General features: G+C 38.2%; 63 protein-coding genes, 1 tRNA gene, 2 pseudogenes and 2 riboswitches (1 of these 68 running past the window's edge). Of the genes and pseudogenes, 24 read left to right on the top strand and 42 right to left on the bottom strand.

Features of this window, described 5'->3' with window-relative positions; all coding sequences use genetic code 11:
* Positions 1-386, top strand: the final stretch of a protein-coding gene (locus NC797_RS12220) for an ABC transporter ATP-binding protein (protein WP_272437073.1). It extends 409 nt beyond the left edge of the window; 386 of the gene's 795 nt are visible here — the last part of the coding sequence; its start codon lies off the left edge, out of view; it ends in the stop codon at positions 384-386.
* Positions 387-1,474: 1,088 nt separating this feature from the next.
* Here the strand turns inward: NC797_RS12220 and NC797_RS12215 are convergent.
* The 5 genes from NC797_RS12215 to yhfH all read right to left on the bottom strand — a co-directional run bounded on the left by NC797_RS12215 (position 1,475) and on the right by yhfH (position 3,893).
* Positions 1,475-1,792 (bottom strand): type II toxin-antitoxin system RelE/ParE family toxin, encoded by a 318-nt coding sequence (locus tag NC797_RS12215; protein WP_272437072.1) that lies wholly within the window; start codon positions 1,790-1,792, stop codon positions 1,475-1,477.
* Entirely contained in the window at positions 1,776-2,060 is a 285-nt protein-coding gene (locus tag NC797_RS12210) for a type II toxin-antitoxin system Phd/YefM family antitoxin (RefSeq protein WP_272437071.1), read from the bottom strand. The genes NC797_RS12215 and NC797_RS12210 overlap by 17 nt, the downstream gene beginning before the upstream one ends.
* A 148-nt stretch (positions 2,061-2,208) precedes the next feature.
* A tRNA-Ala gene (locus NC797_RS12205) sits at positions 2,209-2,281 on the bottom strand.
* A 143-nt stretch (positions 2,282-2,424) separates the two neighbouring features.
* Complete coding sequence (gene aceA / locus NC797_RS12200; protein WP_272437070.1) at positions 2,425-3,705, bottom strand: isocitrate lyase; 1,281 nt, start codon at positions 3,703-3,705, stop codon at positions 2,425-2,427.
* 59 nt (positions 3,706-3,764) lie between these two features.
* The gene (gene yhfH / locus NC797_RS12195) at positions 3,765-3,893 is read right to left on the bottom strand and encodes a protein YhfH (protein WP_272437069.1); all 129 of its coding nucleotides are present in this window, start codon (positions 3,891-3,893) and stop codon (positions 3,765-3,767) included.
* A 387-nt stretch (positions 3,894-4,280) separates the two neighbouring features.
* Here yhfH and NC797_RS12190 point away from each other — a divergent pair, with 387 nt between their 5' ends.
* Both NC797_RS12190 and NC797_RS12185 read left to right on the top strand, forming a co-directional pair.
* The gene (locus tag NC797_RS12190; protein ID WP_272437068.1) at positions 4,281-5,180 is read left to right on the top strand and encodes a pseudouridine-5'-phosphate glycosidase; all 900 of its coding nucleotides are present in this window, start codon (positions 4,281-4,283) and stop codon (positions 5,178-5,180) included.
* Positions 5,177-6,052, top strand: coding sequence for a carbohydrate kinase family protein (locus tag NC797_RS12185; RefSeq protein WP_272437067.1), 876 nt, complete (start codon positions 5,177-5,179; stop codon positions 6,050-6,052). The genes NC797_RS12190 and NC797_RS12185 overlap by 4 nt, the downstream gene beginning before the upstream one ends.
* 23 nt (positions 6,053-6,075) lie before the next feature.
* On the opposite strand, the gene NC797_RS12180 is transcribed toward NC797_RS12185, so the two are convergent.
* The 5 genes from NC797_RS12180 to mbcS all read right to left on the bottom strand — a co-directional run bounded on the left by NC797_RS12180 (position 6,076) and on the right by mbcS (position 13,491).
* Positions 6,076-7,026: a ComEC/Rec2 family competence protein gene (locus tag NC797_RS12180; protein ID WP_272437066.1), complete on the bottom strand. Its 951-nt coding sequence runs from the start codon at positions 7,024-7,026 to the stop codon at positions 6,076-6,078.
* Positions 7,027-7,309: 283 nt separating this feature from the next.
* Positions 7,310-7,597 carry a hypothetical protein gene (locus NC797_RS12175; protein WP_272437065.1) on the bottom strand — a complete coding sequence of 96 codons (288 nt, stop codon included), beginning with the start codon at positions 7,595-7,597 and terminating at the stop codon, positions 7,310-7,312.
* Positions 7,598-7,741: 144 nt separating this feature from the next.
* On the bottom strand, positions 7,742-9,880 hold the full coding sequence (locus tag NC797_RS12170; protein ID WP_272437064.1) for an ATP-dependent Clp protease ATP-binding subunit: 2,139 nt from the start codon (positions 9,878-9,880) through the stop codon (positions 7,742-7,744).
* A 295-nt stretch (positions 9,881-10,175) separates the two neighbouring features.
* Positions 10,176-11,795 (bottom strand): FMN-binding glutamate synthase family protein, encoded by a 1,620-nt coding sequence (locus NC797_RS12165; RefSeq protein ID WP_272437063.1) that lies wholly within the window; start codon positions 11,793-11,795, stop codon positions 10,176-10,178.
* Between the two features lie 112 nt (positions 11,796-11,907).
* A complete protein-coding gene (gene mbcS / locus NC797_RS12160; protein WP_272437061.1) occupies positions 11,908-13,491 on the bottom strand; it encodes an acyl-CoA synthetase MbcS in 1,584 nt (527 codons plus the stop codon).
* A gap of 254 nt (positions 13,492-13,745) precedes the next feature.
* On the opposite strand from mbcS, the gene NC797_RS12155 reads away from it, so the two are divergent.
* Complete coding sequence (locus tag NC797_RS12155; protein WP_272437060.1) at positions 13,746-15,122, top strand: tetratricopeptide repeat protein; 1,377 nt, start codon at positions 13,746-13,748, stop codon at positions 15,120-15,122.
* Positions 15,123-15,701: 579 nt separating this feature from the next.
* Here the strand turns inward: NC797_RS12155 and NC797_RS12150 are convergent.
* Both NC797_RS12150 and pdaA read right to left on the bottom strand, forming a co-directional pair.
* Entirely contained in the window at positions 15,702-16,568 is an 867-nt protein-coding gene (locus NC797_RS12150) for a DNA-3-methyladenine glycosylase family protein (RefSeq protein WP_272437059.1), read from the bottom strand.
* 221 nt (positions 16,569-16,789) lie between these two features.
* Entirely contained in the window at positions 16,790-17,593 is an 804-nt protein-coding gene (gene pdaA, locus NC797_RS12145; RefSeq protein ID WP_272437058.1) for a delta-lactam-biosynthetic de-N-acetylase, read from the bottom strand.
* Between the two features lie 123 nt (positions 17,594-17,716).
* Between pdaA and NC797_RS12140 the strand changes: the two genes are divergently transcribed.
* Positions 17,717-18,592, top strand: coding sequence for a mechanosensitive ion channel family protein (locus NC797_RS12140; protein WP_272437057.1), 876 nt, complete (start codon positions 17,717-17,719; stop codon positions 18,590-18,592).
* Positions 18,593-18,641: 49 nt separating this feature from the next.
* On the opposite strand, the gene NC797_RS12135 is transcribed toward NC797_RS12140, so the two are convergent.
* The 5 genes and pseudogenes from NC797_RS12135 to NC797_RS12115 all read right to left on the bottom strand — a co-directional run bounded on the left by NC797_RS12135 (position 18,642) and on the right by NC797_RS12115 (position 23,774).
* On the bottom strand, positions 18,642-19,442 hold the full coding sequence (locus tag NC797_RS12135; protein WP_272437056.1) for a YfkD famly protein: 801 nt from the start codon (positions 19,440-19,442) through the stop codon (positions 18,642-18,644).
* Between the two features lie 111 nt (positions 19,443-19,553).
* The gene (locus NC797_RS12130; RefSeq protein WP_272437055.1) at positions 19,554-20,384 is read right to left on the bottom strand and encodes a YihY/virulence factor BrkB family protein; all 831 of its coding nucleotides are present in this window, start codon (positions 20,382-20,384) and stop codon (positions 19,554-19,556) included.
* A 40-nt stretch (positions 20,385-20,424) separates the two neighbouring features.
* Positions 20,425-20,769 carry a hypothetical protein gene (locus NC797_RS12125; protein WP_272437054.1) on the bottom strand — a complete coding sequence of 115 codons (345 nt, stop codon included), beginning with the start codon at positions 20,767-20,769 and terminating at the stop codon, positions 20,425-20,427.
* 66 nt (positions 20,770-20,835) lie between these two features.
* The gene (locus NC797_RS12120) at positions 20,836-23,016 is read right to left on the bottom strand and encodes a sensor domain-containing protein (RefSeq protein ID WP_272437053.1); all 2,181 of its coding nucleotides are present in this window, start codon (positions 23,014-23,016) and stop codon (positions 20,836-20,838) included.
* Positions 23,017-23,105: 89 nt separating this feature from the next.
* A pseudogene (locus NC797_RS12115) lies at positions 23,106-23,774 on the bottom strand (SOS response-associated peptidase).
* 207 nt (positions 23,775-23,981) lie between these two features.
* Here NC797_RS12115 and NC797_RS12110 point away from each other — a divergent pair.
* Positions 23,982-24,116 (top strand): YflJ family protein, encoded by a 135-nt coding sequence (locus NC797_RS12110; RefSeq protein ID WP_272437052.1) that lies wholly within the window; start codon positions 23,982-23,984, stop codon positions 24,114-24,116.
* A gap of 151 nt (positions 24,117-24,267) precedes the next feature.
* Here the strand turns inward: NC797_RS12110 and NC797_RS12105 are convergent, their stop codons facing one another.
* Complete coding sequence (locus NC797_RS12105) at positions 24,268-24,417, bottom strand: hypothetical protein (RefSeq protein ID WP_272437051.1); 150 nt, start codon at positions 24,415-24,417, stop codon at positions 24,268-24,270.
* A gap of 75 nt (positions 24,418-24,492) precedes the next feature.
* Here NC797_RS12105 and mreBH point away from each other — a divergent pair, with 75 nt between their 5' ends.
* The gene (gene mreBH / locus NC797_RS12100; RefSeq protein WP_272437050.1) at positions 24,493-25,500 is read left to right on the top strand and encodes a rod-share determining protein MreBH; all 1,008 of its coding nucleotides are present in this window, start codon (positions 24,493-24,495) and stop codon (positions 25,498-25,500) included.
* Positions 25,501-25,665: 165 nt separating this feature from the next.
* Positions 25,666-25,896 carry a DUF2164 domain-containing protein gene (locus NC797_RS12095; RefSeq protein ID WP_272437049.1) on the top strand — a complete coding sequence of 77 codons (231 nt, stop codon included), beginning with the start codon at positions 25,666-25,668 and terminating at the stop codon, positions 25,894-25,896.
* A gap of 8 nt (positions 25,897-25,904) precedes the next feature.
* Here the strand turns inward: NC797_RS12095 and NC797_RS12090 are convergent, their stop codons facing one another.
* Both NC797_RS12090 and NC797_RS12085 read right to left on the bottom strand, forming a co-directional pair.
* The gene (locus tag NC797_RS12090) at positions 25,905-26,633 is read right to left on the bottom strand and encodes an anti-sigma factor (RefSeq protein WP_272437048.1); all 729 of its coding nucleotides are present in this window, start codon (positions 26,631-26,633) and stop codon (positions 25,905-25,907) included.
* Positions 26,623-27,207, bottom strand: coding sequence for an RNA polymerase sigma factor (locus NC797_RS12085; protein ID WP_272437047.1), 585 nt, complete (start codon positions 27,205-27,207; stop codon positions 26,623-26,625). The genes NC797_RS12090 and NC797_RS12085 overlap by 11 nt, the downstream gene beginning before the upstream one ends.
* A 117-nt stretch (positions 27,208-27,324) precedes the next feature.
* On the opposite strand from NC797_RS12085, the gene NC797_RS12080 reads away from it, so the two are divergent.
* Genes NC797_RS12080 through NC797_RS12070 form a run of 3 tightly spaced genes read left to right on the top strand, consistent with a single transcriptional unit; the run spans position 27,325 to position 30,472 of the window.
* Positions 27,325-28,482: a COG1470 family protein gene (locus NC797_RS12080; RefSeq protein WP_272437046.1), complete on the top strand. Its 1,158-nt coding sequence runs from the start codon at positions 27,325-27,327 to the stop codon at positions 28,480-28,482.
* Positions 28,483-28,485: 3 nt separating this feature from the next.
* On the top strand, positions 28,486-29,442 hold the full coding sequence (locus tag NC797_RS12075; protein ID WP_272437045.1) for an ABC transporter ATP-binding protein: 957 nt from the start codon (positions 28,486-28,488) through the stop codon (positions 29,440-29,442).
* A complete protein-coding gene (locus tag NC797_RS12070) occupies positions 29,429-30,472 on the top strand; it encodes an ABC transporter permease (RefSeq protein ID WP_272437044.1) in 1,044 nt (347 codons plus the stop codon). Before NC797_RS12075 ends, NC797_RS12070 begins: the two co-directional genes overlap by 14 nt.
* 136 nt (positions 30,473-30,608) lie before the next feature.
* Here NC797_RS12070 and NC797_RS12065 read toward each other — a convergent pair whose 3' ends face one another.
* Positions 30,609-31,163 (bottom strand): hypothetical protein, encoded by a 555-nt coding sequence (locus tag NC797_RS12065; RefSeq protein ID WP_272437043.1) that lies wholly within the window; start codon positions 31,161-31,163, stop codon positions 30,609-30,611.
* 250 nt (positions 31,164-31,413) lie between these two features.
* On the opposite strand from NC797_RS12065, the gene NC797_RS12060 reads away from it, so the two are divergent.
* The 3 genes from NC797_RS12060 (at position 31,414) to NC797_RS12050 (ending at position 34,682) form a co-directional block, all read left to right on the top strand.
* The gene (locus tag NC797_RS12060; protein ID WP_272437042.1) at positions 31,414-32,322 is read left to right on the top strand and encodes a DMT family transporter; all 909 of its coding nucleotides are present in this window, start codon (positions 31,414-31,416) and stop codon (positions 32,320-32,322) included.
* Positions 32,323-32,532: 210 nt separating this feature from the next.
* Positions 32,533-34,488, top strand: a complete 1,956-nt coding sequence (locus tag NC797_RS12055) for an aconitate hydratase (protein WP_272437041.1) — start codon at positions 32,533-32,535, stop codon at positions 34,486-34,488.
* Between the two features lie 14 nt (positions 34,489-34,502).
* Positions 34,503-34,682, top strand: a complete 180-nt coding sequence (locus NC797_RS12050) for a hypothetical protein (protein ID WP_272437040.1) — start codon at positions 34,503-34,505, stop codon at positions 34,680-34,682.
* A 239-nt stretch (positions 34,683-34,921) separates the two neighbouring features.
* On the opposite strand, the gene NC797_RS12045 is transcribed toward NC797_RS12050, so the two are convergent.
* Positions 34,922-35,650, bottom strand: a complete 729-nt coding sequence (locus tag NC797_RS12045; protein WP_272437039.1) for a Cof-type HAD-IIB family hydrolase — start codon at positions 35,648-35,650, stop codon at positions 34,922-34,924.
* Positions 35,651-36,179: 529 nt separating this feature from the next.
* On the opposite strand from NC797_RS12045, the gene sda (NC797_RS12040) reads away from it, so the two are divergent.
* The gene (sda, locus tag NC797_RS12040) at positions 36,180-36,371 is read left to right on the top strand and encodes a sporulation histidine kinase inhibitor Sda (protein ID WP_272437038.1); all 192 of its coding nucleotides are present in this window, start codon (positions 36,180-36,182) and stop codon (positions 36,369-36,371) included.
* Between the two features lie 62 nt (positions 36,372-36,433).
* Here the strand turns inward: sda (NC797_RS12040) and sda (NC797_RS12035) are convergent, their stop codons facing one another.
* Entirely contained in the window at positions 36,434-36,565 is a 132-nt protein-coding gene (gene sda / locus NC797_RS12035) for a sporulation histidine kinase inhibitor Sda (RefSeq protein WP_272437037.1), read from the bottom strand.
* Positions 36,566-36,990: 425 nt separating this feature from the next.
* Between sda (NC797_RS12035) and NC797_RS12030 the strand changes: the two genes are divergently transcribed.
* A complete protein-coding gene (locus tag NC797_RS12030; protein ID WP_272437036.1) occupies positions 36,991-37,347 on the top strand; it encodes a helix-turn-helix domain-containing protein in 357 nt (118 codons plus the stop codon).
* Positions 37,348-37,748: 401 nt separating this feature from the next.
* Here NC797_RS12030 and NC797_RS12025 read toward each other — a convergent pair whose 3' ends face one another.
* Positions 37,749-38,648: an RluA family pseudouridine synthase gene (locus NC797_RS12025; protein WP_272437035.1), complete on the bottom strand. Its 900-nt coding sequence runs from the start codon at positions 38,646-38,648 to the stop codon at positions 37,749-37,751.
* A gap of 146 nt (positions 38,649-38,794) precedes the next feature.
* Here NC797_RS12025 and NC797_RS12020 point away from each other — a divergent pair, with 146 nt between their 5' ends.
* Positions 38,795-39,010, top strand: a complete 216-nt coding sequence (locus tag NC797_RS12020; RefSeq protein ID WP_272437034.1) for a hypothetical protein — start codon at positions 38,795-38,797, stop codon at positions 39,008-39,010.
* A 96-nt stretch (positions 39,011-39,106) separates the two neighbouring features.
* Here NC797_RS12020 and NC797_RS12015 read toward each other — a convergent pair whose 3' ends face one another.
* From NC797_RS12015 to NC797_RS12005, 3 genes are all read right to left on the bottom strand, one after another.
* Positions 39,107-39,283, bottom strand: a complete 177-nt coding sequence (locus tag NC797_RS12015) for a hypothetical protein (RefSeq protein ID WP_272437033.1) — start codon at positions 39,281-39,283, stop codon at positions 39,107-39,109.
* A gap of 21 nt (positions 39,284-39,304) precedes the next feature.
* On the bottom strand, positions 39,305-39,442 hold the full coding sequence (locus tag NC797_RS12010; RefSeq protein WP_272437032.1) for a hypothetical protein: 138 nt from the start codon (positions 39,440-39,442) through the stop codon (positions 39,305-39,307).
* 195 nt (positions 39,443-39,637) lie between these two features.
* Positions 39,638-40,234, bottom strand: coding sequence for a YpjP family protein (locus NC797_RS12005; RefSeq protein WP_272437031.1), 597 nt, complete (start codon positions 40,232-40,234; stop codon positions 39,638-39,640).
* Between the two features lie 260 nt (positions 40,235-40,494).
* Here NC797_RS12005 and NC797_RS12000 point away from each other — a divergent pair, with 260 nt between their 5' ends.
* Entirely contained in the window at positions 40,495-40,641 is a 147-nt protein-coding gene (locus NC797_RS12000; protein WP_272437030.1) for a BH0509 family protein, read from the top strand.
* Between the two features lie 75 nt (positions 40,642-40,716).
* Here NC797_RS12000 and NC797_RS11995 read toward each other — a convergent pair whose 3' ends face one another.
* The 9 genes from NC797_RS11995 to tenA all read right to left on the bottom strand — a co-directional run bounded on the left by NC797_RS11995 (position 40,717) and on the right by tenA (position 48,333).
* Positions 40,717-41,736 (bottom strand): thiazole biosynthesis adenylyltransferase ThiF, encoded by a 1,020-nt coding sequence (locus tag NC797_RS11995; protein ID WP_272437029.1) that lies wholly within the window; start codon positions 41,734-41,736, stop codon positions 40,717-40,719.
* Positions 41,733-42,500 (bottom strand): thiazole synthase, encoded by a 768-nt coding sequence (locus tag NC797_RS11990; protein ID WP_272437028.1) that lies wholly within the window; start codon positions 42,498-42,500, stop codon positions 41,733-41,735. The genes NC797_RS11995 and NC797_RS11990 overlap by 4 nt, the downstream gene beginning before the upstream one ends.
* A 2-nt stretch (positions 42,501-42,502) precedes the next feature.
* Positions 42,503-42,706: a sulfur carrier protein ThiS gene (gene thiS / locus NC797_RS11985; protein WP_272437027.1), complete on the bottom strand. Its 204-nt coding sequence runs from the start codon at positions 42,704-42,706 to the stop codon at positions 42,503-42,505.
* Positions 42,707-42,719: 13 nt separating this feature from the next.
* Positions 42,720-43,844 carry a glycine oxidase ThiO gene (gene thiO, locus NC797_RS11980; protein WP_272437025.1) on the bottom strand — a complete coding sequence of 375 codons (1,125 nt, stop codon included), beginning with the start codon at positions 43,842-43,844 and terminating at the stop codon, positions 42,720-42,722.
* A 33-nt stretch (positions 43,845-43,877) separates the two neighbouring features.
* On the bottom strand, positions 43,878-44,483 hold the full coding sequence (tenI, locus tag NC797_RS11975) for a thiazole tautomerase TenI (protein ID WP_272437024.1): 606 nt from the start codon (positions 44,481-44,483) through the stop codon (positions 43,878-43,880).
* 59 nt (positions 44,484-44,542) lie between these two features.
* Positions 44,543-44,666: riboswitch (TPP riboswitch) on the bottom strand.
* Between the two features lie 87 nt (positions 44,667-44,753).
* Positions 44,754-45,557, bottom strand: a complete 804-nt coding sequence (locus NC797_RS11970) for an energy-coupling factor transporter transmembrane component T family protein (protein ID WP_272437023.1) — start codon at positions 45,555-45,557, stop codon at positions 44,754-44,756.
* A complete protein-coding gene (locus NC797_RS11965) occupies positions 45,511-47,031 on the bottom strand; it encodes an ABC transporter ATP-binding protein (protein WP_272437022.1) in 1,521 nt (506 codons plus the stop codon). Before NC797_RS11965 ends, NC797_RS11970 begins: the two co-directional genes overlap by 47 nt.
* Before the next feature lie 16 nt (positions 47,032-47,047).
* Positions 47,048-47,626, bottom strand: a complete 579-nt coding sequence (locus NC797_RS11960) for an ECF transporter S component (RefSeq protein WP_272437021.1) — start codon at positions 47,624-47,626, stop codon at positions 47,048-47,050.
* A gap of 26 nt (positions 47,627-47,652) precedes the next feature.
* Positions 47,653-48,333 (bottom strand): thiaminase II, encoded by a 681-nt coding sequence (gene tenA / locus NC797_RS11955; protein ID WP_272437020.1) that lies wholly within the window; start codon positions 48,331-48,333, stop codon positions 47,653-47,655.
* Positions 48,334-48,433: 100 nt separating this feature from the next.
* A riboswitch (TPP riboswitch) is annotated at positions 48,434-48,566 on the bottom strand.
* Between the two features lie 265 nt (positions 48,567-48,831).
* Between tenA and NC797_RS11950 the strand changes: the two genes are divergently transcribed.
* The gene (locus tag NC797_RS11950; RefSeq protein ID WP_272437019.1) at positions 48,832-51,597 is read left to right on the top strand and encodes a response regulator; all 2,766 of its coding nucleotides are present in this window, start codon (positions 48,832-48,834) and stop codon (positions 51,595-51,597) included.
* A gap of 128 nt (positions 51,598-51,725) precedes the next feature.
* Here the strand turns inward: NC797_RS11950 and NC797_RS11945 are convergent, their stop codons facing one another.
* The 4 genes from NC797_RS11945 to NC797_RS11930 all read right to left on the bottom strand — a co-directional run bounded on the left by NC797_RS11945 (position 51,726) and on the right by NC797_RS11930 (position 54,279).
* Complete coding sequence (locus tag NC797_RS11945; protein WP_272437018.1) at positions 51,726-52,136, bottom strand: universal stress protein; 411 nt, start codon at positions 52,134-52,136, stop codon at positions 51,726-51,728.
* Between the two features lie 50 nt (positions 52,137-52,186).
* Positions 52,187-52,855, bottom strand: a complete 669-nt coding sequence (locus NC797_RS11940) for a response regulator (RefSeq protein WP_272437017.1) — start codon at positions 52,853-52,855, stop codon at positions 52,187-52,189.
* A gap of 70 nt (positions 52,856-52,925) precedes the next feature.
* Positions 52,926-53,639 carry a Crp/Fnr family transcriptional regulator gene (locus tag NC797_RS11935; RefSeq protein ID WP_272437016.1) on the bottom strand — a complete coding sequence of 238 codons (714 nt, stop codon included), beginning with the start codon at positions 53,637-53,639 and terminating at the stop codon, positions 52,926-52,928.
* A 478-nt stretch (positions 53,640-54,117) separates the two neighbouring features.
* Positions 54,118-54,279: a hypothetical protein gene (locus tag NC797_RS11930; RefSeq protein ID WP_272437015.1), complete on the bottom strand. Its 162-nt coding sequence runs from the start codon at positions 54,277-54,279 to the stop codon at positions 54,118-54,120.
* A gap of 162 nt (positions 54,280-54,441) precedes the next feature.
* On the opposite strand from NC797_RS11930, the gene NC797_RS11925 reads away from it, so the two are divergent.
* From NC797_RS11925 to NC797_RS11905, 5 genes are all read left to right on the top strand, one after another.
* Complete coding sequence (locus tag NC797_RS11925) at positions 54,442-54,780, top strand: hypothetical protein (protein ID WP_272437014.1); 339 nt, start codon at positions 54,442-54,444, stop codon at positions 54,778-54,780.
* 184 nt (positions 54,781-54,964) lie between these two features.
* A complete protein-coding gene (locus NC797_RS11920; protein ID WP_272437012.1) occupies positions 54,965-55,225 on the top strand; it encodes a hypothetical protein in 261 nt (86 codons plus the stop codon).
* Positions 55,209-55,589: a retropepsin-like aspartic protease gene (locus NC797_RS11915; protein ID WP_272437011.1), complete on the top strand. Its 381-nt coding sequence runs from the start codon at positions 55,209-55,211 to the stop codon at positions 55,587-55,589. The genes NC797_RS11920 and NC797_RS11915 overlap by 17 nt, the downstream gene beginning before the upstream one ends.
* A 163-nt stretch (positions 55,590-55,752) precedes the next feature.
* Complete coding sequence (locus NC797_RS11910) at positions 55,753-55,941, top strand: hypothetical protein (protein ID WP_417168712.1); 189 nt, start codon at positions 55,753-55,755, stop codon at positions 55,939-55,941.
* A 459-nt stretch (positions 55,942-56,400) separates the two neighbouring features.
* Positions 56,401-56,697, top strand: a complete 297-nt coding sequence (locus NC797_RS11905; RefSeq protein ID WP_272437010.1) for a ribosomal protein L7/L12 — start codon at positions 56,401-56,403, stop codon at positions 56,695-56,697.
* A 76-nt stretch (positions 56,698-56,773) separates the two neighbouring features.
* Here the strand turns inward: NC797_RS11905 and NC797_RS11900 are convergent, their stop codons facing one another.
* Both NC797_RS11900 and NC797_RS11895 read right to left on the bottom strand, forming a co-directional pair.
* On the bottom strand, positions 56,774-57,238 hold the full coding sequence (locus NC797_RS11900; protein ID WP_272437009.1) for a hemerythrin domain-containing protein: 465 nt from the start codon (positions 57,236-57,238) through the stop codon (positions 56,774-56,776).
* Positions 57,214-57,671, bottom strand: a pseudogene (locus NC797_RS11895) (hypothetical protein); the annotation flags it as partial. The pseudogene NC797_RS11895 and the gene NC797_RS11900, both read right to left, overlap by 25 nt.

Here is a 57,671-nt window from a genome sequence, read left to right as displayed (position 1 = left end):
GTCTAGAAGATCGTCTAACAGCAAAGGTTGGCTTATTGTCAGGTGGCGAACGACAAGCACTGTCTTTATTAATGGCTACTTTTACAGAACCAAATATATTACTTTTAGATGAACACACCGCTGCATTAGATCCATCTCGTGCAGAGTTAATTACTAATTTAACAGGAGAAATCGTTGATAAATTTAATTTAACTACATTAATGGTTACACACAATATGCAACAGGCTTTAGATCTAGGCAATCGGCTCATTATGATGGACAAAGGCCAAATCATTTTCGATGTATCTGGAGATCAGAAACAAGAGTTAACCATTGAAAAGCTCTTACATGAGTTCCAACGTATTCGCGGAAAAATGTTAGATAATGACCGAGCTATATTAGGTTAATAGGATACGTCGAAATAAGGGCGACAACAAACGAAGAATATAGGAGCGGACTGAGAGGCCCTTATTTTCGGTAAAAAACATCGTTTCCTTGGTTGAGCGGACTCACAGGCGCTTATTTACTCTAAACGGGCTATTTTTGGCTGGATTTTCGGCAATTAACGGCCTCTCAGTCCGCTAAACCCGACAATTCCACCGTTTTTGGCCAAATAGCGGCCTCTCAGTCCGCGGAATTTTCTAGGCGGACTGAGAGGCTCTTATTTTCGGTAAAAAGCATCGTTTCCTTGGTTGAGCGGACTCACAGGCGCTTATTTGCTCTAAGCGGGCTATTTACGGCTGGCTTTTCGGCAATTAACGGCCTCTCAGTCCGCTAAACCCGCCAATTCCACCGTTTTTGGCCAAATAGCGGCCTCTCAGTCCGCGAAATTTTCTAGGCGGACTGAGAGGCTCTTATTTTCGGTAAAAAGCATCGTTTCCTTGGTTGAGCGGACTCACAGGCGCTTATTTGCTCTAAACGGGTTATTTTTGGCTGGCTTTTCGGCAATTAACGGCCTCTCAGTCCGCTAAACCCGACAATTCCACCGTTTTTGGCCAAATAGCGGCTTCTCAGTCCGCAAAATTTTCTAGGCGGACTGAGAGGCCCTTATTTTCGGTAAAAAGCATCGTTTCCTTGGTTGAGCGGACTCACAGGCGCTTATTTGCTCTAAGCGGGCTATTTACGGCTGGCTTTTCGGCAATTAGCGGCCTCTCAGTCCGCTAAACCCGACAATTCCACCGTTTTTGGCCAAATAGCGGCCTCTCAGTCCGCTAAAGATTCTAGGCGGACTGAGAGGCTGATACTTAAATAAGGATGAACAGTCTCCTACACTGTGCCACCTCGACCTGCTTGCCTCTAATTTGTCGACTTTTTGAACACGTACTTATAAAACCTTTCATTCTTTTGCGGTTTAAACACAAAAAAACGTAACCACTAACGGCTACGTTACTCTTGTATGTTTGATGGAGCATAGAGGGTTCGAACCGCTGACCGCTTCGCTGCCAGTGAAGCGCTCTCCCGCTTTTGTTACTTGCACTGCCCTAATTCGAACAAACTACAAAAGCCACTGATAATCCTGCCTACAATCTATAATATAATCAACATATACATGGCTGTTCTTTGTTTGATAAACCATAAGATAACGTTTTCCGAATAATAACTTCCGGTATTTATTACTTGGTATAGAGAGGTCAGAAAGCAATGGGTTTCGTTCTGGGATGGTTTCTAAGGATTTAGCTGAAACTGTAAAATCTTCAATAAGTTTTTCTGCAGCTTCATTACTTACATTAGTCAAAAACCTAGCATGAGATACGAGCATTTCAGTAGCTATATCCGAAATAATTACTGTATATCTTTTATCTGCTTTTTCCATTCATAACCTCTTTTATAGCATTCTTCATCATGGAAGCTACATCATCAATGGAATTACCTTGTTTTCCGTTTAACCTATCTTCTTCAGCTGCCACCAAATTTTCTCTTAATCTGAGCATGCTTTCACGTCTTGCAAACGCTTCAATATTCATCACAACTAAATCACCCTCCCCATTTCTAGTAAGATAGACTGGCTCTCCTGTTTCTTTACACATTTGTGAAATTTGATTATAATTTTTCCTGATTACTGCAGAAGGTTTAATATTCAATATTCACGCACACCCCGTAGTATTATTTGATACTCATCATATCCTTATTGTACTACAATATATGTTACAATATAAAGAACTTCACCTTTTTATGATTTAAATAAAAAAAACGCAACCTCACTTGGCTACGTTCTTGAAATCATATAGATGGAGCATAGCGGGCTCGAACCGCTGACCTCTTCGCTGCCAGCGAAGCGCTCTCCCAGCTGAGCTAATGCCCCATATATTCAAATCCCGCAAAATTTATTATAATGGACACTGAATTTTTTCGCAATAAGAAGATGGAAATTGCGCGAGACAAACTTTTAATCAAAATAAGCAGTCGCAAGGAAACGTTCCTTGCGACTGCTTATTTTTTCTTACCTTAAACCTTGGAAAATTGTTGTTCTTCTGTTGATCCTTTTAATGCGGTGGTTGACGATGTTCCACCTGATACTACTTGTGCAACTTCATCAAAATAACCTGTTCCGACTTCTCTCTGATGTCTGGTCGCTGTATATCCATCCGATTCAGCAGCAAACTCCTTTTGCTGCATTTCTGAATATGCTTCCATTCCTCTCTTTTTATACCCGTTTGCTAGATCAAACATACTATAGTTGAGTGCATGAAAACCTGCTAGTGTAACAAATTGGAATTTATAACCCAAATCCGCAATTTGCTGTTGGAACGTTTTAATCATTTGTTCATCTAATTTCTTTTTCCAATTGAACGAAGGAGAGCAGTTGTATGCCAAAGGTTTGCCAGGGAATTGCTCATGGATTGCATTTGCAAACTTTTTAGCCTGTTCTAGATTTGGTTCCGATGTTTCGCACCAAATTAAGTCCGCATATGGTGCATATGACAGTCCTCTTGCAATTGCTTGATCTATTCCAGATTTCGTTCGATAAAACCCCTCATCTGTAGTCTCACCAGTAATGAATTCTTTATCTCTTGGATCTATGTTACTCGTTATTAAGTCTGCTGCATCAGCATCCGTACGTGCAATTAAGACCGTTGGTACCCCCATTGTATCTGCTGCAAGTCGCGCCGATATTAAGTTTCGAACAGCCGTTTGAGTTGGCAAGAGTACTTTTCCACCTAAATGACCGCACTTTTTCTCAGAGGACAGTTGATCCTCAAAATGTACGGCTGACGCACCTGCTTCAATCATCGCTTTCATTAGCTCAAAAACGTTTAGTTGTCCTCCAAATCCTGCTTCTGCATCCGCTACAATAGGTAAAAAATAATCGATTTCATCTTTTCCATCAAGGTGTTGAATCTGGTCTGCTCTTTGGAGCGCTTGATTGATTCGTTTTACTACATGCGGAACACTGTTCGCGGGGTACAGACTTTGGTCGGGATACATATGACCAGAAAGGTTGGCATCTGCCGCTACTTGCCAGCCACTCAAATAGACTGCTTTTAACCCTGCCTTTGCTTGTTGAACCGCTTGATTTCCAGTAAGTGCTCCTAATGCATGAATATAGGGCTCTGTTTGGAGAAGATCCCAAAATTTCTGTGCACCTTTTCTTGCCAGTGTATACTCGATATCAATTGAACCTCTTAACCGTACAACCTCTTCTGCAGAATACGGTCTCGTTATATCCTTCCAACGCTTTTCGTTTTCCCACATTACTTCCAACTCATGAACCCGTTCTTTACTCAAATTTAAATCCCCCTAACAATAATTCATAACAAATCACCATCTGTTATAATACACATAATTTACTCTTCGCATTTTGCCATGCATCGTTCACACTCAAACAAATATGATTCGTGTTGCTCTTCAATTTCACAACCACACTCCCGACAAATCTTTTTAGGCAAGTTTCGGTAGAATGATAGTGGTAACATGCTATCCCCTCCTTTTTGTCTTCTGTTGTACTATAACAGTATTGTATTATAACAATTTATAAAATGTCAATACTGTTATATAATATACTTTAAAATCTATCGAATTTTTTGAAAATAGGCCTTTAAAAGACATTGCAACAGTGTAAGAAGATCGAAGCGAACTCGTTTCAGCAAGCTGAAACATCAGGTAATCAGATGGAATCTCGACTCCACCTGATCGGAAATTCCCACCTACACTTCGCTTAGAGATGGGCGTCTAAAACCCTAAAACCACTTATAGATTAATATCAGTCTGAAGAACTTGTGCAAAAAGGATAAAACTATATCTAATGATGATTAAATGGTAAACTGATTAGGTACACACGCATAACATAGGAGGACTTACACATGAATGTACTAACGTATAGCGACGAAATAAGAAGAGCTCTTATCGAAAACAAACCAATTGTCGCACTAGAATCTACGATCATTTCACACGGGATGCCTTATCCAGAAAACATCAAGATGGCTCTTGAAGTCGAACAAATAATCAAAGATGAAGGTGCTGTTCCCGCAACGATTGCCATCATGGACGGTCAAATTAAAATTGGATTAACAAAGGATGAAATCGAGCGGCTCGGAACCGAAGATGACGTAGTAAAAACAAGCGTCCGCGATTTGCCAGGCGTGTTAGCAAAAGAACTTACCGGCGCAACAACAGTGGCTACAACCGCCTATGCTGCACATCAAGCAGGAATTAGATTTTTTGCAACTGGTGGATTAGGTGGGGTACATCGTGATGTTGCTGAACACTTAGATATTTCAGCCGATTTAGTCCAACTAGCAAAAAGCAATATTTGTATTGTTTCTGCTGGCGTTAAATCTATTTTAGATATACCGAAAACACTGGAGTTTTTAGAAACGCTTGGGGTACCTGTATATGGGTATGAGACAGATCGTTATCCTGGATTCTATTTCCGCGAGACGGATCAAGTCGTAGAATCCATTACACGTGATGAACTTGCAGCATTAATGAAAGTCAAAGATCACCTAAACATGAAACAGGCTGTCCATGTTGCCGTTCCAGTTCCAAACCAGGATGCCATGGACCGTGAATTCATCCAAGGTATTATTGATAAAGCATTAATTCAAGCCAACAAAAAAGACATTAAAGGAAAAGACATTACCCCGTTTTTACTTAGTCATATTAAAGATCAAACGGAAGGAGAAAGTTTGAAAACAAACATCTCCCTCATGAAAAACAATGCAAAGGTTGCCGCTCAGTTTGCGGTTCGTTATAAGCAATGATTACGGTTGTCGGCGACTTAGTTGTTGATCTGGTGGTTAAGCACCATGGTGGTAACTACGCTACGGATGCACCTGCATTGATTACAACCCATGCAGGTGGACAAGCCAATCACGTCGCTGCCTGGATCGCTATAAATGAAGAGCCTGTCACCTTGATTGGCCGTGTCGGACAAGATCTGTACGGTGATTTTCTCCTGAATGATGCGGAAAAGCTTGGGGTTACCTTAGCAGTTGATCGTGACGCATCTTTAGAAACGGGAAAAATAGTCCTTCTTGTAGATGGTGAAAATAGTGAACGTTCGATGTTCACAGACAGAGGCGCAAACGCGGCACTAAATGTCGATCAAGTAAAACGAGTAGCGCCAACGATTATGTCAAGTAACTGCATCTATGTTTCAGGTTATAGTCTGTTTGAATCTAAAACACGGGAAGCTAGCATGTTTGCAAAGGAAACGGCTCTGGAGCATAACATTATGATAGCAGTTGACCCGAGTTCAACTTATTTCTTAGAACAACACAAAGAATGGATGTTAGATTTTATTCAGCATACCGATTTCTTTTTTCCTAATTTGGAGGAAGGGATTCTGTTAACGGGTCAAAAAGATCCCGCTAAAATAATGGCCGCATTACGTGAATGGGTGAAATACCCTATTTTAAAACTTGGTTCAGATGGGTGTATGTTTTATCAAGATGACCTTCTTAACCATCTTCCAGCTAAAAATGTTACAGCGGTGGATACTACTGGTGCAGGTGATTCCTTTATCGGATCCTTCCTAGCAAACTACATGAAAACAAATAGTGTCGAAAAGGCTGCCATTACCGCAACAAACACAGCGGCGATCACCGTACAAAAATACGGTGGCCGTCCATAAAATAGCGGTTTTTCGTCTCTGCTTTACCGCACGAATGGATTAGATTTACTGTCAGTTGTAATATATGACTTTCCTGATACTTTCACATCATAGGTGTTTCCATCTGTGGTAATAACAATATTGCCAGATTTTGCTGTGGAATAAATGGTTGACCCAACTTGCTGTAAATTTTCAATCACTCTGTCTACTGGATGCCCAAATTCATTATTTGGCCCATACGTCAATATGGCCGCCTCTGGATCCACTTTCTGCAGAAATTCAAAAGAACTAGATGAGTCTGATCCGTGGTGGCCAACCTTTACAATTTCCGAACGTAGATTGTATCGATCGAGTAAATATTGTTCTTGATCGATCTCAACGTCACCCATTAATAAAAAATCAATAGAGCCATATTTTACAGAAAGGACAAGTGATGCTTGGTTGTTTGTTTTCATAAAGCGATAATCATTTAACACTTTTATGTCGATTTTTGGATCCAGTTCAATTTTTTGACCTTCTTGTGCAAGTTCAACTGGAATATTATGTTTTTTAATTTGGTTTATATAATCATAGTACATCTCTGTTGTATGAAGCTTCCCACTATCTAACACTTTTTTTACATTTAATTCTTCCAAAACATGTGCAAGACCACCAACATGGTCAACATCTGGATGCGTTGAAACGACGAGATCAATGGTGGTGATCCCCTCTTTTTTTAAATAGCGAACTACATCTTTTCCTTTTGACGGGGCACCACCATCAATGAGCATGTTTTTGCCATTCGGTGTTTCGATCAAAATACTATCTCCTTGCCCAACATCAATAAAGTGAACCTTCATTTCTTTATTTCGAGGCTCACTTGTTTTCGTGTTCAAAATAAAATCCCATGGTTGATAGCTATTCACATGTGATTCAGCAGTAGCATGAGACATAGGAATCTGAGGTATGATGAAGGTAAGAATGAATACGAGCAATAGAATCCTCCAATTTGGCACTTTTGTCACCCCTCAAAATTCTTTATAGTGTAGTTCAAAAAGTCGGCAAATTAGAAGGTCGACTAATGTCCCACGTCCTGTGGCAACGCCTGCATGACCCACATCGTGTGGACCCGAGATGCGCAGCTTATCATTTGGTGACTTTTTGAACAACCTCTTATATAGTACTTTTAGAATTAGAATTATGGCGGGTTTTTATTCTAGTGAACAAGTCTCATCTTTTTTATGCTCAACTACAAAAGGAAGCCCAGTGACTGGACTTCCTTTTTGAAGTTGCGTTCTGTTATTGCGTTTTATTTTGCTGGGACTGGGCATTCGCTTGTGCTTGTTGAACTTGTTGTTGCGCCTGTTGAACCTGTTGCTGTGCTTGTTGTAACTGCTGGTTTTGTTGAGCATTTGCACCTGCTTGTTGTTGTGCTTGTTGCACTTGCTGTTGCGCTTGCTGCAACTGCTGTTGTGCTTGTTGCAGTTGTTGTGGATTAGCACTTGCTTGTGCTTGCTGTACAGCCTGCTGTGCCTGTTGTGCAGATTGAACAGCTTGTTGTAATTGTTGTTGGTTTTGTTGTGCCATGATTCATACACCCTCCTAATTTTTTAAACTTACAAGAGTTAGGGTGTGCAATTGTAATTCGTTTACTCGGAAAAAAAGCAGTTTTTTTACTTTTCTATACGTGCAATGGCCAACTACGGCTAAGCAATCACAGAGTTTTCTTGACTATCCCTTGATAACCTTTACCTCTTCATTAATAAGCGATACTCTCACGTTCGTGACATTCTCTTCATCTAAGACTAAGTCTGTAATCCCATCCTCTACCTTTTCTTGGATGACACGTCGTAGCGGTCGCGCGCCATAGCGTGGATCATATCCTATTTTTGCAAGATGTTGTTTCGCTTCTTCATCAACTTCAATTGTTACTCCCTCTTCTTGCAAGTTCCCCTTTAGCTCAGCTAACATGAGGTCGACTATTTGTACTAGATCGTCCTGCAACAATTCGTTAAATGGAATGATCGCATCGAATCGGTTAAGAAATTCCGGCTTAAAGTATCCACTTAACGATTCGAGGAAAGAGGATGATTCATGTTCTGTTTTTTCAAAGCCTACTTTAACTTGTTTCTGTCCTGTTCCGGCATTACTTGTCATAATAATCACGGTTTCCTTAAAACTAACTCTACGACCATGACTGTCGGTTAAATGTCCATCCTCCATGATTTGGAGGAACATGTGTTGAACATCTGGATGCGCTTTTTCGATTTCGTCTAGTAATATTAAGCTGTATGGGTTACGACGTACATGCTCAGTTAGTTGCCCAGCTTCATCATGACCCACATAGCCAGGAGGTGAACCAATAATTTTTGAAACGGAATGTTTTTCCATATATTCACTCATATCTAAGCGAATCAGTGAATCCTTTGTACCAAATAACTCTTCTGCTAAGGCTTTTGTTAGCTCGGTTTTTCCTACTCCAGTTGGTCCAACAAATAAGAATGTACCTATTGGACGTTGTTTCGATTTTAAGCCAGCACGGCTACGGCGTACTGCTTTTGCTACTTTATGGACAGCAGTTTCTTGCCCAATAACTTTAGAAGCTAAGTTGTTAGCTAAGTTTTTCATCTTCACTTGTTCATCCGATTGGATTTTTCTTACTGGTATACCTGTTTTCTCTTCTATAATCGCTTGAATGTGCTCTACCGTTACTTCCACATTTGCAGCTTCTTCGTTTGCCTCACTAAGCTGCTTTTCTAATTTAATTTCTTGGTGACGAAGCTTTGCGGCACGCTCATAGTCCTCTTTTTCAGCAGCTTCTTGCTTCTCTTTTGCTAATTGATCCAAGCTTTCTTGTATGGTCTGTTTATCTGTCTCACTGTTTTCAAGATTTAATCGTGACCCAGCTTCATCGATTAAATCAATTGCCTTATCTGGCAAAAAGCGATCCTGCAAATAACGTTTTGATAGGGTTACTGCACTACGAATCGCCTCCTCTGTGTACCGAACCTGATGATAGGCCTCGTACCTTTCTTTCAATCCAGTAAGAATTTGCACAGCCTCTTCAATTGCTGGTTCTTTGACCATGATTGGTTGGAAGCGTCGTTCAAGTGCTGCATCCTTTTCAATTTTTCTATATTCATTTAAAGTTGTTGCACCAATTACCTGTAGTTCTCCTCTAGCTAATGCTGGTTTTAGAATATTACCTGCGTCCATTTGGGAGCTTTCTGCTGTACCTGCTCCTACTAGCAAATGGATTTCATCTATGAATAAAATCACATTTTTACGTTGCTGTAATTCCGAAATGAGTTGTTTCATCCGTTCTTCAAATTGACCGCGAATTCCTGTATTAGCTACAAGAGAAGCAACATCTAGTAAATATACTTCTTTGCTTCTAAGCTTAGACGGAACATCTCCTTCAACAATTTTAAGAGCCAATCCTTCAGCAATTGCTGTTTTACCAACACCAGGTTCACCGATCAAAACTGGGTTATTTTTGTTTCGACGGTTTAATGTTTCTGTCACTCGTTTTATTTCCTTATCTCTACCAATCACTGGATCAATTAGGCCTGTACGTGCTGCATTCGTTACATTTCTACCTAGTTCGTCTAATAGACCTGAGCCTTTTTGGTTTGTGTCATTTTGTTGCTGCTGTTGTTGGAACCCAGAAAAAGCTTGGTTATTACCACCAAAAAATTGACTGAAAAAGTCATTCGATCCTGTATTTTTATAAAAATTAGATGGATTTGTTGCTTGTTTTTTTATTTGACGAAAACATGTTTCACATATTTGTAAATGCTGCATTTGGTTATTCACTTGAAGGGTTACATTCATTGTTGCTTCACGCTGTCCACAGTGTTGACATTGCATGGATTCTTCCTCCTTCGTTATATACTTGCTAAAGGTTTCATTAGTTTAACTATGTTTAACCTTTGACTATATTTGACCTTTGACTCTATTATAATTTGACCTTCTTTGACTTTCAACCCTTTTGCTTATATTTTTATGTAAAAAAATTGGATAAACTCTTACCATTGTTCTTCTTTACGGATGCAATCAAGTTTTGTTCGGGGTCAGAAAGATGAATGGAGGATATCGGTTAAATAACCGATTTCATAAAAAACCCCGAAAAGCATTTGTGCCTTTCAGGATTTGGAAGGATGGATTAGTTTACATCTGTCATATCTTTCGTTGGTTGATTTCCAACCATGGACTGATAAATGTCTTCAAGAGACCAAGTTTTTCCCTTATTATCTTTATAAACGATGTGTTCACCTCTAAAATGCACAGGTGAATCGAGACCAGCTGCTGCAGCAATTCGAAAAAGACCTTTCCGCATCGTAATAACATAATTTGCTGTTCGGTATTTCTTTTCATCAATCACAAGTGCCTTTTGTAAATCTGGGTCTGTCGTTGCAACACCAACTGGACAAACATTGGAAGCGCATTTTAATGTTTGAATACAACCAACTGTTATCATAAACCCTCTCGCAATATTTACAAGATCTGCGCCCATGGCCAAAGCAATGGCGATTCGGTCAGGTGAAAATAGTTTCCCTGATGCAATAAGCTTCACTTTATGGCGCACCCCTTGCATTCTAAGGGCGTGGTCAACTAATGGCAATGCAGAACGAATTGGTAGTCCTACACTGTCTGCTAGTTCCTGATAAGATGCACCAGTACCACCTTCCCCACCGTCAATTGTGATGAAATCTGGGGCTTTACCTGTATCTTTGATTTGTTTTGCTAATTGTTCGGCTTCATGATGGCTCCCTATGACCACTTTCATTCCAACTGGTTTACCTGAATGTTTACGAATTTTTTCGATAAAGTCAAATAAGGAAGGCAGATCACTAAATTCACGAAACCGATTTGGGCTATCTATGGACTGATACGGCTCAACCATCCTTATTTTCGCAATTTCTGGGGTAACCTTTTCTGCGTCAACATGGCCACCTCTTGTTTTCGCACCTTGGGCTAATTTTAATTCAAATGCCTTTATCTGTGGTATTTTGCTTTTTTCTAATAATGCATCCCAGCTAAAATTCCCTTCTTTATCTCTTACCCCAAATAGGCCTGGGCCAATCTGCATAATAATATCAACCCCACCTTTTAAGTGGTAATCGGATAATCCCCCTTCACCTGTATTCATCCATGTTCCTTGGGCAATTCCTAATCCTTCAGACAGAGCCGTTATGGCACGATGACCTAGGGAACCATAACTCATGGCGGACATACCAATTTGGCCTCTGACACGAAATGGTTGTTCTGCTTTTTCACCGATAACAATCGTGTCTTTGTCGTTGAGTAAATATGCGGTTGACTCATGTTTTTCTAAGCGTTCTTCTCTTTGTGTAAACAATGGATCCTTAATTAATAAGTAACGGTTAGTCGTAACCTTTGTACCTTGATCTATTTCTAGTTCTTCAGTCAACTTCGGAAACAGTGAATTACGGACATAAAAGCCTTGTTCTTCAAAATCTCGCTGGGATCCGAAACCGATGACGTCCCGCTTATATTTCGCTTTTCTAACAATGTGTTGATATTCATTACGAGAAAAAGGTTTTCCTTCCCTGTCATTGTTAAACCAATACTGCCGTAATTCGGGACCAATTTGTTCGAAAAAATACCTTACCCGTCCAAGCAACGGATAATTACGTAAAATTGGATGTTGCTTTTGTGTGCGATCGATAAAGTATAAGTATAATCCTATTACAATTAGAATAAAAAGTATAATTGCCAGTATGAAAAAACCAACAATTATAAGTAAATTTGCTAAATTCATATGCAATCCTCCATATTTCATTCTTTGAATAGGATTACCACTTAATCAATATCTATTCTTCATAGAAAAAGAAAGAGCTTAAGCTCTTTCTTTTTTTTATAAATTTCAAATATTACTGCTTTGCCTTTTCTTTTTGCCTTAATTCGATCCGTCTTATTTTTCCTGACGTTGTTTTCGGTAAATCTTGAATAAACTCTATTTTTCTTGGATATTTATATGGTGCCGTATGAGCCTTAACATGATCTTGAAGCTCTTTTACTAGCTCATCTGACTGATTAACGCCTCCCTTTAACACGACAAATGCTTTTACGATATTCCCTCTTACCTCATCGGGACTTGCTACTACAGCACATTCCTGTACAGATGGATGCTTAACCAAGGCATCCTCTACCTCAAAAGGACCAATCGTATAGCCAGAGCTGATAATGATGTCATCGCTTCTACCTTCAAACCAAAAGTAGCCATCCTCATCTTTACTAGCTTGATCCCCTGTAACATAATAGTCCCCTCGATGTGCCATTTTTGTACGCTCAATATCCTTGTAATACATTTTGAAAAGGGCTGGGCTATCGATTTGTACAGCAATATCGCCTACTTCACCGACTGCAACCTCTTTTCCATCTTCATCAATGATCGCAACATCATTACCTGGGGTCGGCTTTCCCATTGAACCCGGTTTAACTTCCATGTCTTTCATTACACCGACTAATAGTGTATTTTCTGTTTGCCCGTATCCATCACGTACCGTTACATCAAAATATTTTTGGAAGGTATCGATTACTTCTCGATTTAATGGCTCTCCTGCAGAAACTGCACTATGTAGAGCAGGTAAGTGATAGTCATTTAAGTTGTCTACCTTTGCCATTAAGCGATACTCGGTCGGTGTACAGCAAAGGACATTAATATTATGTCGTTCCAAAAGGCTTAAATATTTTTTCGGATCAAACTTCCCCTGATAAATGAAACCTGTCGCACCTGTTCCAAGAACCGAAAGAAACGGACTCCACACCCATTTTTGCCAGCCTGGACCTGCAGTTGCCCAAACACGGTCACCCTCATTTATACATAGCCAATTTTCGGGTGCAGTTTTTAAATGAGCATATCCCCATCCATGTGTATGAACGACCCCTTTTGGATTGCCCGTTGTTCCTGAAGTGTACGACAAAAATGCCATATCATCTCGGGAAGTTTTCGTCATTTCCAATTTATCCGACGCCTGCTCCATAAGCGCCTCCAAATCCTCCCAGTCGTTCGGAAGTGTTTGACTAGCTCCAAAGGTAAACTTCTTTATATTGTTTGCTTGTGGAATGTCCTTAAATTGATCAATAAATGGTACAAATGAAACAATCGCACTGACTTCCCCATGAGAAATGCGATATGCCAAATCCTTTGTTTTAAGCATTTCAGAGCTTGGAATAATCACAAGGCCTGTCTTTAAGGCAGCCAAGTATACCTCATACGCCATAATTAGACGTGGAATCATTACGAGTACTTTATCTCCTTTGCGTAGTCCACTAGCTTTGAAAACGTTACCAATCCTGTTTACATTTTTTTGTAGTTCGCTATAGGTTTTTTCTTCTGTGTTTCCTTGTTCATCTTCCCAAATCAACGCCGTTCGTGTAGGGTCATCTGTAAAACGTTCAAATTCTGTTAAAATATTATACTGTTCCGGAGCAATCAAGTCTAAATTATTCATCATATCCACCCCAATATGTTATTTTAAATGTCTCTCCTTTATCCTATCAAATATTCAAAATCTTTTAAAATGTTTTGTTAAAATAGATAAAGAAAAAAGCCTTACTGTTCTAAAAAGTGCCTCTCCCGGCATTGATCAAACGTTTGTTTAAAAGTGTGAAAGGGCTTTTATAAAGAAAGAAAAAATTCATGCATTCGATATAAAGAAATGATCTTGGAATTGTGTTATGATATGGAAAAAGAGGAGTGGGAAATATGGAAACGAAAGTCGACGTTCATCTGAACAATAAACAGTCATTGGAACTCTCAGCTAAAAGACTAGTCATTTACCAGTATACGAAGATTATTGAAGCAATGGACACGAACCAAAACACATACTATCTTTTCTTTTTTAAAGATAACTACCTTACTGGTCATAAATTAAAGACGATTATGATGGGTTCCTATCTGCACAAGGCGCTTACCAATGGCATTGAATTTGACGGAGATCATCCAATCACTACCTCCCTGTTAGAAAACCGTAAATCGTTTATCATTAATCGCCCTCATCTATTTTTAAAAAAGGCTGAAAAATCCTATTCTAAACAAGAATTGGCCTTCATTTATACCATTCTCGATACCATCCTTACGAAAGAAAGTGTAAAAAAATATTTAAAGGAAATGTTTTACCAATACAGACGAGATGGTAAACTGCAAGCTGCATACAAACTGTTACTCATGTATGTGGATGTTGATCCGTCCGATCCGTTTGGCAATGACTTAAAAAATAGTCTGCAGTTCCAGACGTACAAAGAAAAATATAAGAACAAAGATTGGCTCGTTCAATATGATCCCGATTACTTAGAAAAAAAAGCTTTCTCCCAACTTGATGATTCTTCCTTTTATAAACATCTTTTATCCATGCTTGAACAGCAAGGACGATATATGGATCTACTTGCCATTAGAACAAAGATGCTCCAGTATACTTCTCACCAAGAAAACCTTATTGCAATAAAAGAATTGATCGCAACACATTTTGATGAGAAAAATCAGTTAAACTTTCTCCAATATCTTGCACGAACAAATCCAAATGTCCCAGAATTTGCGCAAGCACTTTTGCATGCATATACACAAGCGAAAGCGCATGATGCTGTCGTCAAATTCGTGACCGAATACAGAATAAATGTGACACCCGCCCAAAAAGAAGCTATGAAACAAAGTTTTTTAACTGCTTCTCTTGATACGTTTACCCCACTATTTGATTCTTTACATCATTGTATTATCCATTTCTTTCAGGATGAAAAAAGCATACTAGAAAAAATAGTTACTCGTTGTGTTTCCGCATTCCTGCAACAATATAACCTCGATTCCATAAAAATTTGGTTCACACCGTTTCATGAAAAAGGTTTTCATTTGGCAATAGAGCAAAAGCTTGATTTGATGAAGCAATATGAAGACGACCCAGATCAGCAGTTAGCATTAGGCGAACTGTATCTTTTGTTTCAGCAACCCGAAAAATCGATTGAGTGCTTTAAATGGGAAATGGAACTAAATCCTGATAACCCAATCCCAGTACGGAAGCTTATTAAATTGTATCAGGACTTAGGGAATTCTGAGGAAGCAAAAGCTTATCAACAGCTGTTAGTTATATAAGTACTTGTTTAAAAGTGACAAACAATAAGCGGCGCATCCAGGCGATCAAGACGCATTCGGGGCTGAAAACCAGACGTACGCGCTCTCATCCGCGCAATCAAGACGCATTCGGGGCTGAAATCCAGACGTACGCGCTCTCATCCGCGCGATCAAGACGCATTCGGGGCTGAAAACCAGACGTACGCGCTCTCATCCAGGCGATCAAGACGCATTCGGGGCTGAAAACCAGACGTACGCGCTCTCATCCGGGCAATCAAGACGCATTCGGGGCTGAAATCCGGACGTACGCGCTCTCATCCAGGCGATCAAGACGCATTCGGGGTTGAAAACCAGACGTACGCGCTCTCATCCAGGCGATCAAGACGCATTCGGGGCTGAAAACCAGACGTACGCGCTCTCATCCGGGCAATCAAGACGCATTCGGGGCTGAAAACCAGACGTACGCACGTCCTGCCCCATCTGCTCGCTTTTAATTATCTTGTTTTTCATACGAAAATTAGTAACTTTAATCCTTTTTTCATTCATTGTGGTGACTGATAAGCCATGAAGGTTTTTGAACACGCACTAGTAGATAAAGATCTATTCAATACTTCTCCAAAGTGTAATAGAAGCATAGCTTTGGTATGGTGACCAATCACTGCTTAAAACGTTCATTTCGTCTATGGTTGGCTTTCGATCCATCTGAAAGTAACGTTTTAACGCATTTTGAATTCCAATGTCTGCTCGTGGAAATAAGTCTTTTCTTCCTAGTGCAAAAAGAAGCCAGTTCTCTGCTGTCCATTTGCCGATGCCACGAATTTTAACGAGTTGGGATAAGATGACTTGATCATTTTCTTTAGCAAGTGTGTCTAATTCAAGTTCCCCATCTACGATCATTCGCGATGTATCAATGACATATTCTGCTTTTCTTTGGCTGAATTGATAATTTCTTAGTGCTTCATATGGCAACGATGCAATGGTTTCAGGTGTTGGATCAAACCAAACACCATTCACACATTCACCATAGTGTTGAACAAAACGAGAAGTTAGCGTATGAGCAAATTTTAGATTTAATTGTTGATGAATAATCACCTTCATAAGAGAGCCGTATAAGTCAAAGTCTTTAATGATCGGGGTACCGGGGTACATATCAAATAGTTGATTTAAATTTGTCTCCTTAAAATGGCGCTTCACCTCCATTAAATCAACATCCCATTGGAACAAATGGGAAATATGTTTCAGTAGCACATCCTGTTGTTCTTTACTATTACTTGATATCTCAAAGGCTGGATTGTCTGTCGTCCCAATCCCCTTAACCCGAACAACATGCTGCTCATCTCCCAATCTTACTGGGACATCTACCCACCTTTGTGTCTGGTCCATGTGGGTTAGCGGATCCATGGCTAAGCGTTGCAATGCATAATCAAAATCGTACACCCCGTTGTTGTTATAGACTTTAGACCACATAATCTCTCTCCCTTTGATATCTTTTTGAATTCATTTTACCTAAGAAACGGTTAAAAGTCTAAAGGCAGGCGAACTCGTTTCAGCAAGCTGAAACTTCGGGGAATCAGATGGAGTCTCGACTCCACCTGATTGGAAATTCTCACCTACGCTTCGCTTAAAACCATTTAAAGATTAAAAAGAAAAGATGTATGCCTCCTGTAGTGACATACATCTTTTCTTCGTTATAATCCGAGAATGGATCTTGGAACCATGTTCTTCATCATTAAATCATCTAAGGATTGAAACGTATAGCCTCGTTTTCTAAGTTCGTCAATTAAATGCTCCAGTGCATCTGCGTTGTCCTTAGAAACGGTGTGAAGCAAAATAACTGCTCCTGGATGCATTTGCTTTATTACCTTCTTATATGCTTGTTGCCACCCTTGTTCCTTTCCTTTGTTCCAATCAACTAATGCTAGCGACCAAAACACGTTCATGTAACCAAGGTCTTGGGTAATGGATAAGGTTCGTTCACTAAATACACCTTTAGGAGGGCGAAGATATTTCATCGTTTTTTGCTCGGAAATATCCGCAACCGCATCTTCTAGTTTTCTTAATTCCTTTTCAATTCTTTGTTTTGATACAGAGGTTAAATTCTCTGGATGACGGTAGGTATGGTTGCCAATAATATGCCCTTCCTTCACCATTCTTTTAATCAATTCTGGTTGGCTCTTTACATAATGACCTGTAACGAAAAATGTCGCCGGTACCTTTTTTTTCTTCAATACATCTAAAATTTTACTTGTATGACCTGCTTCATATCCATTGTCAAACGTTAGATAAACGACCTTGTCCCCAGAGTCGTCTATATAGATCCCATTATATTTACTCAGTATTTGTTTATATTTCCCTACTTCTGGAGGTTCATTATTATCCTTTTTGTTGAATCCCCAGCCATATGTCTTGTTACTTTCACCATACACAAAGTTAGGTGAAATGAGGAACATGAACATGGACATTATGATAAGGTTAACGATTATATTCTTCACTTTGATCACCCAAACTTATTTTTTATCAGGTAGGTTTTTTTATTCAACATTCTACTTCCATTCGCTCCGATCTTTCCCAAGTGATATAATAGCGAAAACGAGTCTCTTTTGGAGGAAATGAACATGAATTGGAGCAAATTTGAAATATATAGTCAAGGTTTTTTTGACAACACGATAACTCAAATCTTAATTGGGGCTGGGTTTGTTTTTCTTATCGTTATTTTGTTTAAACGAATAATCCGATCATTTTTTGAAAAAACGAGCTTTATAGAAGAACGTAAAGAGCAAACAATCGAGTCCATGTTAAATTCTTTGATTCGTTACGTTGCTACATTTGGTCTCATTGTTTATGTCCTCTCCGTTTTTGAAGTACCTGTTGGAAAAGTCCTTGCAGGTGCTGGTGTAATTGGAATCATCCTTGGTTTTGGTGCACAGAGTTTAATAAAAGACTTACTCGCTGGCATCTTTCTTTTGTACGAAAAGCAACTACATAAGGGTGATTGGATTAAGGTTAATAATAGCTTCCAAGGAATAGTGGAAGATGTAGGGTTACGTTTTTTAAAGGTCAGAAAATGGGCTGGTGAATTGGTAACTATTAGTAATGGACAGGTGCAAACAATCGAAAACTTTAACATCGATAAAATGCGTGTGATTGAATCTGTTACTACAAGCTTTTACGAAGACCCAAAAAAAGTATTTCAAACGTTGGAGGAAGCAGTTGCTCGATTAAACTCGGAATTGGATTTATTTTTAAAAAAAGATCCCTTAGGCAAAGTAATAGAGCAATACCAGGTGTACGGAATGTCTTCTCTTAACGATCAATTTCAAGGTTATCAATACACCGTAACCGGACTTTGCAATGATGAAATCTATTGGACGGCTGCAAAAGAAACAAGACGGATAATTGCGGAAACATTGTATAAAAACAACATTCAGATGGCGGAACAACGTGTTGAAGTAAAACAATCGATTTCCAGATCAAGTTCGAATGAAATTTAAAAAGAAAACAAGGTACCTAATTTGAAAAGTACCTTGTTTTGATGCTTACTTAGTTAAGTTTGAAGGAAAAAGAAATGTGATCTTGAATCGGAATCCATGCACCAATTCCTTGTTTCGTAACATTTTTAATCATTAGCTTCTTGTCTGAACCTTTTAATTTAATGTAAACCTCACCAAAGGTAACCTTTCCTTTTTCACTAACAGCAGGAGAATATGCATTGAGATTACCAATTTTTTTTGTTGGTACCACATAGGAATTATCTTTTTTTGTCCCTTTCCCGATTACAGTATGAAAGGAAAGAGGAAGATCCGTATGCTTCTGTGCCTCCAACAGAATCATTTTTTTCACTTCGTCAGGACTTTGAATTTTGGCTGTTAGAGCGCCCTTTACATGTTTTTCCTGTTCTTGTATATAGTTCATTTTTTCTTGGTTTTTACCGCCTAAATTGTTTAATTGGTTTGTATTCACTTTTTGGTACTCCCAGTTAATATTCATTTCTTCTGATTCATAGCTTAGTGGCCAATGACCCAAATAGATCATTCCACGGTAACCAAATGCGATTGGAGATGGATTCAATGAAGTTTCATTTAACATTTTGATCAAACTTGGATTATTGATTTCTATATCGACCTCGTTGATTAACTCCTCAACCAGTTCGCTTGGCTCCAAAACAACCTGATCTTTCGTTGAATTTGGATACGTATTTTCTTTTGAAATATTCAATACATGACTCGGAATCTTACTGTTTTTTTCCTTATCTTTTTGGTCTAGCTCCTTTGCTGCCGATGGTAATGGATAAAAGATGGTAATCATCAAGGCAATAATAGCAAGCCATTTCAATTGTTTCATCTGTCCCAATCCTTTCTCTAGAGGATGTTTTGGGTATAGTATTTTCGTGATGCTTGCGTATTATACAATTAGAATATTCTATAGAAGAAAGAAAAGGTAAGAAAACTGGCTCTATCTGCCTTTTTGATCTTTTTTAATCTGTTCTATTTCAGCATTTATTTCTCCACCTATAATGATAATCATTCCAGAAATAAAAAACCAAACCATGAGAACGATCACACCACCCAAGCTTCCGTACATGGCAGTATAGTTACCCATTGTATTCACATAGTAGGAAAAGGCTAGTGATACCAACTGCCAGCCAATTGTTCCAAACACTGCACCTGGAAAGGCATGATGAAACGACACAAATTGGTTAGGCGCAAGCTTGTAAAGACTGAGAAGCACGATAAAAAACACGATGGATGAAATAATCCACCTGATCATATTCCACCAATCTACAAAATCGTTCGATAAACCAACAAAGGAAAAAAGATAAACACCAATCGCCTTCCCAAATATCGGAAGTAAAAAGGCAATGACAATAACAAATATCATGGCAATCGTTAATACTATCGAAATGATGCGTGATAGATAAAAAGGACGATCCTCTTCTACTTCATATGCTGAATTGAAAGCACGCATAATGGCGTTAATACCATTAGAAGCGGCCCAGATAGTCCCTATGATTCCAAAGGAAAGTAGTCCACCATCACGGCGACTTACAATTTCTGAAAGGTTTTGGTTGATCATTTCTGCGGTTTGGGTTGGTGCATAATTGTTTAGAAAACGAAGTATATCAACTTGTTCAATTGGTAAAAAGCCGACTAGGGTAATTAAAAAAAATAAAAACGGAAACAAGGAAAGTAAAAAGAAATAGGAGAGTTGTGCAGCAAGTCCTACCAAATCATCATTCATGATCCGCATCATTAAGCGTGTTGTAAATGTCACGATTACTTGCACAGTCCCCCTCCTTACTTTTTGGATCTTTTGAACATCCTCTTTAATGAACAGAGTTTTTATCATATACCGTATCACTACTGTATACGCTCTCGACTGAACCCTTGTTTGCTTCCAATTGGCTAAGCTTGTCAAGCGTTTCTTGTATTTGTGTTAAAACAGCCAATACACTGTTTGCCTTTGAGGAAAGTTGGAAAGTAGAACTCTCATAAAAATCGCGCACTTCATTCATTACTTCTGATGGATGTTGAACATAAAACCGAGACCGCTTTCCGGCAGATTTGACATCGGACCAAACATCATTCCGAGTATCTTTGTCCAAAAGTGTTACGAAGCCCCCAACAACTGCACCAATTGCCATTCCTTTAAAAAAACGCTGTCTCGCCATATCCTTGCCTCCTTATAATTGCTTTCATTCTTATCCCTATTCTTTTGCTCTTCAACAAAGTATTTATTATTCAATCGTTTGCGTCATTTCCAATAATTTCTCAAAATTATCTGATGTTGTTGGTCTACTGAAATAATAACCTTGATAATAGTCACAGTTCTCTTCTGTTAAAAACTGCAAAATTTCGGGTTCTTCTACTCCTTCTGCAACCACTTTTAACCCAAAGGTATGTGCAAGCTGAATCATAGCCTTCACTATTTTCGCATTACCACTTTCTGTCGTTACATCCCGAACAAAGGATTGATCAATTTTTAAATGGTTGATTGGAAATTTACGCAAATACCAAAAAGACGAATACCCTGTACCGAAATCATCAATCGATAGGGAAACTCCCATTTCGCGCAAATCGTTCATTGTTTGAATACAGTCTTCCGTATTTTGCATGACACTATTTTCCGTTATTTCAAGCTCCAAATATGCGGCTGGAAGACCTGTTTCCTGTAGAATTTGATTGATTGTACGAGCAAAATTCACACGTTGTAGGTCACTTGCCGATATATTCACTGCTATTTGTAGTGGTTTAAATCCTTTTTTTATCCATGAGACGTTCTGCTCGCAAGCCTCTCGGATTACCCATTCACTGAGTTGTGAAATAATCCCTGTTTCTTCCGCCAATGGAATAAACCTTGTTGGTGGAATAAAACCTTTTTCGTTATGGAACCACCTTGTTAATGCTTCCATTCCAATGATTTGACCCGATTTCACATCTACTTTCGGTTGATAATATAAGGCCAAATCATTATTTGCTAGCGCTTTTCGTAATTCTCCCTCTAACAAAATAAGATCATTATAGGACTGATTCATTTTTGGTGAATAAAACAATTTGTTGTTTCGTCCATTTACTTTACAATAATGCATGGCTATTCCCGCATGATTAATTAATTCATCTGTTGTAATGCCCGGATTACCGTACCGGCTAATCCCAATGGAACAAGTAATGAAAAATTCTTTACCAACTAGTTTAATCGGTTGCTGAACTGTTTTCAAAATGGCATTCGCTAGAGTCTCTAACATTTCTGTATCTACTGTATGTCTAATTACAATAATTAATTCATCACCACCAAACCGATAAACACTTCCGTAATCGGCCACTACGCTTTTTATTCTGTCTGAAATCGTCACAATCACCTGATCCCCAGCGAATTGACCTAATGCATCATTGATATATTTTAAGCGATCAAGATCACAGTAAAAGATAGTAAACGGCTGACTAATTACTGTACGTTGGATTAAATTATCTAAATCATCTCGAAGCTTAGTTCGATTCGGCAGATCTGTTAACGGATCATGGTATGCCATATGTTTAATTTTCCACTCTGCTTCTTCATTAGACGTAATATCTACGGACGATCCAATGACTTCTACTACTTTTCCAGATTGGATAATTGGTGATAACGCCGTATAAATAAAATAGTCCTTATACCTATGTTTGTATGAAACTTCCTTTCCTTCAAAAGCTTGTTCATATTTTTCTTTTAAAAAGGCTGTTTTTGTTTCATCAAAAAAGTTACAGATACGCATTGGAGTATCTAACTCTATTGTTAAGCCTAATTTTTGTGACAGTTTACCTGAAATCAGCGTATAATAATATGTATTGTCTTCATTCCTTACTACCTTAAAGACAAGGTTCACTAAAGCCTTTACAGTTCTATTAAAATCATTTTTTAGTGTATCTATCCGTTCTACTTCTTCACGTTTTTGATCTGTTATATCTGTACGAAATGCAATGTAGGCATACGGTTGCTTCTCTTCGTTTAGTAATGGGACAATCGTCGTTTTTAACCAATGTGTAGAACCATCTTTTTTTCTATTTTTGATTTCACCTGTCCATACATTACCTGTTGAAATGGTATCCCATAGGTGAACAAAAAAGGCTTGATCATGGTAGTCACTTTTCAGTGTACGATGGTTTCTGCCTAATAATTCGGTTTTAGAGAATCCTGTAAGTGCACAAAAATTCTGATCCGCATAGATAATGATATCATCTGCATCTGTGACAACAATGGTGGTAAACATACTCAGAGCGTGCAAAAAGTCTTGGTGAAGTTTCCTGTTTTCGTCTATATGCAGTTTGAGTTTGTTGAAAAGTGTTCCTGAATCCGTGTCCATTCTGCTCATTTCAAGTGTTTGAAAAAATGACTGGATAGCTTGTAGATCAGGAACCTCTTCAAAATTAATTTTTTTCATATGTTTTCACCTTTATTATTTAGTCCATCTCACCATTTACATTTACCCAAAACAAGTTAAATGTAAACATGGGGTATAGTACCAAAAAATCACTCTACCAATGGCTGGATACAAAGTTCCCCTTCATTTTTTGCTGAATTGACATAAGAACGAACATCATAAGCCTGTAAATCATCAACAGAAACAGATTGAAGGAAATCATGTACTTCTTGTGGATCACGTCTAACTGGTTCAATCCAGCTTGGTTCCATAGCTTTTGGTAAAATGACAGGCATTCTTTCATGGATTGCTTCCATAAATAGATTTGCTTTTTTCGTCAAAATAGTACAAGTAAATAAGACTTGACCATCCTTTTCCCACTTATCCCATAAACCAGCAAATGAAAATAAAGAACGCTCCTTTGTCATGATTCGCTTCGGTTTCTTAGCTGTTCCTGTTCTTTCCCATTCATAAAAGCTATCCGCTATAATTAAGCATCTTTTGTTCGCAAGCAAATGTTTGAAGCTAGGTTTTTCATGAGCCGTTTCGCTTCTAGCATTTATCATTTTATAACCTATTTTAGTATCATTTGTCCAAGAAGGTACTAAACCTCATTTCATATAGCCTGCTCTTTTTTCTTTGCCATCATGAATAATGGCAAGAACGTTCTGCCCTGGTGCTACGTTATAACGTGGTGTATAGTTCTTGATATGATGTTCTAGCCCAAATTCACTTAATATGTCAACTTCATTCGAAAGTAACGTAAAGCGACCACACATCCATTATCAACTCCACATATGAGGGTATATCCTTATTATAAGAGTCATGAACTCGGAAAATCAAACCTATTCCCTTTATGCTAACATTTTAACCATGTGGTGTGTACTTTAATAATATAAACGGAACACTTCATCACACAAAAAAATGATGTTACAATGACCACGAAAGCGAACTTAGACACAAAATTAAGGGAGAGGATGATAGGGATGCACGTAGGAAGCAAAGGCTGGTATGTTGAAGAACTGAAAAAATTAGGTGTGCGCTACTATGAAGGTCGAAAAATTGAAAAGTATAAGATCCATCGATTAGCAAACCTATTAGACGAAAAAACAGGTGAATAATTGTATGCACGAGCGGGGAGTCTCTTCTCCCTGCTTTTTTATTTTGACAACCCCATTTTCTAATAGTGTGTGTTCAAAAGGCAGGATAATTAGAAGCCAGCAGATGGGGTGGGGTAGCGCATTCGATTGGTTTTCGGACCCGTATGCGTCCTCATTGCCTGATGCGCAGCTTACCATTCAGTACTTTTGGAACATCCTCTAATAGTGCGTGTTCAAAAAGTCGACAAATTCGAACATCCTTTAATACTTTATATGAAATTAGGAAAGGATAATAACAACTAAAAAGTCCGTAATTTGCCACACCTTCCACCCCCATAAATTGTCGAAAATTCGAGAAAAGCTATAAACAGAAATATGTCATATGGAGGAAAAAATCATGTTTTCTAATGCTGAAATAGGAATAGATCTAGGTACCGCGAATATATTGGTTTACACAAAATCCAAGGGAATTGTTTTAAATGAACCTTCTGTTGTTGCAATAGACAAGCTTACAAAAAACGTTGTAGCTGTTGGGTCTGAGGCAAAGGAAATGGTCGGCAAAACGCCCAAGAATATTGTTCCAATTCGCCCACTAAAGGATGGGGTCATTGCTGATTACGATGTAACAGCACAAATGTTAAAAGAAATCCTAAAAAAAGTGAGCAAAAAAGTTGGTTTATCAATGAGAAAACCGACTGTTGTTGTTTGTACACCTTCAGGAAGTACTTCTGTAGAGCGGCGTGCCATTCATAACGCAATTAAAAGCTATGGCGCAAAGCATGTGCATCTTATTGAAGAACCCGTAGCCGCTGCGATTGGCGCTGATTTGCCGGTAGACGAACCTATTGCCAATGTAATAGTAGATATTGGCGGTGGGACAAGTGAAGTCGGCATCATTTCATTTGGCGGAATTGTGTCTTGTCAATCTGTTCGAACGGGAGGAGACAAGATGGATGAAGAAATCGTTCATTATATTCGGAAACATTACAATATTTTAATTGGGGAACGAACAGCGGAAAATGTTAAAATGGAAATAGGGTATGCACTGATCGAACATGACGAAGAATCAATGGAAGTCCGTGGAAGAGATATGGTTAGTGGTTTACCAAAAACGATCACCATTGCCTCAACTGAGATACAGCAAGCACTAAGCGAATCTCTTGAACAAATTTTACAAACCATTCAATCTACATTAGAAAGTTGTCCACCTGAGCTTAGTGGAGACATTGTAGACCATGGTGTCGTTCTTACTGGAGGAGGTGCTCTCCTTAAAGGCATGAAGGAATGGTTATCAAAAGAGCTGTCCGTTCCAGTTCATTTGGCACCAAATCCATTAGAATCTGTTGCAATTGGTACGGGTCGTGCACTCAAAATGATTAACAAACTTCAAAAAGCAGCCAAATAAGCAGATTTAAAGCATAACAGATCGTGATATGACCCCCTATCTTTTTAGGCAGTAACACTTTTCTAAAGTAGGTTTAGAAAGGTAGGGATTCTTATGTGTTTGAAAGGACAGGCTAAATGTTTATGATAAAATATCTCGATCCAAACGTTAAGGGAGTCTGATCGTATGAATCAACCATTTCAAATAGAAAAAAAAAGAAAAACCGAAATGATAGAACGAATCCAGCATTACTTTATGAATCAAAGAAATGAAGAACTAGGGGATTTAGCTGCGTCCCTTGTGCTTGATTTTTTCATGGACGAGCTCGCCCCCCTATTTTACAACCTTGGTGTAGAAGATGCACATGCCTTTTTGACAGAAAAGCTAGACGATCTGTACGAAATCCAAAGAAAGTGATCGGCCTCTTACCTTTGCTCTTTTAAATCAATGAAAAAGGTTTCTGGCCCTGTTGGAGTGGCACTTCCACCACTTGGCTCAATGCTTACTTTAAGTAATTTAAGACTACCTAAATCCGAGCCTTTATAATACACTAGAGCAGATCCGTCTTGGATGTTTAATATTTTTCCGTCCCATTTGTCATTAGTATGAACGACCCATAGCTGATAGTCCTTAGTGGAGAGTGGAGTTAACCCACCAACCTTAAGAAACAATTCATCAGTCGTATTGTTTAACCATATATCCCCACTTATTCTGTTGTCATTTGACATTGGCTCAATATTTAGACGGGTCGTGTTCGGATCGGATAAAACGTTTTCTCCCATCGCTTCGTTATTTTGCATCACAACATAAGACGGGCTATCATCACGCATTAGCTGGAACAATCCGATTACTAGTATAAAACCTGCTGTCAAACTCATTAACACAATTGCGGGTTTTTTCCAAAAAGTTTGTCTCTTTTTCCGTTTTGGCGGCAATGCTTCAATGCTGTTCATTAGTCTGCTTTTTAACTTAGGTGATGGGTTGATCTCTTTCGGTTGTGTTTCCCCACCAATTGTATCATTCCAGACCTGGAATTTAATACGACACTTTTCACATGAAAAAAGGTGGCTCTCGACTGCTTCCTTTTTCTCATTTGTTAGGTTATTTAATATGAAATCGACAATTATTTCTTCATCTACATGGTTATATTTCATGTTTTTTCTCACCTCCACTAGGTTCTGCCCAGTAAAGTAAGATATTTTGTTTCCGTAAATTTTTCAACCCATATCTGACCAAAGATTTAATAGACCCTATTGGTCGGTTAAGCGATTTTGCCATTTCACTTTGGGTTTTACCTTCAAAATAAGCACCGTAAATAACTTGTTGTTGTTCCTTTGGAATGTACTTCAGTGCTTCTAACACTGTTTCTCTTTCTAGTTGAGACAGAACAGACATTTCTGCATCTATTTCTTGCTTTGTCAACAGGTTTTCGAGTTTGTTTAGTAAAACCGGTTTTTTTCGTCGGAGCCTATCAAGGCACCTACTCCTCGTTTTAACAGCAAGCCACGCCTTTACACTTCCCTTTTCCTCTTTATATTGTTGCGGATTTTGGTAGACTTCTAGAAAAACATCATGACAAACATCCTCTGCTTCAGCTTGATCTTTTATTATACTTTTCGTAATTCGAAGGACAAACTCGACGTGTACCTCATAAAATTGATCAAAAGCTTCAAGAGAACCATTAGATATCCCTGTCAATAAGCGGATACTATTCTGCTTGTCATCCATTTGCTCCACCCTCCTATCACTCTATCTATATTTTTATCAAAAAAAACATAAAAAAACAAATCCATTTTCATATTTATTACGTATCATCTTTGAATCAATTATAAGGAGGAATTAAAAATGTGGAGAAGACTTTTATCATTTGTTCTTATTTTTAGTCTAGTAGGAGGATTGGTAGGAGCACAAAATACATATGCTGCTGGGTCTCTTACCTTATACACACCGTATACCGGTTTATCGGTAACACCTGGTGAAACGATTACCTATAATGTGGACGTTATCAATAATGGCAGCAACATCCAAAATGCCACATTCGATGTACAAAACTTACCAAAAGGTTGGGAGTACACGATAACTTCTGGTGGGAATAACGTCAAACAGCTATCCATACAACCTAGTAGTCAGCAACAAATTATGCTAGAAGTAACAGTCCCATTGAAAGTAGAAAAGGCAGAATATAATTTTGATCTTACTGCAAGTGCAAACGGCGGAGAAAGTACAAACTTGCCAATTCTTGTGAATGTTTCGGAAAAAGGAACATTTAAAACAGAGCTTACAACGGATCAGCCAAATCTAGAGGGCAGTTCAGATTCAAATTTTTCTTACACAGCCACTTTAAAAAATCGCACAGCTGAAAAACAAAATTATGCACTAAATTCCCAACCTCCAAAAGGATGGAATGTCGAATTCAAAGTCGACGGTAAAAGCGTTACCTCTGTTAGCTTAGAACCAAACGGATCAAAAGATATAGACATCAACATTACACCAGCGAAAAACGCAAAAGCGGACACATATCAAATACCAATTAAAGCTGCAACAAGTTCTACATCTGCTGACTTACAGATCGAGTCTGTTATCACTGGCACGTACGGATTAAACTTAACCACCCCTACTGGCAAATTAAGCACAGATATTACTGCTGGGGGAGATAAAACGATTAAATTCGTGGTTGAAAATAGTGGTTCGGCTAATTTAACCAACATTAAACTAAGTGCATCTGCACCACCTAATTGGAAAACGGAATTTGATACAGATACCATTCAGAAATTAGAAGCAGGGCAAAAAACAACCGTTCAAGCAACGATCACAGCTCCTGATGACACGATTGCTGGGGATTATGTGACAACCTTTACCGCAGGAACAGCCGAATCTTCATCAGATGCAACATTTCGTATTTCAGTGGAAACATCTACCTTATGGGGCTTTATCGGTGTTCTCATTATCTTAGCAGTATTAGGCGGGCTATATTATATATTTAGAAAATATGGGAGGAGATAACCCGTGGAAGAGCCAATCATCGAACTGGAAGGGCTAACAAAAAATTATGATGGCCACCCCGCCGTAGATCAGTTATCCTTGACAATTCGCAAAGGAGAAATTTTTGGTTTGTTAGGTCCAAATGGAGCTGGGAAATCAACTTCGATTTTAATGATGCTAGGCTTGAGTGAACCAACTAGCGGCATGGTGACCGTTTGTGGCCTCAATTCAACTAGGAATCCACTAGATGTAAAACGAAGGGTTGGATATTTACCTGATGACTTAGGTTTTTATCAACAAATGACTGGACTTGAAAACCTTTTATACACAGCATCTTTAAATGGAATTCCTAAGAAAATAGCAGACGAACGAGCACATGACCTATTGAAACAGGTTGGACTATCAGATGCAGCTGACAAAAAGACTGGAAAATATTCTAGAGGAATGAAGCAAAGACTTGGTCTTGCAGACGTATTGATCAAAGATCCTGAAGTTATTATTTTAGATGAGCCTACACTGGGAATTGATCCAGAGGGCGTTCGTGAATTACTACATCTAATTAAACAGCTAAACGAACAGCAGAACATAACTGTCTTACTGTCATCGCACCAGCTCCATCAAGTGCAGCAGGTCTGTGACCGTGTAGGGATTTTTGTTAGAGGAAAGCTTTTGGCAGAAGGTAATTTAGATAGTCTAGCAAAACAGCTTTTTTTTAAGGATTCATACGTCGTTAGTGTGGAGGCAACCCCAATAAGTGAAGCTTTAATTGAAGCTATTAATCAATTAAGCGAAGTAAACCGGGTAGAACATATTACCAACACCAAACTTGATATATATTGCCAAAGTGACATCACACCTGTTATTGCTCAAAAAATGCTAGAACATAGCGCTTCTATCTATCATATTAGCAAAAAGAACTATGGATTAGATGAAATTTACCATCGTTACTTTGAAGGGCGTGAGTCAATTGAAACTACCTAAGCTTAGTGTATTAAAAGAAAAAGTAGAGCCGTTGGGGAAAGTGGAGGTTTCGCCCAAACTACAGGAAGTGTCCGCATTCTTCTCCATCGTTCGTAAAGAATTCACAGATTATATCTTAAGCTGGAGAATCATTATTCTTTTAGCCATCATCGCATTAACTAGTTTAGGGTCTTTGTACACTGCAATTTCAACTATTAAGGATACGTTATCGCAATCAAGTGACGCTCAAGAAATAGCAAAGAGCTCCTACTTATTTTTAAAACTATTTACCGTTTCTGATGGTACGCTACCACCTTTTATTACGTTTGTTACATTTCTAGGCCCCTTGTTAGGAATTTCTTTAGGATTTGATGCTATTAATTCCGAACGAAACAAAGGAACACTGTCACGGCTAATGGCACAACCGATCCCAAGAGACTATGTGCTAAATGCTAAATTTGTCGCAGCGCTCCTTATAAACATTGTTTTGTTCTTCACACTTGGTTTTCTCGTGATGGGACTAGGTATTTTAATTATCGGGATTCCTCCTAGCTTTGAGGAGTTCATGCGGATCATTTATTTCTTAATTCTTTGTATTGCCTATATCTCATTTTGGCTAAACCTTGGCATTCTATTCTCGGTTCAATTCAAGCAAGCTGCTACTTCAGCATTATCTGGGATTGCTGTGTGGATTTTCTTCAGTCTATTTTATTCGATGATCATTAATGTGATTACGAAAGGGATTATGACATCAGAATCTCTTACTAGTACAGAGGATTACCTAAGCAAACAAGGATTCATTTTGAATTTAATGCGACTTTCACCGAACTATCTATTTAGTGAATCAACAACAACGCTACTTTCACCATCTGTCAGAAGCCTTGGGCCACTCACAATGGAACAAACTGCTGGTGCTGTTGCTGGACCGCTTCCATTAAGCCAGAGTTTATTATTGATTTGGCCACAATTGACAGGATTAATCGCAGCAACACTAATCTGTTTTGCTATCTCTTATATTTTGTTTATGCGTCAGGAAATTCGGACGAACTAGGAAAGATTACTTTCAATAAATTTCAATTGCCAGTTTGCTACTAAAATAGCAGGCTGGCCTTTTATTAGTGGATGTCAAGAAGTCCAATCTATAACATAAAATAGGATTACTATAATTGTGGCACGAGGTATATGAACTACTTCATCCCCATGGTGTGTTTCATTCGATAGATATCTTTTTTGTTACTCCATAATTCGTCCTTCAAAACATCAAATGTGACTTCAACATTTTTAAACAGTTCTTTTATTTCACCAAATTCTCTTGCATTTTCAACTCTCATGGAATGCAATTCCGCTTTTGTTTCATCTTGCCCTGTTCTTAAAGCAGATAACACCCAACCATGTTCTTTGAATTGTTGACTGTGTTCGTTTAGTTGTTGGCTGTGATCCGTCAATAGTTGACTATGTTCGTTTAAGAATTCACTATGCTCTTGCAATGTTTCCGTATGTTGATTTAAGATTTTGCTATGCTCTTGCAATGTTTCCGTATGTTGGTTTAAGATTTCACTATGCTCTTGCAATGTTTCCGTATGTTGGTTTAAGATTTCACTATGCTCTTGCAATGTTTCCGTATGTTGGTTTAAGATTTCACTATGCTCTTGCAATGTTTCCGTATGTTGGTTTAATATTTTGCTATGCTCTTGCAATATGCCTTTAATTTCGGAAAGTGCATCTAGAATTTGTTCTTCCACTTATTTGACCCCCCTTCTCTATTTTATTATACATTACATCCCAACTTTCGACAAAGAAGGAATTCCTCTTTTTAACGGCTATTGTTTGTTCTAATTTTTATAAATGAGGAAAGTATACACGAGTTTTTTGACAATATTTTCATTGATAACAAAATTCCAGAAAATCTTCGCCTAGATAATAGCCCCTACACATGTTACCATTTACATAGTTTTGAAAAATAAACGCATTGTAAAATGAGGGGGTATTTTTTTGAAGAATCCATACGTTTTACTTTTATTTACCACTATATTTTACTCTGGCAATTTATTAGTAGGAAAACCAGTATCAAACGAGATACCTCCTCTTACGCTTACACTATTTCGTTTTATTATCGCTTTTTTCGTAGTACTACCTTTAGGGTTTAAAGAATGGAGAAACAATCCTGCATTGTGGAAAAAGGAATGGAAGCCACTACTTGCACTTTCTTTAACGGGGCTTGTTTTCTTCAACGTCCTAGTCTATTTATCATTGAATTACACCACCCCAGTTAATGCCGCGATTGTTGAATCGTCTACACCGATATTTGCGCTCTTATTAGGATTTATCTTGTATAAAGAAAAATTCACTAAGATTCAACTTTTTGGCGTTTCACTGTCACTGATTGGTGTATTCACTGTAATTACAAAAGGATCACTAGATGTCATTTTAAATTTATCGTTCAACCCTGGAGATTTAACAATGCTACTTGCAATGGTTGTTTGGTCTATCTATTCCATATTTGTCAAACAGCATAATCATAAATTCCCCACTTATGGGGCATTGCTTGTTATGATAATGTCTTCCTTTGTTTTTCTCATTCCTATGGCCACGATTGAATATACACAACTGGGATCGATCACCTGGTCTCCGTCTGTAATATTAGGTCTGCTTTACTTAGGAATTTTTCCATCTGTTGTTGCACTAATAGCTTGGAATACCGCAGTTAATCAACTCGGGCCATCTCAGTCCTCCATCTTTTTGAATTTTATACCTGTATTTACGATGATTGGCGCAGTTTTATTCCTTGGTGAGCCTATTAAAATTTTACAATTAATCGGGGCAATAATGGTCATCTCAGGCGTTATGATCACTACAAGTAAACGTGCAAGGCTAGAACAAACAAAGGTTAAGGCAAGTTAAAAAAGTCTTATTTCAATTTAAGCCAAGCATATAACCTCTTGCTTGGCTTATCATTTCCCACCACCCTTTTTTTGTAATTTCACCAATATTACTTTTAGCAGGCCCTCAGACAATTCCACTCGAAAGCATTTTTTATCAAATTAAGTTAAGCATATTTTTTTCCATTTAAAGCAAACTTTAAATAGATCTATTTTAGAAGGAGGTACATACATGGCATTAAATGTTACGCAAAAATTAATTCAAGACCATCTTGTTGCTGGTCAAATGACTCCAGGAGAAGAAATTGGTTTGAAAATTGACCAAACTCTAACACAAGATGCAACGGGGACGATGGTAATGCTAGAGCTTGAAGCAATGGGGCTTGACCATGCTAAAACAGAGGCATCTGCCCAATATGTCGATCATAATGTCATTCAAGTGGATAATAAAAATCCTGATGACCATTTGTTTTTACAAAGCGCAAGTCGCCGCTTCGGAATTCATTACAGTCGTCCTGGTAACGGGGTTAGTCATCCTGTTCATATGCAACGACTTGCACAGCCAGGTAAAACCTTGCTTGGAGCAGATAGTCATACGTGCGCCAATGGTTGCATGGGAATGCTAGCGATGGGAGCTGGCGGCATTGATGTTGCAATGGCTATCGCAGGTGAGCCCTTTTATGTGAAAATGCCAAAGGTCTGGGGAATTGAGGTTACTGGTGATCTACCCGATTGGGTAAGTGCTAAAGATATCATCCTTGAACTATTACGTCGTCACGATGTAAAAGGTGGCGTAGGGCGTGTTATTGAATATTATGGCCCTGGGTTAAACAGTTTGAGTGCCATGGATCGCCATGTTATTGCAAATATGGGTGCCGAGCTTGGAGCAACGGGAACTGTTTTTCCATCTGACAATGAAATTAAACGCTTTTTGAAAGAACAGGAACGAGAAGATGATTGGATTGAGCTTAAGGCGGATAAGGGGGCAACTTATGACCTCCATGAGGAATTGAACTTATCTGAACTAGAGCCATTGATTGCAAAGCCCTCTAGTCCAGGAAATGTTGTACCAGTAAAGGATATAGCAGGAACTCCAATCTACCAATCGTATGTTGGTTCATCTGCAAATCCAGGTTACCGTGATTTTGCTGTTGCAGCTGAAATCGTTAAAAATAAACAAATCGCAAATGGGATATCATTTGATATTAACCCTACTTCAAGGCAAGTGTTAACCGACCTTGTTAAAGAAGGACATATCGGAAGTCTGTTGCAAGCAGGCGCGCGACTCCATCAAGCAGGTTGTAATGGCTGTATCGGAATGGGACAAGCACCAGCTACAGGGAGAAATAGTTTACGGACTACGCCTCGTAATTTCCCTGGTCGGTCAGGCACAAAAGAAGACAGTGTATTTTTGTGTAGTCCTGAAACAGCTGCTGCCTCTGCATTGACGGGTGAAATAACGGATCCACGAACTCTTGAAATAGATTATCCAAATATTCAAGATCCAAAAAAACCTACGATTGATATCAATTTATTGGAGAAACCTCTTTCTCTTGAGGAGGCACGAGAGATTGAATTGTATAAAGGACCAAATATTGCCTCCATTCCAGAAATGGATCAACTTCCAGATCAACTAGAAGTTCCAATTTTGCTTAAAATGGGAGACAATATATCTACAGACGAAATTTTAGCTGGAGGTGCACGTGTACTCCCTTTCCGAAGTAACCTACCGGAAATAAGTAAATTTGCATTTGAGATTATCGATGAATCCTATTACGATCGTGGAATGAAATCACGAGATCAAAGCGGGCATGCCATTGTAGCAGGATTTAACTATGGCCAAGGCTCCAGTCGTGAGCACGCCGCACTTGCACCAAGGCATTTAGGACTCCGAGTAGCTTTAGTAAAAGATTTTGCAAGAATCCATTGGCAAAACCTTGTTAACTTTGGGATTCTTCCTATTACATTTGTACAAGAAAAAGATTATGACTCCCTTGAGCAAGGAGATGTTTTACTGTTATCTGATTTAAGAAAAACAATTCAGCAAGCAAAAGAATTTACTGTAGAAGTCAAGGGGAAAAATAAGAGAATCCCCGTCCAACTCGCATTGTCAGGACGGCAAATCGACATGATGCTAAAAGGCGGGCTTATTAATTGGGTAAAAGATCGGCAAAAAAATCAAGTATAAATGGAGGGATAGATGTGGTCGATAGAAGAGAAAACACTTGCAAGGCATGTGAAGGAACTGGGATGCTTGCCGATGATGAAGAATGGCAATATACGTGTACCGTTTGTGGCGGTGATGGTATTTTTCACCCAGGAGATCGGGCCGAGCCATCGGGATTGATCAATGTGGATGAAAACAACCGCATGTTAGATTGATAAAAGTAATGGTATTGTGAAAATAATGTATTAATGTTCGCTAAAATACCAAACAAATGAATCAAGACAATTGAATGAAACGCATGGATACTTTATAAGTATCCATGCGTTTCTATTTTTATTGTTATTAACATGTTATATTTTCTATAATCTACATTTTTATACATTCCCACAGTATAAGCTCAACCACTGAAATTGTTTCTAACGTTTGTAGAGAAGTATTTTAGTGTATCTGTGAATTATAGTAACCAATGTTCGATTGCACGTGCAACCCCATCTTCTTCATTCGTATTTGTTACCCAATCAGCTGCTTCCTTCACCTTTTCTTGTGCATTTCCCATGGCAATCCCTAGACCTGCTTCTTCAATCATTTTTATATCATTCAGACTATCCCCCATAGCCATAACCTTATCCAAAGTGATACCCATTCGGCTGCACACTTTTTCGAGCGCACGCGCTTTATTGATCCCCACCGCGTTTATTTCAATATTAGTTGGACTTGAGTTGCTTAATTCAAGAAACTCATTATCTCGCAGCTCCTCTAGTATTCTATCTTTGATCTCTTGATTATCGGTATTAAAACCAAATTTCAACCATTTGTGAGATTCTAAATCAGCAGGGAACTTACCTCTCCATACGTTTTCCGTGGAGGTAATCCATGCGATCGTTTGATATTTTTCATTCAATTCAACAAGCTTTTTTATTGAATCTAAATCAATCAACTGACGGTCGATTAATTCACCTTTTGTTGTCCATATTTCACTCCCATTTACAGTAATTAAATAAGAGGATAAATTTAGCTCCTTTGCATACTCCCTACTTGTCATAATATGACGTCCTGTAGAAAGAACCACCTCAACTCCACGTTCACGTACTTTATTAATAGCTTGACGATTTGCTGCGGAAACTTCTTCTTTCGAATTCAATAACGTACCATCCATATCTAAAGCGATAAGCTCTATACTCATACTATACGACTCCCTTTATAAACGATTCCTTATTCATTATACGGAATATTTCAATCTCTTTCCATGTTTGAATGACTGAATTTAAAGTTTGACAACTATGTTCTTGTATGGTAATATAACTATTTGTAAATCATTATGTAACTAAAAAAGGTAAAGATTATTGGCGTTCTGCTTATGTTTTCAGTAAGACTTATTCACACTGGATCGACTTCGGAGTCGTAAGGACGTAAGAGAGGTAGGGCTTACGTCGTGTAGGTAAAAACCAGGTGGAATTAAACCGCGGCATTTATTAGTTTAAAATTGAATTGATTTTTACATGAACATATATGTTACAATGATAAGAAGGGTGTCTTGAGTTATTTCAAGGCACCCTTTTCCAATTTTGTGGATCCTATTTAACAGGTATAAACTACTCTTACATCAAGTTCTGCTTTTGTAAAATATTACAACTTGGCGACGTTATGATCAAGATCTATACTAGATATTAGGTAAGAGGTTGGAGCCACTTCCCAATAAAGGGGATTACAAAATGGATTATCTAAGTGATGATTTATTAGTTGAGGTATTCATCAAGGCGATCGCGTTAAGAACTGACTGTGGATTAATTAGCACGTTAGAAAAAGAGATTAAAGAAAGAGAAATTGATATCGAGGATTTTTTAAAAGGAGAATACAAACCGATTAAAACTCCATCGATAACGAACTTTTCACGGGGCTTATGACTAGCCCTTCCTCATTAGTCTATCTTATAGTGTTGGAGTAAACGTTTGTGACAAAAACGACCTCAGTTCGTTATCTTTAACCCTCTGCTTAATAATGCACTTTCCAATATCCTAACGAACTCTCTGTCTAATCCAAGTTCTTTTGCTTTCTTATAGCCTTCTATTAGTTTTTGATCTGACAAATTTTCAAACAATAATATCACCCTTAACTTACATAAGTTGAAAGAAAAATAAAATCCATCCTCATAAAAGGGATGTGCTTAGATAATTATCTATGAAGTCAAATATATTTCACAGGATCCAATATTTGTGTCTATTTCACAACAATTCTTCCAATATTACTATTTTTTCATGAATTAGGTTTATTTTTAAAACCAATAGGTAATATTGCTTGTGAGGAAATTCCTATCTCATTTACCATCCAAATCCCTTCTCACTAAGCAAAAGAAGATCACAGACACACACATTTGTTCTTTTTCATTTATTAACAATTTTACACCAATATTTATAGTATATCAATATTTCGATTAAATAATATTAGTAGTATCTTCGATTAATATATGAATTAGGTGTATATTTACAGTAGTTTCTCTAAACCGAAAACTGAGGTGAAGCATCCATGACTGAAAGAGTAATGTCCAAGGTCATAGGGGAGCGAATTCGAAAATTACGAAAGGAGCGGGGATTGAGCCAAGAAGAATTGGCTCATTTATCATCTTTGCACCCGACATACATAGGTCAATTAGAAAGAGGAGAAAAAAATGCTACGATTGACACCATAGAAAAGGTGACAAAAGCACTAGAGATTTCACTCGAAGAACTTTTTCGATTTGCAACCCTTAATGACCGCGAAAGCGAGAAAGTCGAACAGCTAAAACGATTGTTACATCGAATTAGCGAGGATGACCAAGACACAATCATGAAGATTATCAATGTCATGCTGGAATGGAAGGACAGAACTCGGAATCATAAATAATTTCATCTAAATTTTTACCATCTCAATTACTAATTAGAACTGTTTTATGAATTGAATTAACGTTTCTTAATATGTAGGTAGAACAGGTCAACACATTTGCATGTTAAGAAACGTTTTTAATTGTACTTGTGGATTCCCATATTAGCTATTGATTAAACATATTTTTCTGCTTTTCGAGCTTGTGGAAAAGTTAACTTATCCACAAGCTCTTATTTCCATTTATTTTATCTTGAAAAATGGTTCTTCGCTGTTGTACTGATTAAGAATTTAACTAAATTAGGGCACAATCACCCCTGCCCCATTGAAGATACTTTTATGGAATTATTTAACTGGAAATGTATTATTCAAGATGATGAACGTTATGAAACATCTTCACCCAGTAGGATAAACGAATTTGGTTCTCATATTTTGCTAAAAAAAGAACTTGGAACATTGGCTTCAAACCGCATCAGTTCGCCTTTTGTCGGATGCAAAAAGGCTAATACTTTTGCGTGGAGTCCCAATCGACCAATAGGGTTTAATTTGGAGCCATATTTTTTATCCCCGACAATCGGATGGCCTAAATCTTGCATATGGACACGTATTTGATTTTTTCTACCCGTTTCTAATTGCACCTCTAATAAGGAAAATTGTTTATTCGTTTGCTTTACTTTGTAATGGGTAACAGCTAACTGTCCACCATTTTTGTCTGGGCTTGAATACATTTTGTGTGTGCTACTTTCTTTCAACCAAGAAGATATAGTCCCCTCTGGTTTCTTCATCTGTCCTTCCACAAGAGCTACGTATGTACGCTCCTGGACTATGTCCTTCCAGGAATTCTGTAGTTTCCGCTTTACAGACTCCTTTTTTGCAAACATCATCACACCTGAAGTATCCCGATCAAGGCGATGGACGACAAAAATTCGGTTGCTTGGATTTTCTCTGCGAACGTGATTCATGAGCTGACGATAGGCAGTCATTGTCTTTTCATTAGGCGATGAAATAGACAAAAGCCCTGCCTCCTTGTTAATGACAATTATATCTTCATCCTCGTGTAGGATAGTAAGATCCATTAGTGAGGCCTCTTTTACTACTTTATTTTTATAGATAGTCACGGCCTGTCCTGGTTGAAGCGAATAATCGTATGCTGTTTGTACCTCATTGTCAACTGATACTTGCCCGCGTGTCAGCATAGACTTAACAGAGTTACGGCCGCGATTTATAACTTCTAATAAAAAAGGTAGTAGTTCAACTGGCTCTTTGACCTTATATGTAAGAGATTTATTCGTTTGATTACTCGTACCTTTCTTATGTCCATACATGCTTTTTTACCTCCTAAAATTAATCCTTATTGCTCATATTCTACCAGAAATACGGGGAATTATAGGGATTTCGTGAAACGGCCTCAGGATATTAAATAGTAAAAGTGGGAGAATACTAATAATCATGTAAAGTTGGAGGGTACTAAATGACAGGAAAAGAACAGCTTAGGAAACAAATGAATAATGTAAAACAAGAAACAGACAGTTCTGCTGTTATGAATGATGTAATGGACAGTGAATTTGAGCAATTTCCAGGACAGAACGAAAAACGTACAGAGAATAACACCCTTTCCCCTCTTGAGGAAGAGGTTGTCACAAATAATACAGATAGGAAAACATGGAACACACAAAAAGATAGTTGATGGGAATTCTACGTTAAGCTATATGAATTTTTAATCGAGTTTGTATTTCAAAAGCAGTTAGATTGGCTTGACCAGTCCAACTGCTTTTAAAACTAATTATTCATCATCCTCGTTATACTCGTTTAAATAATTATTCTCACCAGGGGTATAGGAAACGTTCCGCAAGTTAAATTCTTCCTGACCAGGATAGGTTATTTGATGTTCGATGTCTTTGATATCTACATATTCTTTTTTCGTTTTACGAGCATAGGAGAACTTTCTACTTTCATCCATATTAAACCAACTCCTTAGAATCTAGCCCTTAGAACCTGGTCCTTCCTTTGGACGATTGTGATTGCTTCGATTAAAAATTTCCTCTTGTTCAGGTATGCTTTCTTTTGGTGTTTTATTATTTGTGAGTGCTGCATGTTTTTGCCCTCTTCGTTTCCGCATAGGACTCCTCCTTTACACTTCTTTATTGATAGTTTGTGGAGAAGTACTATAGATAGCCAAGGAAATTTTTACATGTTAATGATACGTAATTAGTTAGGTAAGAAATCAAAAGTTGGAATCAAAAAAAATCGGCGAAAAATAACCGATTTAATTTGCACATGAATTTTAGTATTAATTTTAACCTACTACTAAATGTTACGACATCCATTTCGGCGGAGTATTCTTATCCCAATAAATTTCTCCAATAGAATGATGTTTTTCAAAACCATCCTTGCTTAAATGATAATGGAAATTGAACCAGTAACCTTCTCCTGGTCGATTATCACGTCTAATATGGAACCTGGCGACATCCTTTTTTGTTCGAAAATCATATATATCAAAAATCTTTTCACCATATCCTGGTGTCGGTTGTTCAGTAATTGCATAATATGGAATATTTTCGTTACCGACTTCTGCTAAGATCGCTTCAATAGCTTCTTCCATGTTCGGTAAAATACTGCTCATAAAGTCTTCATCAACCTGTCCTGCGATTCGAGGTCCTAGTTTAGAAATGGACTGCTCTTTTACTTGTTCTTTTATTACGCTAATAAAGGAGTTACTTACATCATTTTGTTCAATTTTTTCTTCATCAATTACAACATCCGCATGCTCACTGGCATCAGAATCCTCTTTTGGAGAAAATACTTCATTGCTCTCAGCCGCATCTGTATATATATAGTTCGGTGGGACATACATCCCTAACGTTACAAATGTAATAAGGAAAACAAATATTTTTCTCATCCAAAGCTGCATATAAATTTCTCCCCAAAGTAGTTTTCTGCCTTCACTTTATTTTACCATTTTACGGGGAGATGTCTATAAAACTACTAATTTTTATTAAAAAATAGGAGCGAAATGAAGACTGCAAAAGGATAAATATCGCAAACATATCACTTATGGATAATTTATCTTAAATTGATATTTGTTTTATCTAATTTCGAGATATATAATAATAGCAAGATAACAAAAAGCGGTCTAACATAATGAAAAAAGCCTTCCAAGGGGGAGTCAAAATGAGCCAAATGGAAAAAAACAATAAGATGGAACATTTATGGGAGAAAACGAACTTCCAGAGGGAAGATGTCCTGCGAATGACGGATGAGGAAGTAGAATACTTTCACTGGCTTTATTTTGAAGAATCAGTTTACGATTTAATGTAAAAAAATTTTATAAAATAGATATGTAAAAAAGCTCTTGATTAATCAAGAGCTTTTTTAATGGTGAGGTCGATAAGTTTAGCCTAAGTATCGATGATATAGTGTTTTTGCCTCGGCAATGTCTTTCGTTCCATGAATCAATACGCGACCATCTTTAAAAATGACAAGTCGGTGTGGTTCGACGGAAAAAGAGAGTAAGTATGGATTTTGTGATATTTTACCATTTTTCCCTGACAGAACCTTTGCCAAACTGTCTAAATTTCGATCGATGTTTTCGGGAGGTCTAATTTGAACGGTGTCTCTTCCACATAGCACTGCTGTTTTTGTTTGGTTGGAATAAGATAAAAACGGATAACTACGATCAGATCCGCAAGATAAGCACGTTTCCTTTTTAACATTTTGGACATTGATCGCTGTATGTTGATTTTGCCATAAATCAAACGATACCAGTTTTTTGCGTAAAGCATCATAATCTTCCACTAAAATTTTTAGTGCTTCTGTCGTTTGATAGGAAACAACCATTTGAACAGCTGGACCAATAATGCCAACCGTATCGCATGTCACGCCATTCATTGGAACAGTCTCTAATAAACAGTTTAGGCATGGGGTTTCCCCCGGTATAATTGTGTAGCTAATACCATAGCTTCCAACACATGCTCCATATATCCAAGGAATACGATACTTTTGAGAAATATCATTGATGATCATTCGAATATCAAAGTTATCGGTTGCGTCTACTATTACATTGACATTTTTCGCAAGTTCATCCATTTCTTCTACAGAAACATCCATTACAAGAGATTCGATTTCTACATCTGAATTAATGTGTTGCAAACGTTCTTTAGCTGCAACTGCTTTAGGAATTCTCTGTTTTGCATCTTCTTCCGTATATAGTTGTTGACGCTGCAAGTTACTCCATTCCACATAATCGCGATCTACAATCGTTATCTTCCCTACCCCTGCACGTACAAGCACCTCGGCATTTCCTGTACCAAGAGCACCTGCACCGATCATAAGGACATGCTTATTTCTTATTTTCTGCTGCCCTTCTACTCCAATTGGTGTAAATAGCTCCTGTCTGGAGTACCGTTCACTCACGAAACGCTCATTCCTTCCGTTGGGCTGCTTGCTGTAGCATAACGCTTTTTCGGAATGCGCCCCGCTTCAAAACCTAGTCGTCCTGCTTCTATTGCGAGTTTCATTGCTTGTGCCATTTTGACTGGATCCTTTGCTCCAGAAACCGCGGTATTCAGTAAGACGCCATCTGCACCAAGCTCCATCGCCATAGCCGCATCAGAAGGTACTCCAATCCCAGCATCCACAATGACGGGTACAGTGGATTGTTCGATAATAAAACGTAAATTTAGTGGGTTCACGATTCCTTGACCAGAACCAATTGGTGACGCACCAGGCATAATTGCATGACAGCCCAGTTCTTCTAGTCGTTTTGCCAAAAGGACGTCATCTGATGTATAGGGCAATACGGTAAAACCTTCTTTTAATAGTTCCTCAGATGCCTTCAAAGTTTCTAACGGATCTGGCAATAATGTCTTTTGACAGCCAATTACTTCCACTTTAATCATATCGCAAAGTCCAGATGCTTTTGCTAGCTTTGCAATACGTACTGCTTCTTCCGCTGTCTTAGCACCTGCTGTGTTTGGAAGCAATGTATACTTTCCAACATCCAATTTTTCTAAAAAATTAGGTTGGTTTGCGTCAAATATATTCATTCTTCTAACTGAAAACGTTAAAATCTCTGTCTCCGAAACGTCTACTGCTTCTTTTTGAACATCAAAATCAGGATATTTCCCTGTTCCTAGTAATAACCTTGACGAGAATTCATACGACCCAATTTTCAACATAATCAACCGCCTCCTACGAAATGAACTAACTCAATTTTATCCCCATTACAAAGTTTTGTCTCTTGATGTGATCCCTTTTCTACTATTATTTGATTCTGTTCAACAATAACTACTTTTTCGCTTAATCCAAAATGCTGTATAAGATTGTCTACTGTTTCTACTGTATCTGGCACGTCTATTTTGTCTCCATTAATGACTAACTCCACCTTCCACTCCCCCTTAAGTTAAGATCTCACTCATACGGTCTAATCGAAATGGAGTTAAATCCATTTCGGTCGGTTTATCTTCAACTAGATCACTAACGACTTCACCTGTGATTGCAGACAGTAAGATCCCATTTCTAAAATGTCCTGTCGCAACAAATAGACCCTTACACGTTGGATGTTCCCCCAAGTATGGAAGTCCATCTGCAGTTTGGGGGCGAATACCAGCCCACACTTTCTCCCATTCCGCTTCTCCAATAGAAGGTACTAAGCTTTTTGCCCTTTCAATTAAGAGGGAAATCCCGTCCACTGTCACGCTCTGATCAAATGTTTTTGGAATAACGGTTGCCCCGACAATGATCCGACCGCCTTGTTTAGGAACAAGGTAACATCCATGCGAAAAAATAGTACTTGAAAATAGTGGGCGGTGCGTACAAACTGAAAAACATTCTCCTTTGACTGGGTAGGCTTCAAGTTTGAGCTCTGAGTCTTGAAGTAGCTTGTTACTCCAAGCGCCACCTGCGACAATTACGTTATTACTTATAAAATCCCCTTCATTTGTGATCACACCTGCAACATTCCCATTTTCATAATGGAAAGATTGCACCTCTATATGCTCCTTGATCACGACACCAAGTGCTGCCGCAGACTTTAAAAATCCTAATGTCAACTGAGGTGCTTCCACCTGTCCATCCTTTTCTATATACATTGCTCCCAATACAGTATTAGACAATGCTGGCTCTTTTTCCCTTGCTTCCTCACCAGTCAGCCATTGTACCTGCTCACCGGCACGCTGTTGAATGGCTATAATTCGTTTATACTCTTGCTCTTCCTGTTTTGTTAAAGCTATCTTTAACATTCCCTTGTTGATCAACCCAATATCGATTCCACTTAACTCTTTTATGTCTTTTTTAAGAGCCGGGAACAGGTCTCTGCTTTTTTTTGCTAATTGAAAAAGTGGCCCATCCTCGTCTAATTCCGCTTGGGCTGCTAACATCCCAGCAGCTGCTCCTGACGCTTTGTTAGCGAGTCGGTCTTTTTCTAGCAAAAGAACCTTCTTCCCTCTTTTAGCAAGGCTATAAGCGATAGCACCGCCAATGACACCGCCTCCAACTATGATCGCATCATACATATTTTCCATTAACGTTACCTCCTCTCGTTCGCATGTTTATTACTAGTTTGTTAGTTTTAGATGATATTGTTTGACTGCTTCTAATGGGTCTTCTGCATCGAGCACCCCTGACATCACAGCAACCCCTGCTGCACCCTTCTCTATCGCTTCTCGAACATTTGCTGGTTTTATGCCACCGATTGCAAGTACTGGAATAGATACGGAACTGCAAGTAAGCGCCAACTGCTCTAACCCACGCGGAACGATGTCTGGCTTTGACTGTGTAGGGAAAACATGGCCAAAAAATACGTAATTCGAACCTTGTTCTTGCGCTTTTTGAGCCTCATTGATGGAATGAACGGAACATCCTACTTTTAGGCTAGGAAACTTCCTTTTAACTACATCTGGAGGTAAGGAATGATATGCAAGATGAACCCCTCCAGTCTTTAATACGTATGCAATATCAACCCTGTCATTGATGAATACTTTCGTTGGCGGCACTTGATGCTTAAGCAATAATGCCGCTAATTCATATATTTCCTTTGCAGTTTTCGTCTTTTCACGAATATGGATGGCATCAACATAAGGGTGGATCCTACCAGCAATTTCTGCTAATTGTTCAGGCTGTTGTTTTCCATTTGACAAAACATGTAGAGTACCTTTTTTCATCAGTTATCCACCTCTTAAAATTAAAAAAAACACCCCAGCATTGGAGTGGTTTCGAATATCGCTTACATACTCCACTTCCCTACGCTAGTTCTACCTAGATCAGGTGCAAAGGGTCTGGCAATTCCATCTCAGTCTTTTATAAGAGGTTGAACACACACTTATAGGACTCCCCTAGTGTTTGCTATGCATTTATATCTACATTATAACATACGTCTTTAACGACTAAAACAAAATCGTTTACATTCCTATCTATCCATTACTTCCTCTACATTAATTAAAATAACGAACGTCTTGAATAGAAAAGTAAGGTAAATAGATGGAAGTGAAATAGGAAACTACTATTACCAGAATAAAGTACAGTACAAATAGGACATCAAATTTAGAAAAACCGATTTTGTAATAATACGTTCTATATGTTGAATCAGAAAAACGTTTTGCTTCCATAGCGACAGCAATTCGGTGGGCTCTTCTTATACTTTGTGAAAGCAATGGAATGGAGTAAGCAGTAAGTTTATTATAAAAACCAAGTATCCCCTTTTGACCTTCCACACCTCGTACCTTTAATGCATAACGCAATGTTTGCATCTCTTCTACAATAATCGGGATTAATCGTACCGCAGCCATAAAGCTATAAGCAAATTTCGGTTTCAACTTAACTTGTTGCATGAGTGAATAAAACAACAAAACTGGTCTTGTTGTTAAGGAAAAAACAATTCCTAATATCGCAAACAAGATCCCCCGAAAACCTAAATGTAAACCTCGAAAAAAACTTTCCTCCGTAATATCAATGAGCCCCCATTTGAACCAAGTCACATCTCCTTTTCCAAAGAAAATCATCGATGTAGACGAGGTTAAAAAAATAAAGAGGAATGGAATTGAAATAAGGAATAGATTTTTCGATGAGTGACCAGTACAGCACATATAAAGAACAAGAGCTCCGACCGTATACGTAATGATAAAGTTTATGTTATTAATAGATAGTATATGAATGAACAAAATGACAACAACTAGAAGCTTTAAGCTTGGATTAATTTTGTGGAGCCATGTTTCTCGATAAGAAAAGTCCATTTGCATCTGGTTGACCCCCTAAACGACAGTCGTTCATTGCTTCAACGTACGGAGTAGCAGCACAATCATGAACGAGTATCCCCTTGTCTATGTACCAAACCCTTGTCGCAAAGTGCTCAACAATGTTGATATCATGGGTAACCATTATAATCGCTATTCCTTGTGCTCTTAAGTCGTCTAACAACTCTAAAATAGCAAACGTGTTTTTAGCATCCTGACCAAAAGTAGGTTCATCCAATAACAAGATCGGTTGCTCCTTCACAATAGCTGCAGCAACACTAAGCCTTCGCTTTTGACCCATTGACAGTTGATACGGATGGTTTTGTTTCTGTTTTGCTAAATGAAAAGATCGTAATAATCCATCTACCCGTTCTGACACTTTATCAGGATTCTCATTCTCAAGCTGTAAAGTATACGCAATTTCGTCATATACCGCATTAGTAACAAATTGGAATTCAGGATTCTGAAATACAAAGGCAACATAATCGCTAAGCTTTTTTATTTTATTTGCGTCTTTTCCCAAAATTTGATAAGAACCTTTTGATTTGATTAAATCCATTAAGGCGTGTAAAAGCGTGCTTTTCCCAGCACCATTATGACCGAGTACCGTTATCCACTCTCCAGGAAAAACATCCAAATTCTCCACTTCAATTCTTTTGTTCTTTCCTCTGTAACCAGAAAAATGGTTTAAAGAAAGAACGGGGTTTTTTCCACCAACATCACTTTTTGGCGTTTGTCGGCGATGTTGCTCAGTGTAATCCTGCCATACACCAGGATACCAAATGCCCTCTTCCCTCAACACATCTTTGTATAAATGAAAGATCTCTTGTGTTCGTCCATCAGCAATAATCTCACCATTTTTTCCAAGCAAAATGAATCGGTCTACAAAATCGATTACATGGTCAAGTTTATGTTCCACAATCACCAATGTTTTTTCTTTTCCTACTTTTTTTAACGTTTGCCAGACTTCTTCTGTTCCTTCAGGATCGAGCATTGCCGTTGGCTCATCAAGAAACAATGTATCCGACTCAAGGGCAAGAACAGATGCAATCGCTAGACGTTGTTTCATTCCGCCAGATAGCGTTTGAATCTTCGTATGGATGTCGTCAAATTCCAACCCTACTTGTTCTAAATAGTAACGTATATACTTCTGCATTTCTTCACGTGGAATTTGAAGATTCTCTAGAACAAACGCGATTTCTTCGTCCACATACGGCATACAAAATTGTGTATCTGGATCTTGAAACAAAAACCCCCAAGAGGACGGAATCTTTATGTCATCCGCCTTTATCGGTATTTCCACCGAATTGGGAATGAGTCCTGTTAACACTTGTAAAAGAGTAGATTTACCCGAACCCGAAGGCCCTACTATTAGTACTTTTTCCCCTTTTTGAAACGAAAGAGAGAAATCCCTGAATAACAGGGAATCCGCTCCAGGGAATTTTAACCGTACATTTTGGACACTGGCTATTGTTTCCAATCGTTCCACCCCAAACTTAGTCTAAAGCCTTATAGTCATCACTTGAAGCTGGTCGAACAAGATTCGTTACCTGCGTTTTCTCCAATGCCTGAACAATGAAATAAGCAAATAGACCAGCGATAAGAATAGATCCCGTTAACCTAAATCCGATCATAAGGAACAAGTTCCATAGGGCAAGATCACCAATATAACTGTAATAGTAATCGATGAAAATAGAGGCAATACCCGAAGCAACGGCTGCTAAAGATACGGTCATCACATCATACCTTTTGTATCTAAATGCCATAAACACAAGTTCAGCTGCTAAACCTTGACCTAAACCGAATACTAAGGTCGCGACACCCCATTCGCCGCCAAAAATAAACTCTCCATTTGCAGCAGCAACCTCTGCCAGTAGTGCAACACCTGGTTTTCGAATTATTAAATAAGCGACAGTAGCCGCGATAAACCACATACCATAAATCAGCTGCTCCAATTGAATACCAAACGTTGATACAATACCATATAGTGGACCCCACAGCTTATAAATAACACTAAAAATAAGCGCAATAATAATGGTTACTAATATATCCGTCAGCTTTAACCCTTTCTGCATGCTTAGAAAACCTCCATTCTATTTTTCTACTTTGTTGAAATAGCTTGGACTGGCCATTCTTCTAATCTATAAGCCATATCCCAGAATCCATATTCATATTGACAGCTGATGGTAAAATGTTCTTTCATCTGATCACGATCCATTTCTGTTACCGTTTCAGCTATTGAATCCAATCGGTTTATTTGTTCCTCAACAAGTGTCCGAAACCATTCACCCCCATAAGCTGCAATCCACTCTTGGTATACCTTTTCTTCAGGTGAACAGTTTTGTAGCCTTTCCCCTATTTCATAATAAAGCCAGTAGCAAGGTAATATCGCGGAAATAATATCACCTAAATGTCCTTGATACGCGGCTCGATAAAGATGGGACGTGTAGGCATATGCCGTTGGTGAAGGTTTAAAATTGTCCCGTTCCTCATCTGTCACACCGAGTAGTTTGAAAAAGTTTTGATGCAACGCCATTTCTGCTTCATAGGTTCCCTGTGCATGTGCCGCCATGCTGTTTGTTGTTTCGAAATCATTCGCCCTTGCCGCACCTAAAGCTTGCACCCTTGCAAAATGAGATAGATAGTAGGCATCTTGCTGTACGTAATAGCGGAAACATTCTAATGGTAATGTCCCATCACCAATTCCTTTAACAAAAGGGTGATCAAAGCTCGCTTGCCAAATCGGGTCGGTTTCCTTTCTTAAATACGTTGAAAATGTCATGAAACAGCCTCCTTTTTTTATTAAGCAGTACAGAAAAAGCCACTTTCTCTTCTAAGCATAGAGAAAGTGGCTTTGGAACATACTTCATATCATTCATATGTAATCCGCAACTCCACTTCCCTACGCTGGTTTAAACCAGATCAGGTTCTAAGGGTCTTAAAGTTTTACTTTAATCTCAACCTTTCATCAATAAGCAACTTGATTGCCTAAGGAAGGTCCCCCTAGTGGAAATATTATTATATTTACTTATTAAATCGTATTTACTTGCAATCATAACACGAATCATTCAGTTGTCAACAAGTTATTTTAAAAATGAGAATTAATATAACACATATTGATTCGTCCAGGATTTCACTGACAGCTCTAGAACCTATTTAAGAGTAGTGCAAATGAAGGGAGCGCTACTCTACCTTGAACATTGTGAAACAGGTTTTCTTACATTTTTATCTGTTGTAGAATAGAAGAATAGAATTATCTAATAGCAAGGAGATAAAGATAATGGACAAACAACACTACCCTTTATCAGAAAAAGAACAAATTGCACAGCTAGTGCTTGATAATGTATTGGATGGGATCATTACAATTGACAAGAACGGAATGATAGAATCGCTTAATCCAGCTGCCGAAAGCATCTTTAACTATTCCTCTAATGAAGTGATCGGTAAGAATGTCAAGATTCTTATGCCTGAACCATACAAAAGTGAACACGACAAATACATTAACAACTACTTGCAATCTGGGGTTGCTAAAATCATTGGAATCGGACGTGAAGTTGTCGGAAAACGAAAGGATGGATCTACGTTTCCAATGGACCTTGCTGTTACTGAATTTAAAATTGGTGATCATATGCATTTTGTCGGTATTGTTCAAGATATTACGGAAAGAAAAGCAACCGAAGCTAAATTGCAGCAAGCATTGCAGGATGATTTTCGCCATACGGTTAAAAATTTACAAGGTCTTGTTTTTAAATATAACAAAAATGATCATGGCAATTTTGTATACACCTTATCAGAAGGAAAATTGGCGCAAGATCTTGATATGGCAACTGAAAAAGTATACAACAAAAAGCCAACAGACATCTATCATCAAGAGCTGGCTGAACGGTTAGTAACGCACTTTACACAAGCATACCAAGGTCTTCATACTAATTACGAGATGGAGTACTTGGGAAAATCACTTTATATATCACTTTCCCCAATTATGGAAAACGGGAATGTAAAAGAAGTCGTCGGTTCGGGAATCGATATGACAGACCGAAAAAGAATGGAAGAAGCCCTTGCCGAAGCCCGCGATCAGGCGCTGGAGGCCTCTGATTTGAAATCTCAGTTTCTTGCCAATATGAGTCATGAAATCCGAACACCGATGAATGGGATTATTGGTATGACAGATCTTTTACGTGACACAGCATTAGATGAGGAACAACAAGAATCGGTAAACATCATTCATGATTCTGCTCAATCATTGTTAACGATCATTAATGACATTCTTGATTTTTCAAAAATAGAAGCAGGTAAAATGAAAATTGATCGAGTTGCCTTTAGCCTAACCTCGCTTATAGAGGGAATTGCAGAAATCCTATTATCGAAAGCCCGTTCAAAGGAGCTCTCTTTGTTAACATTTATCGATCCTGCTATTCCTAAGCGGTTAGTTGGTGACCCCATACGTTTAAGGCAAATCTTATTAAATCTAACCGATAATGCCATTAAATTTACCGATCAAGGCAGTGTTGTAATACGGGCAGTTCTAACCAAAACCCATAGTGAAAAAGTATCCATCCATTTCGCTGTAGTTGATACAGGTATCGGCCTTACATCGGAAGAGGAGAGACGATTGTTCCAGCCCTTTGTACAGGCTGATGGGTCAACTACAAGAGAGTATGGAGGAACCGGACTCGGATTAGCAATTTCAAAGCGTTTTGTTGAATTAATGGGTGGGGAAATAGGATTAGAAAGCGAGAAGAGTAAAGGTGCCACTTTTTGGTTTAACCTACCATTTAACGTTGTGAAATCCGTAGCAGAAGAAAGTCTAGATGATGCCAACAGTGCTACATTGGAATCCTTCCACATCCTTGTTGCCGATGACGACCCGGCTGAACTAGAAATTCTTAGACAATATTTAAGTTCTTGGCGAGTAACAATTAGTGAATCCGAGAATGGAATTGACGCTTTATCTACATTAAAACAGAAGATTAATAACGGACGTCCTTTTGATATAGCAATCGTCAGTTTAGGTAAATCAGGAATGGACAGTTCTATGTTTGCAGAAGTCATTGAAAAAGATACCGACTTATCAGATACAAAAATGATCCTTATAACGAACACTGACAAAGATAAAACAAAACAGAGATTACGTTCTGGTTATACTACTTATCTGCACAAACCCGTTAAACAAACACAATTACGGGATTGCATTGTTGGACTGATGAATCAAAAGGCTAAATCCGTTACAGCTAGTAATCCACCCGATGCCATAACCGATACAAATCAATCCGATTCACCGAACCCAACGAAAAAACAGAAAGCCAATAGTCCATTCATTTTGCTAGTGGAAGATAACCCTGTAAATCAAAAAGTTGCTCGTTATCAATTGAACAAACTCGGTTACACGGTTGACACGGCTACAAATGGAAAAGAAGCCATTCAAAAGATCCATCAACATTTCTATTCTATTGTGTTTATGGATATTCAAATGCCGGAAATGGATGGGATTGAAGCAACAAAAGCAATCCGTGAGATACAAGGAGAGAAACGTCATATTACAATTATCGCCATGACAGCGAATGCCATGCAAACGGATAAAGAAAGATATTTACAGGCAGGCATGAACGATTATCTCAGCAAGCCCGTCACTATTGAGTTATTGGAGAAAATACTTAGCAAATGGCTAAAAAAAGAGCAAAATACTGACGACCAGCACACTGAGAAAAACTCAGAAGCCCCGATTGATTTAGAAAAATTGAAAAGCGTATACGGAGACGATAACGACGCAATAAAAGAATTTTTGAATGTGTTCGTCACAACGACTCCTGAACTGTTAGACCAATTACAAAATTATTTGCAAATGCAAGATAGCAAACAAGCGTCTAAAGCTGCCCATGGTTTAAAAGGTTCATCAGCAGTTGTAGAAGCTACCCAAATGGTTTCTTTAAGTAATGCCATTGAGCAATCAGCCAAACAAAATAATTGGAGTCGTGCTGAAAAGCTTTTTAAGAAGCTTCTCCTTTCATTTGAGGAAATGAAATCATTTGTAGAAAAAAATCTTTAAGTACGTGTCCAACAAGTAGCCGCTAACCATGCAGGGGTTCTTGAATATCCTCTAAAGTCGGACATATCGTTCGACTATTCCCTTTTTTCCTAGACGATAGGTGGTTACTTTTGCATTCCAATCTGTGGTTAAACGACTTGGATCGGGCATGTTACTTTTTTAAGCACCGATTCCTTTAATCGTTCTAACTCCTCGTTTGGGGATCCACTTAATAGAAGCATTTTGCATTGGTGGAATCGGACATTCATACAAATTTCTTGTACCGGGTTGCCTACACGGGTAAGTTTTTCATAAGCGACTCCTTGTTCCTCTAAGTAAGCGACTGGTTTAAGTAGAGCGTCCTCTGATTTTTTTGTAATAACCGATTTTAAATCTATTATTCTTTCGTTCGATTTTTGTATTGGCGTTTCCAACATAGAAAATACATTCAGCAAGATGACTTTATTCTCAGGATCACGGCCTGCCAATCGCGCTGCTTCCATGACCGCTTTCATCGAGTCTTCTATATCATTAACTACTACTAATATGTGATCACCCATACTGCCTAGCTCCCTTCACCAGTTCGAGGGTTCCCATTACCATTACATTTCTAATTATAATCCAAATCTAACATTCCTCTTTTGATCGCATAATCGACAAGTTCATGCCGTTTTTTTAACGCTAATTTCTCCATGATCTTACTTTTATGCGTTTCTACCGTTTTCACACTAATATATAACAATTCTGCGATTTCTTTATTACTATAACCTTTTGCTATTAAAATGAGTGTCTCCCTTTCCCGATTAGAAAGTAACTTGTAAGTTGTGGTGTCTTCTCCCTCATCCATTTGCTGTAGTAGATCCTCAACTAGTTTTTTGTTTGCGGAAGGATATAAGTAAGCATCCCCTTTTGCGACAGAACGAACTGCGTCGATCAACTCAGAGTCAATTGCATCTTTTAAAATATAACCCGACGCGCCTGCTTGAAGGACGCGGAACAAGTAATTTTCATCGTCGTGCATCGTCAAAATCAATACGTTCATGTCCGAGTCGGAATTTTTTATTTGCTTCGTTGCTTCAAGACCATTTGTTCCTGGTGGCATACTCAAGTCCATAATGACAACATTCGGATGTGTAGACAGCGCTATATCAACAGCCTCCCTACCATCGGCTGCTTCACCAACTATTTCCATATCCTGCTGTTGAGAAAGTAATAACTTCACCCCGGTTCGAACGATCACATGGTCATCTGCAACAAGTACGCGGATCTGTTCGGCCAAACTAAATTCCTCCAATCAGTTGATTTACCCTTATTCTATCACTGGTTGAAAAGGATGACCAACAGACCCCCTACAGTCGGCAAATTCCAATTGGACAGTCTTCGCATTGGCATATTTGTTTTAGTTTCGTTAAATCCAAAATTTCAATTCGCCCATGATCATACTTAATCAATCCTTCTTGCCGAAACGTTGCAAGCATACGATTCACTGTTTCGCGGGTTGATCCAATCAAATTCGCCAACTCATTATTCGTAAACTTCTCTGTAATCACAATTCTGTTTCCGTTTCTGATTCCATACGTGTTTGCGGTTCGAATCAACATAGCAGCCAGCGCACCGTTTTTTCCGTGAAATAAAAGATCTCTTAATTTGAGTTGTGTATAATATTGCATATGACTTAGCCATTGGGTGAATTCGATCGCAAAGTCTCCATTTTGCCAAACAAGCACTTCGAGATCGCTTTGTTGGATCACACCAATTTTACAATTTTCCATCGCTTGGGCTGTACAAGCACTGTTTTGCTTATTCATCGGATCAAATTCACCGAACAAGTCCCCTTGGAAAAAATAATTCAAGGTTAAATCCTTGCCGTCTTCACTTAATTTCGTATGCTTCACTGAGCCTTCCATCAAATAGTACAATTTGTCATTGGTATCGCCTTCCCAGTAAATTCTTGACCCTTGATCAAATTTCTCCATATACATGATTTCTTGCAATTTACGAAAACATTCTTTTGAAAAATGGGTTGTATTCGTCTCCACTGCTAGTTGATTGACCATGCTCATTTCACTACCCCTTTCCTAGTCGGCTTGTGATTTTTCTACTACCTTTACAATAATAAAAATCACACTTTTTGAATATCGGGGGATTCCCTTATTTTACACTTTAAGAAATCATAAAATTATGGAGGATTAAAGTATAAGAAGCAATGGAAGAGATAAAAATGGGGCACTAATTATTGTATAAACGTAAGAGCATGATTGTAGAAGAGTACTTCTGGTTACTTTTGGATGTTCCGTCATCGAGATAAGGGGAAGGCGGCCGGGGAAATGGCTCGCTTTCCGTGGGAGTACGGTGAGCTTCCTCAGGCTGCCGCCTTGCGGGATCTCACCCTGTACCCTAGTCCCACAGGAGTCTCACCATTTCCCCGACCACCATTATTAGAAAAACTCGGGCTATTCTTCAAGAAGGAGGTTCTTTTTGTCTTAAATTTAAACGCGAAATGTTGCAGCTAAAAATTAAAAAACCACTCATAGTGGTTTTTTAATCATCGTTCATTGCTCCTGCCTCTCGGGAAGTCATTGCACCTTGTCCTTCGCTGACATCTTTTTGAATTTCTTGTTTTACTTTTTGTGCATCAGTTCCAGCACATTCAGGTTTCATAACAGAACCCAAATTCTTTTTAGATTTTTTATCCTGCTGCATATTACTCCTCCTTTATTGTTTTAACAATCTTATTATTTCAAAGTACGCTCGGTATATCCGAGTATGTGAGCGAATTTCACTTAAATTAAGGGCTCCTAATTCTTATGGAGCTAAAAGAAACAGTTTTGTTTATAAAATTGGAAAAAAGGATTATGTCATCCTGTGGTAGAGTATAAATGTAAGTATTTTTTTACAACTATACGAGGGGGAAACAATAGGAAGAAGCTATTCTTAATTAGTTTGCTAATAATCGTTAGCATGATTTTGTTTGGTTGTAGCACAAGCAATGAAAACGAGACAGAAGAGAACAATGCCCAATCGTCTGAAAAAGAGGGTAATTCAACAGAAAATAATGAAGAGATTAACCAAGCAAAAGACGAAGGACTAATTCTTGATATTGAACAGCCTAGTCAAGAATCTATCCATATAGATATTAAGAAGCACATACCAATTCTTAAATCATATTTAGAACAGTTTGATGAACCCAAAAGTGGTGAATAGAATTCGAAGTAACTTTTTACTTTCAAACAATCAGAGGGACTACTTTCTTGTAAGTTACAATTGTGGAACAAAGCTTTGTGACCAACTCTTTAAAGGGGTACCTGCAAAAGGAATGGGATTTTATGGGTAGGGGATTAAATGGTGTGTTATAATAATGATATAAACAGAAGGTGCGGTGAAAAATATGAAATGGTCAGAGGTTAGAAAATTGTACCCAGATCAATTTGTAAAATTAAAAGTGTTATCGTCTCATATTAAAAATGGTCAAGAATTCATCGAGGATATTGCTGTTATAAAGCCTATATCAGATGAATTAGCAACAAAGGAACTTTTAAAATCAAAAGGTGATGAGTTGGTTTATCATACTACAAATGAAAATATTTTGCTTGAAGTTCGTCAAGATGTAAGGTTAAGGAGATTTGACTACCATGAAAATCAAGCATAAATATGGCTTGCTTTTAGTAGATATAACTTTAACATTTAACGGAAAAAGTAAAGTGATAGAAAATATGGTGGTGGATACTGGAGCAGCAAGAACACTAATCTCCCAAGATATTGTTGAAGATATAGGTCTTCAAGTTGAACTCCAAGATAGAATCGTCACTTATTTTGGAGTTGGTGGTAAAGAGCATGCCTTTAGAAAACAAGTAGGTCAAATTCAAATTAGTGATTTTATGGTTCAAAAAGTTGAAGTAGATTTTAATGATTTTGGATATGATGACATTAACGGTTTACTTGGATTGGATTTGTTAATGAAAGCAGGATTTAATATAGATTTACTTAATCTTGAAATGAATATGAACAGTTGAAAAGAACCTTATATAAAAAATAGGGTTCTTTTTAGCTGCTAAATCATAAAATTCCATTCTCAACCTAATATGAGAATAGGATTTACAGCTTTCTGTATGGCTTTCTATTGTTGAAACAATTTCTTCGCACGTGTATTTATGAATCACGAGATCCAACTGTAACTTGTCTTTCGAATTTGTTACAAAACAACAAAAAGAGGAATATGGAGCCAAAGAGCAATGGGTATCTGTTCAAAAAGGAAATATGAAAGGCATTCCTTTTTATGAAGCCAAAGGTTTCAAATTTCAATATGAAAAAATTCCAGAAGAGAATCCAGCGTATATTAAATTAAGATATTCAAGAAAGATTTGAAATCATTTTTTAATTGAATCAATTTCATAAGTGCTGATTTTTGTAAAATAAACGAACATTTAGCGAAATTAAAGCATTAAAATGTTCCTATTTATTCAGCGATATTAGTTGCCCGTAATGAAAGATGACCGACTCCTGCGGGAAAAGCATGTGTCTGAAGACCCCGCAGGACAAGGAAAGCTTCAGCGTACTACATCGCACGCAGGAAAAGCGGTTTTCTTTTTCAAGGAAATGGGTTTCTTCCGAGGAGGCTGAAGCCATGCCCGCGGAAAGCGTGTCTTCTTTCATGTAGGATAACGGTAGCATAAATGAAAACATAATGTTCGTTTTTTCGTTGCTCACAATGAATGATGAAATTGAAATTGATTCAATTGAATAAAACGGGTGCTTATCTTCAATAACTTCTTTTGCTAAAGGTAAGAATAAAAATACAAATAAATATTTTAAGAGGGAATGTTGGTGGATTTCATTTACGTCTTAGTCCTAATCATTTTCGTGTTAGTAGTAATAACTTTCTTTTTAAATGTCATTAACAGGCTAAACTTCATAGAAAATCGTATAAAAAGTATGAAATATACTTTGGACCGGATAGCTAAACAAGTGAACGTGCCTGAACACCCGTTGAATGGTGAATTGCGGGACCTAATTAAAGATGGAAAAAAAGTAAAAGCAGTTAAAAGGACAAGAGAAATATTAGGGCTATCATTAGTAGAAGCAAAAAAATATGTTGATGACTTAGACAAATCGAAAGCCTAAACTGTACCTTCCTCAATGGATTGCGTTAGTTCTCAAGAAAAAAATTAAAACGGCCCAGAAAAAGCCGTTTTTTAGTTTAGTTAACATGTAAATACGGGGCTAGCTCGTTCATCTTATCCTCTGGCAAAGCACGCTCAATCATCGGAAAGATAATGCGCTCCTCTTTTCGGATGTGTGTTTCAAGGAGTGTACCCAGTTCATGCATTAATTCAAAAGGATCATCATCGTCTGCTTTTAGCAATTTGTTCATGAGTGCACCAATTTTAACATGTTCTAACAGCATATCGGATATTTGTTTGTCGTCGATGGAAGCATATTGTGCGTAGGTTGTTAATAGAATTTCCTCTTCTTCGCGAAAGTGCTCACGCCCACCAGGCTCCCAAAAGAGTTGTACCTCTTCCCTTACCTCTTCAACAGAAAATCTACTTTTCTCTGTACCAACCCGCTTAAGTTTTAATGCTACGAATAATGCTTGATTGTGATGATGAGACAACGGGCGCAAAGCTTTATGCCTTTTTAAACCTCTACGCTTTTTTTCCACGCGGGATGCCCCCTTTTAGAATCATGATCCGTCTTTTTAGCCCACTTCACCTTTGCCTTAAAAAACAACAGAATCTCATTAATTAAAAACAGTAGTACGAGCCATGCACCATAGTCTAATATAATCTGACGTAAAGGAACCAAAAGCATACCTTCTTCAATAGTAAAACTAGCAGTAAAAGCGTACAACATACCAAACGTAAAGTTCCTAGACCATTGAGAAACATTGTAATTGCCAATTGCTTTTACGATCCCAAATCTATTGATTCTTGCTATAGCTCGCAACAACTCGATACCTTCTACTATGATGAACCATACAATTACCCAGATCCACAAAAAAAGTGTAAACGGATAGGGTAAAGCTCCGGTAGTCGACGCTGCCAGGCCTGTAATCGAAATGGCTCCGTGAAGAATGCAGTTCGTATTTTGCCAAT

Origin of the sequence: Terrihalobacillus insolitus (assembly GCF_028416575.1) — a bacterium.
Lineage (GTDB): Bacteria > Bacillota > Bacilli > Bacillales > Amphibacillaceae > Terrihalobacillus > Terrihalobacillus insolitus.
This window is presented reverse-complemented; position numbering and strand designations above follow the sequence as displayed.

Bases quoted from the DNA above. Each gene is read 5' to 3' on its own strand.
- NC797_RS11920 (WP_272437012.1), top strand. From the start codon at position 54,965: ATGAAATGGTCAGAGGTTAGAAAATTGTACCCAGATCAATTTGTAAAA.
- NC797_RS12095 (WP_272437049.1), top strand. From the start codon at position 25,666: ATGAATCAACCATTTCAAATAGAAAAAAAAAGAAAAACCGAAATGATA.
- NC797_RS11945 (WP_272437018.1), bottom strand. From the start codon at position 52,136: ATGGGTGATCACATATTAGTAGTAGTTAATGATATAGAAGACTCGATG.
- NC797_RS11930 (WP_272437015.1), bottom strand. From the start codon at position 54,279: ATGCAGCAGGATAAAAAATCTAAAAAGAATTTGGGTTCTGTTATGAAA.
- NC797_RS12175 (WP_272437065.1), bottom strand. From the start codon at position 7,597: ATGGCACAACAAAACCAACAACAATTACAACAAGCTGTTCAATCTGCA.
- NC797_RS11915 (WP_272437011.1), top strand. From the start codon at position 55,209: ATGAAAATCAAGCATAAATATGGCTTGCTTTTAGTAGATATAACTTTA.
- NC797_RS12165 (WP_272437063.1), bottom strand. From the start codon at position 11,795: ATGAATTTAGCAAATTTACTTATAATTGTTGGTTTTTTCATACTGGCA.
- NC797_RS12185 (WP_272437067.1), top strand. From the start codon at position 5,177: ATGATTACGGTTGTCGGCGACTTAGTTGTTGATCTGGTGGTTAAGCAC.
- yhfH (WP_272437069.1), bottom strand. From the start codon at position 3,893: ATGTTACCACTATCATTCTACCGAAACTTGCCTAAAAAGATTTGTCGG.
- NC797_RS11990 (WP_272437028.1), bottom strand. From the start codon at position 42,500: ATGTTGAAAATTGGGTCGTATGAATTCTCGTCAAGGTTATTACTAGGA.
- NC797_RS12015 (WP_272437033.1), bottom strand. From the start codon at position 39,283: ATGGATGAAAGTAGAAAGTTCTCCTATGCTCGTAAAACGAAAAAAGAA.
- NC797_RS12155 (WP_272437060.1), top strand. From the start codon at position 13,746: ATGGAAACGAAAGTCGACGTTCATCTGAACAATAAACAGTCATTGGAA.
- NC797_RS12135 (WP_272437056.1), bottom strand. From the start codon at position 19,442: ATGAAACAATTGAAATGGCTTGCTATTATTGCCTTGATGATTACCATC.
- NC797_RS12085 (WP_272437047.1), bottom strand. From the start codon at position 27,207: ATGGATGACAAGCAGAATAGTATCCGCTTATTGACAGGGATATCTAAT.
- NC797_RS12140 (WP_272437057.1), top strand. From the start codon at position 17,717: ATGAATTGGAGCAAATTTGAAATATATAGTCAAGGTTTTTTTGACAAC.
- NC797_RS12030 (WP_272437036.1), top strand. From the start codon at position 36,991: ATGACTGAAAGAGTAATGTCCAAGGTCATAGGGGAGCGAATTCGAAAA.
- NC797_RS12090 (WP_272437048.1), bottom strand. From the start codon at position 26,633: ATGAAATATAACCATGTAGATGAAGAAATAATTGTCGATTTCATATTA.
- thiO (WP_272437025.1), bottom strand. From the start codon at position 43,844: ATGGAAAATATGTATGATGCGATCATAGTTGGAGGCGGTGTCATTGGC.
- NC797_RS12055 (WP_272437041.1), top strand. From the start codon at position 32,533: ATGGCATTAAATGTTACGCAAAAATTAATTCAAGACCATCTTGTTGCT.
- NC797_RS12045 (WP_272437039.1), bottom strand. From the start codon at position 35,650: ATGAGTATAGAGCTTATCGCTTTAGATATGGATGGTACGTTATTGAAT.
- NC797_RS11970 (WP_272437023.1), bottom strand. From the start codon at position 45,557: ATGCAAATGGACTTTTCTTATCGAGAAACATGGCTCCACAAAATTAAT.
- NC797_RS12025 (WP_272437035.1), bottom strand. From the start codon at position 38,648: ATGTATGGACATAAGAAAGGTACGAGTAATCAAACGAATAAATCTCTT.
- tenI (WP_272437024.1), bottom strand. From the start codon at position 44,483: ATGAAAAAAGGTACTCTACATGTTTTGTCAAATGGAAAACAACAGCCT.
- NC797_RS12000 (WP_272437030.1), top strand. From the start codon at position 40,495: ATGAGCCAAATGGAAAAAAACAATAAGATGGAACATTTATGGGAGAAA.
- NC797_RS12215 (WP_272437072.1), bottom strand. From the start codon at position 1,792: ATGGAAAAAGCAGATAAAAGATATACAGTAATTATTTCGGATATAGCT.
- NC797_RS12190 (WP_272437068.1), top strand. From the start codon at position 4,281: ATGAATGTACTAACGTATAGCGACGAAATAAGAAGAGCTCTTATCGAA.
- NC797_RS12080 (WP_272437046.1), top strand. From the start codon at position 27,325: ATGTGGAGAAGACTTTTATCATTTGTTCTTATTTTTAGTCTAGTAGGA.
- sda (WP_272437038.1), top strand. From the start codon at position 36,180: ATGGATTATCTAAGTGATGATTTATTAGTTGAGGTATTCATCAAGGCG.
- NC797_RS11935 (WP_272437016.1), bottom strand. From the start codon at position 53,639: ATGAGCATGGTCAATCAACTAGCAGTGGAGACGAATACAACCCATTTT.
- NC797_RS12020 (WP_272437034.1), top strand. From the start codon at position 38,795: ATGACAGGAAAAGAACAGCTTAGGAAACAAATGAATAATGTAAAACAA.
- tenA (WP_272437020.1), bottom strand. From the start codon at position 48,333: ATGACATTTTCAACGTATTTAAGAAAGGAAACCGACCCGATTTGGCAA.
- NC797_RS12125 (WP_272437054.1), bottom strand. From the start codon at position 20,769: ATGGCGAGACAGCGTTTTTTTAAAGGAATGGCAATTGGTGCAGTTGTT.
- mbcS (WP_272437061.1), bottom strand. From the start codon at position 13,491: ATGAATAATTTAGACTTGATTGCTCCGGAACAGTATAATATTTTAACA.
- NC797_RS11960 (WP_272437021.1), bottom strand. From the start codon at position 47,626: ATGCAGAAAGGGTTAAAGCTGACGGATATATTAGTAACCATTATTATT.
- NC797_RS12010 (WP_272437032.1), bottom strand. From the start codon at position 39,442: ATGCGGAAACGAAGAGGGCAAAAACATGCAGCACTCACAAATAATAAA.
- NC797_RS12005 (WP_272437031.1), bottom strand. From the start codon at position 40,234: ATGCAGCTTTGGATGAGAAAAATATTTGTTTTCCTTATTACATTTGTA.
- NC797_RS12150 (WP_272437059.1), bottom strand. From the start codon at position 16,568: ATGTGGTCTAAAGTCTATAACAACAACGGGGTGTACGATTTTGATTAT.
- NC797_RS11950 (WP_272437019.1), top strand. From the start codon at position 48,832: ATGGACAAACAACACTACCCTTTATCAGAAAAAGAACAAATTGCACAG.
- NC797_RS12120 (WP_272437053.1), bottom strand. From the start codon at position 23,016: ATGAAAAAAATTAATTTTGAAGAGGTTCCTGATCTACAAGCTATCCAG.
- NC797_RS12110 (WP_272437052.1), top strand. From the start codon at position 23,982: ATGCACGTAGGAAGCAAAGGCTGGTATGTTGAAGAACTGAAAAAATTA.
- NC797_RS12170 (WP_272437064.1), bottom strand. From the start codon at position 9,880: ATGCAATGTCAACACTGTGGACAGCGTGAAGCAACAATGAATGTAACC.
- mreBH (WP_272437050.1), top strand. From the start codon at position 24,493: ATGTTTTCTAATGCTGAAATAGGAATAGATCTAGGTACCGCGAATATA.